The following is a 57,671-nucleotide window of genomic DNA, read 5'->3' on the forward strand; positions in this document are numbered from 1 at the left end:
CCAGCAGCAAGCGGGGTAGCACCGAGAAGCTGCCGCGGATCCGTACGACCATCGCGAAGCGGATGCACGAGTCGCTGCACGAGATGGCGCAGCTCACCACCGTGGTCGAGGTCGACGTCACCCGGATCGCCAAGCTGCGGGCGCGGGCGAAGGACGCCTTCCAGCAGCGGCACGGCGTGAAGCTCTCCTTCCTGCCGTTCTTCGCCCTGGCGGCCGTCGAGGCGTTGCAGGCGTTCCCGATCGTCAACGCCCAGATGGACCTGGGGGCCGGGACGATCACCTACCCGGAGGCGGAGCACCTCGGCGTCGCCGTGGACACCGAGCGGGGCCTGATGGTGCCGGTCATCCACAACGCCGGTGACCTCAACCTGGGCGGTATCGCCAAGCGGGTCGCCGACCTGGCCGAGCGCACCCGGACCAACAAGATCAGCCCGGATGAGCTCGCTGGCGCGACGTTCACGCTGACCAACACCGGCAGCCGGGGTGCCCTCTTCGACACCCCGATCGTGCCGTCGCCGCAGTCGGCGATGCTCGGCACGGGTGCCGTGGTCAAGCGTCCGGTCGTGGTCAACGACCCGGAGCTGGGCGAGGTCGTGGCCGTCCGGTCGATGATCTACCTGGCCCTGTCGTACGACCACCGGCTGATCGACGGCGCCGACGCGGCCCGTTTCCTTGGCGCGATCAAGGAGCGGCTGGAGGCCGGCAACTTCGAGGCCGAACTGGGCCGGTAGCACCCGACCCGACGACGGTGGGCTGCCCGGTGCTCCGGGCAGCCCACCGTCGTCTCAGGGCTCCGGCTGCTCGGCGACGAAGACACCGACGCCGTGTACTCCCTCGACAAGCCCTTGCGTCTGAAGCACCAGGATCGCCTGGCGCACGACCGTCTGCGACACGCCATGCTCCTGCTTGAGCTGCGCCGTTGACGGCAACTTCTCCCCCGGCGCCCACTCCCCGGACTCGATCCGCGCACGGATGTGGTCCGCGAGGAGCACCCACTTCGCTTTGGCGGGCATCCACACTCCCAGGTCTGCACCGCCATTCGACCATGAACAACTAGACACGACAGCACAGCTGCCTCGGCGGCACCCCACTAACATGGTGCCCGCGAAACGCAGGACGCACGGTCCGCTCCGTTACGCGACCGAGTGCGGGTGAAGCGATGGACAGGTCACGAGCGACACTAGCCGCTGCTGTCACCCTCCGGCGGTTCTGCAATGAACACGCCGACTCCCTGCACGCCTTCTACCAAGCCTTCGGTACGCAACGCGAAGATGGCCTGACGCACGACGATGGCGGAGACGCCGTGCTCCGCACAGAGTTGCCGTGTTGATGGGAGTTTGTCTTCCGGGGCGAGCTCACCGGACGCAACCTGCTCACGGATGTGGTCAACGAGCTTCGCCCACTTGGGTTTGGCGGGCATCTTATCTCCCTGGTCTGCACCGCCATTTGATCACGCATCTACTTGTGATTGCAACCAATACCCACCGATGCATTACTTTATATAGGCGCCTATGTGATGCCGAGTCTCGGCCGGCTCCCTGGTCTGCAACCGGGCTGGCTGTGCCGACGCTGCGGCGCACCGTGGCCGTGCGGCTCCGCACGACTGACGCTGCTGCGGGAGTACGCCCACGATCAGGTCGCGCTGCTCATCTACCTCGGCGGGCTGCTGTACGAGGCGACCGACCAACTGCACGCGCTCAACCCCCGGGAGATGCCGGACGCGGGTCCGCTCTTCGACCGGTTCCTCGGCTGGCACCGAAGCCGGATGTCCGGCCCCGACCCACCGGCAGACCTGACGAACGGCGGTGGGTGCCGCACCAAACACGTCGCCAACGAGGTCCGGAGCGAGTAGTAGTTTCGATACGCTACGTATGTGTGGTCGCGACGCGTCCGTGCCCTGGAGTGGCTTCGGCAACGGGATCCGGACTACTGCGTCATCCGCCATGCGACCCGGGTGGCCCTCGTCGCCTGCCTCCTCTTCTACGGCTTCCGGTACGGCCTGAACAGCACGATCATGGCCACGTACGCGCTCTTCGGCACCATCGCCACCGGCGTCTTCGCCCAGCTGCCGGGTGGGCCGGCGCACCGGGCCCGGACGCTGCTCGCCGCCCTGCCGGTCATCTGGGTCCTGATCGCCGTCGGGACCGTGCTGGCGGTGAGCACCTGGGCCGCCACGATCGGCATGCTCGTGGTCGGGTTCGCCGTGGCGTTCGCCGGTGTCGGCGGACCTCGCCTGATCGGCCTCGTCGGCGCGTTTCAGATCTCCTACATCCTGGCCAGCTTTCCCCCGTACCAGCCCGACACCCTGCCGGAACGGCTGGCCGGAGTGACGCTCGCCGTCGTTCTGGTCGCCGCAGCCGAGGTGTGGCTCTGGCCCGGGCCGGCGCCGGCAACCAGCGCACAGCGCCTGGGCGGGGCCGCGCGGAGTATCGCCTCGTTCGTGGCCGCGCTCGCGGACCTGCTGGCCGGGCAGCCAGCAGCGGGCGAAGCGGCCCGACAGCGCCGGGCCACGGCGGCCGAAGCGGTCACGCAGACCCAGATGTGGCGGCTGCCGCCATCCGAGCGGGCAACGTCGGCGAGCCGGCGAGACCACGCGCTGCGGGACGCGGCTACCGACCTACACCAGACGTTCCGGCACGCCGACTGGCTCCTGCAGGCCCACCCGACGACCACCGACGTGGACGCGGCGAGGTCCCTACGGGGCTGCGCGGCGTCCCTGCGCCACTCCGGCGACGCGCTGTTGGGAACGGAGCGGGCGTCCCCCGACCGGGCCGTTTCCAGCGAGCACCAGCAGCCGGACGGCGGGGGATCGGCCACTACCGAGCAGCTCCGCGTGGCCATGATCGTCCGGTCGCTGGCCCGGCACACGGATTTCGTCGCGACTGCCGTCCGGATCGCGGGAGGCCACCCTGGCAACACCCCCCGCCAACCGGGAGGAACGCACAGCTTCTGGTACCTCCGGCGGAGCACCCCGTCGCTGTACTGGCAACGGCTGCGGATACACCTCACCCCACGCTCCGTGTTCTTCCAGCGGGCCCTGCGACTCGCCGTCGCTCTGGCCGCCGCCCGGTTCGTCGCCGGCGCGCTGGATCTGGAGCACGGCTTCTGGGTGCTCCTGGCCACCCTCAGCCTCCTCCGGACCACCGCGGCGGAGACGTGGGCCACGTTCCGCCGGGCCCTGGCCGGCACCCTCGTCGGCGCCGCCGCCGGAGCCCTGTTGCTGCTGGCCTCTCCCGGGCAGGAGACATACGTGGTGATCCTGCCCCTGGCGCTGGGGCTGGCCCTGTGGGTGGGTCCGCTACTCGGGCTCGCCTGGGCGCAGGCGTTTCTCACGCTGGTGCTGATCGCCGCCTTCGCCCAGCTCACCCCGACCGACTGGCATCTGGCCGGTGTCCGCCTGCTGGACGTCCTGACCGGCGCGGCGATCGGCGTCGTCACCGGCGTACTCATGTGGCCGAAGGGTGGCGGTGGTGAGCTCCGCCGGTACACGTCGGCCTATCTCGACGCGGGTGCCGAGGCGATCGAGGAGACGGTCCTCAAGGTGGTGGGACGAGCCCGGGGCCAGCAGGCGCTTGCGGCGGCGCACCGGGCGCAGGTCCTCACCGACGCGTCGTTCTGCCAGTACCACCTGGAGCACACCGCTCCGCGCCCCACCGACGTGGACTGGGAGGCGGCCCTGGCCGCGGGGCATCGCATCGTCCGTGGTGCGGAGCGACTCGGCACCGGCGACCAGGACGGGATGCTGGCGCACCGGTGGCCCGGGCCCACCGGCCAGCTCGTACGCCGGGCTCAGCGGCTGCGGTCCGACTACGCCGACCTGGCCAGCCGCATGGCCCGGGGTCGGCTGCACGGTGCGGCTCCCGTCGCGCAACCAGCGAGGGGTGTCGTCGAACAGCTCCACCAGATCATTCAGGGTGACAACCGACAGGCTGACGTCCTGCACCTGATCGAGGTCGACCACTGGCTGGCCGACCTCGGTCGAAACCTCGACCGAATTCCCGCACCGGCCCAGCCGGGCCGGGGGAACGATCCACCAGAACCGTCGGGCAGCTAGCACGGACGCCCGTGGTGGTCAGGTGACCAACTCCACGCATCTATTGGTCACCCGTATCCGAGAATATGGGCATGCGGATTCTGATGGCCGGCGCGTCCGGCTTCCTCGGCACCCGGCTGGCCGACCGGCTCAGCGCGGCCGGGCACCACGTGACCCGGCTGGTCCGTCGGCCGCCGCACGGTGCCGACGAACGGCAGTGGAACCCGACCGCGGCCGAGCTCGACCCGGCGGTGGTGGCGGAGGCTGACGCCGTGGTCAACCTGGCCGGTGCCGGGGTCGGTGACCGCCGGTGGAACGACGAGTACCGGCGGGTCATCCGCTCCAGCCGGGTGGACACCACCACCACACTCGCAATCACGATCGCCGGGCTGTTGGCCGCCGACCGTCCGAAGGTAATGGTCAACTCGTCGGCGGTGGGGTGGTACGGCAACACCGGCGACCGGGCCGTTGACGAGGAGGCGGGCCCCGGCGCGGGCTTCCTGGCCGATGTCTGCCGGGGATGGGAGGCCGCGACCCGGCCGGCCGAGGAAGCCGGGGTACGCGTGGTCCGGCTGCGGACCGGGTTGCCGCTGCACCGCGAGGGCGGGCTACTCAAGCCGCAGCTGCTGCCGTTCCGGCTCGGCATCGCGGGCCGGTTGGGCAGCGGCCGGCAGTGGCTGCCGTGGATCGCGATGGTGGACTGGCTGGACGCTGCCGCCCTCGCCATTGACCGCGCCGACCTCACCGGCCCGGTCAACGCGGTCGGGCCGGCACCGGTGACCAACGCCGAATTCACCCGGGAACTGGCCCGGCAGCTGCACCGTCCGGCGATCATCCCGATCCCGGCGCTGGCGCTCAAGGTGGCACTCGGTGGCTTCGCACAGGAGGCGCTGACCAGCGCTCGGGTCCTGCCGGGGGCGCTGACCCGAGCGGGGTTCACCTACCGCCATCCGGATCTGGCCAGCGCCCTGCACGCCGCGCTCACGGCGGAGCCGGACCGATGAACGGCGAGCCGGTGCGGGGCCCGGCGACAGCGACGGCGGCGACGGCTACGGCGACCGGCTCTAACGAACTCTTCCGCGCACGTCTGACCGGCGCGTCCAGCTCCGGTTGGTAACGTCCGCTCCGTGCCGACCTCGCCGTCCGTGTCCACGCCGACCCCGCCCACCCGCGTTCGCCGTAGCCGCCGGGCAGATCTGCTCGTGGTGCTCCTCGCGCTCGCCCTCGCGGTCTGGGTGACCAGCGGGCTCTGGCGAGACCCGAACGGTCGCACGATCATGGTCAACTCCAGCGACCAGGCGCTGTTCGAATGGTTGCTGGCCTTCGGCGGGCACTCCCTCACCCACGGGCAGAACCCGCTCTTCACCTACATGATCAACGTGCCCGACGGGGTCAACCTCGCGGTCAACACGTCGATCACGGTGTACGCGGCGCTCTTCGCGCCCCTGACGTACCTGGTCGGACCGCCGGCCACCTTCCTGGTGATCCTCACGCTCAACCTCGCCGCCACCGCGGTCGCCTGGTACTGGCTACTCAACCGCCAGTTCGCCCGCGGCCCGCTCGCCGCCGGGCTGGGTGGCCTCTTCATCGGCTTCTCCCCCGGCATGATCTCGCACGCCAACGCCCACCTGAACTGGACCGCCGGTTGGTTGGTGCCGCTGCTGATCTGGCGCGCCTTCGCGCTACGTCGCAGCGGGCACCGGATCCGAGACGGCGTCATCCTCGGTGTGCTGGTCGCGGTGGCGTTCTCCATCGCCGCCGAGGGGCTCTTCTTCACCGCGATCGCCCTCGGCCTCTTCGTCGCCGTCTGGGCGCTACACCCGGCCAGCCGCGCCGAGGCGCGCGCGGTGCTGCCGGGCTTCCTCGGCGGGCTCGCGGTGACCGCACTGGTGGCGGGGGTGCTGCTGGCGTACCCGCTGTGGCTGCACTTCGCCGGCCCACAACGCTTCGACGGCACCGGCTTCGACCCGGTGATCCACTCCGAGAACATCGCCGCGTACGGCGCGTACCCCCGGCGCTCGATCGCCGGCGAGGCCGGACTCCGGACCGGTCTCGCCCCGAACCCCACCGAGGAGAACTCGTTCTTCGGGCTACCGCTGCTGCTGCTCACCATCGCCGCCTTCGTGCTGCTGTGGCGGCGTGTCCAGCAGGCACCCCAGCGGGCCACCCTCTGGGCACTCGGGGCGGTGGCGGTGGTCTTCACCTTACTGTCGTTCGGGCCGCAGGCCAGGTTCGGCGGCCGCCACTTCGACCTGCCGATGCCCTTCGACCTGTTGGCTCACCTACCGGTGGTGAACGCCGCACTACCCGCCCGGCTGGCGCTGGTCGTGGCGCCGGTGATCGGGGTGCTGCTCGCGTACACGGTGGATGCGCTCCGGGCCGAACCACCGCGCTCCCGACCGGCCCGGCTCGCCTGGCTGGCGGCGTTCGCCGTGGCGCTGGTTCCGCTGACGCCGACCCCGCTGATCACCATCGAGCGGGAGCCGATCCCACGCTTCTTCACCTCCGGCACCTGGCGGGACTACGTCTCACCGGGCGGGGTCCTCACGCCGATCCCACTGGCCGTGGACGTGTACCCGGACGGGCAGCGGTGGCAGGCGCACGTTCTCGCCGACCGGCAGGGCGAGTTCCGGATCCCGGCCGGGTTCTTCCTCGGCCCCGGCGGTCCGGACGGGCGCGGCCGGATCGGTCCGGTGCCCCGGCCGCTGAGCGCCATCCTCGACGAGGCCGCCCGCCTGGGTGTGGTGCCGATCGTCACCGAGGGCACCCGGGCGGATGTCGAAGCCGACCTACGGCATTGGCAGATCGAGGCGGTGGTACTCCCGGACGAGGTACACGGGGCGAAGTGGGCCGTCGATGAGGAGGCGCTCCTGCAGACCGCCACCGAGCTGTTCGGTGAGCCGGAGCGCGTCGAGGACGTCTGGCTCTGGCGGATCCCGCCCAGATGAGCCCCCCGGCACGGGCGCACCGGACCCTCGGGACCGGCGCACCGGTGAGCCGGATCACGAGCCGGGGCGACTGGCGGGTACGGGACTAGGCTGGTCATCGTGAGTACGACTACCCCGGACCTGACCATCGTCCCCGCCGGCACGCTCGGCTACGAGGCCGCGTGGGAGGAGCAGCGCCGGCTGCACGACTCGGTGGTCGCCGACGAACGTGGCGACGCCGTGCTGCTGCTGGAGCACCCCAGCGTCTACACCGCGGGCAAACGCACCGAGCCGTGGGACCGGCCGATGGACGGCACACCGGTCATCGACGTCGACCGGGGCGGAAAAATCACCTGGCACGGTCCGGGTCAGCTCGTCGGCTATCCGATCCTGCGCCTGCCCAACCCGGTCGACGTGGTCGCGTACGTGCGCCGGGTGGAGCAGATGCTGATCGACGTCTGCGCCGAGTTCGGGCTGACGGCCGGCCGGATCGAGGGGCGCAGCGGGGTCTGGGTGCCGGCGGACGACCGCGGGCCCGCGCGCAAGGTCGCCGCCATCGGTATCCGCGTCGCCCGCGGCGTCACCCTGCACGGCTTCTCGCTGAACTGTGACTGCGATCTGACGTACTACGACCGGATCGTGCCGTGCGGCATCAGCGACGCCGGGGTGACCTCGCTCGCCGCCGAGTTGGGCCGACCGGTGACCGTTGCAGACGCCCTTCCGGTGGTCGAGCGGCACCTACCCACCCTCATCGAGCCCTGAGCCACAAGGGCCCGGGCCCTGCCGAGGCCCGCCAGACCCGGGCCGGCGTCGATTGCCGACACCGGCCCGCTGGGTCGGCCGCACACCGGGTTGCTCAGGCTGGCCGACGCCGGATCCACCAGAGCGAGATGAGCGACAGGGCGGCGGCCAGTGTGATCAATATGCCGAGTTCCCGCCACTGCGCCAGCCAGAAATTCCCTGCCGGCACGTAACGCTCCTCCTGCAGCAGCCCCTGTGCGCCCAACCACTCCCGGCAATCCGGGGTGCACTTTTCCTGGTCGGTCGGCCCGTGATACTCCGGTCCACCGGGCGTGGTCACGACGGTGCTCGACAGCTGCCACGAATCAGCCTCGCTCGGCCAGGCTCCGACCTGGAACACTACGTCGTCGTGCGTCCCGTATGAGTAGAACTGCTCGGCGGTCAACGTGGTGATGCGATGTACGGGTTCGGCGATCAACGGGCGCAGTTCGACGGCACCAATCTGTGTCGCCACGACGAGCGCCAGGGTCACCGCCACAGCGGCCAGGGTCCTGCGCAGCATCAATCCGACGGTCACCCCGAGGGCGAAGGCGAAGATGGCGTAGCCGATCGGCGCCACGCCGCGGGTGGGGAAGACCAGCGGGGTCACCAGGCTGCCCTGGGCCAGGATGGCGCGGGCATCGTCGATGGGCTGCGCCCAACTGGTCAGGGCGAGGCTGAGCACACCCGCGACGAGTGCGGTTGCCAGGCCGCCGATCGACAGCTTGACGAGCAGCCAGCGGCGTCGTGAGACGGTTTGGGTCCAGGCGATCCGGTACGTTCCGGTTTCGAGTTCGCGTGCCACCGTCGGGGCGCCCCAGAACGCGCCGACCAGGGCCGGTAGCCCGAAGGTTGCGCCGGCGCTGGCGAGGTGGACCCGGCTGGCCAGGCTCTCCTCTATCTCTTCCAAGAAGGAGGACGCGGCTAAACGGCAGGCGTCCCCGGTGCAGCCGGTGAATCCGGTACTCACCGCCAGCTCGCGGACCTGCCACCAGGTGAACAACAGCGCACCGAGGATCACGGCCAGGCAGGCTGCGCCGACGATGGCCTGAGTCCGGAACTGCCGCCAGGCCAACCAGGTCATCGCTGTGCCTCCAGCACTCGTTCCGGCGCGGCCGCCGGGGCCGACTCACTCAGGTAGGCGAGCAGAATGTCCTCCAGATCGAGCTGGTCAGCCCGCCACGACGGGTCGTCGATCGGGGCGGTGCTGCGTACCACCAGGGTCGACTGCGCGGCGGTGTGCCGGTCCTCGATCAGGGTCCAGCCGTGCGTTGCGACGTCAACGGACTCACGCCGGGGGCCGGTCAGGCGATGGTGGCTGGCGAGCAGGTCGTCGACGTCGCCGGCCAGCCGCACCCGGGAGCCGACCAGCACGATCAGGTGGTCACAGATTCGTTGTAGGTCGGAGACCAGATGCGAGGACATGATGACGGTCATCTCCTGCTCCGCCACCAGCTCCATCAGGGCCTGCAGGAACACCCGGCGGGCGAGCGGATCGAGCGCCGCCACCGGCTCGTCGAGCAACAGCAGCTCGGGCCGCTTGGCGGCGGCGACGGTCAACGCCAGATTGGCCCGCTGGCCGCCGGAGAGCTTGCCGGCCTTCTGACTCGGATCGAGCCCGGCCTGGGCGATGCGCTGCTCGGCGAGCGCGCTGTCCCAAGACGGGTTCAGGCGAGCGCCCAGCCGCAGGTGCTCGGCGACAGTCAGTCCGGCGTAGACCGGGGCGTCCTGGGCAACGAAGCCGACCCGAGCCGAGCCACTGACCGGACGCTCCCCGAGCACCTCGATCACCCCAGCGGTCGGTTCGAGCAGTCCACAGGCCAGCTGCAGCAGGGTCGACTTACCCGCACCGTTCGGCCCGACCAGACCGACAACCTGGCCCACCGGAACGTCAAGCGTGCAACCGGAGAGCGCAGTACGGCGCCCGTACCGTTTGGTCAGATTCTCCACCCGAAGCACGCTGGTCATGCCCTCGCCTCCGCGAACGCGCGGAACGTACTCAGGAACAGCGCCTCAACGCCTTCGTCGTCGAGGCCCGCCGCGCGGGCCTCGACCAGCCACTGTTCCAGCTTCTGCCGCAGCGGCTCCTGCGCCGTGACCGCCGGACCGTCGATCGTCTTCGCGATGAAGGTACCCAGCCCCTGCCGGGCCGTGACCAGACCCTCGTACTCCAGCTCGCGGTACGCCTTCGACACCGTGTTCGGGTTGATCGCGAGCCGGGCCACCACCTCCCGCACAGTCGGCAGCCGATCGCCCTCGTTAAGCACCCCGAGCCGAAGCGCGTGCCGCACCTGCTGGATGAGCTGCATGTACGGCGCGACCCCCGACTTTGGGTTCAAATAAAAATCGATCATCCGTCCGCCTCTATCTGCTAGTTCATTAGTAGAATAGCCCATTCAGGCCACACGTCAAGATCGCCAGGCCGGCGCTACGTGCGGTGTCCGGGGTCACCGCTGCAACGGCGTGATGCCCGTCGCCCAACGTGCATCGACGGTGGGCGACGGGCGTAGGCTCGGCTGCGTGACGATCGAGCACTCCGCGCCGACGACCGGTCAGGCAGCGCGCACCGCGACGCCCGCTCCCGAGGGGCGGCGCCTCCTGCGAATCGAGGCGCGCAACGCTGAGACGCCGATCGAGCGGAAACCACCGTGGATCAAGGTCAAGGCCAAGATGGGCCCGGAGTACACCCAACTGCGCGGGCTCGTCACGCGGGAGGGGCTGCACACCGTCTGCCAGGAAGCCGGCTGCCCGAACATCTACGAATGCTGGGAGGACCGGGAGGCCACCTTCCTCATCGGCGGCGACCAGTGCACCCGCCGCTGCGACTTCTGCCAGATCGACACCGGCAGGCCGGCCGAGTTCGACGCCGACGAGCCCCGCCGCGTCGGCGAGTCGGTGGTCTCGATGGGGCTGCGCTACGCGACCATCACCGGGGTCGCCCGCGATGACCTGCCCGACGGCGGCGCCTGGCTCTACGCGGAGACCGTCCGGCAGATTCACGCCCTCCGGCCCGGCTGCGGTGTCGAGCTGTTGATCCCCGACTTCAACGCCGTCCCGGAGCAACTCGCCGAGGTCTTCGGAGCCCGGCCGGAGGTGCTCGGACACAACGTCGAGACGGTGCCGCGGATCTTCAAGCGGATCCGGCCGGCGTTCCGCTACGAGCGGTCCCTGGACGTGATCCGGCAGGCCCGCGCCGCCGGCCTGGTCACCAAGAGCAATCTGATCCTCGGCATGGGCGAAGAGCGCGCCGAGATCTCGCAAGCCCTCCGGGACCTGCACGAGGCGGGCTGCGAGCTGATCACCATCACGCAGTATCTGCGCCCCTCCCCCCGCCACCACCCCGTCGAACGCTGGGTCAAGCCGGAGGAGTTCGTCGAGCTACAGGAGGAGGCCGAGGAGATCGGCTACGCCGGCGTGATGAGCGGGCCGCTGGTCCGCTCGTCGTACCGCGCCGGCCGCCTCTACCGGCAGGCCCTCGCGGCCCGCGGCGACGGCCCGGCTGACCTGGACAGCTGACCTTTCCGGGTGAGGGCCGCCGCCGTCATCGCGTGGCTGCCACTCCGGGGGTACCGGAAGCCTACGCTCGCCCGGAACGGCAGCCGCCCGCTTACCGCCGCGGTCACGGCTGCCCTCTTCCCGACCCTGGTCGCGGCAGCGGTGGCGCGCTGGCTGGAGGAGCGGGTGCACTCCGACGTCTTTTCTCCGCGCCACTTCCTCGGATAGCGCACCTACCCTCCTCCCGGGGAAGTCCACATGCGCCTTGCTTGACCGCTACCCCTCGGATCCGAGCGCCCGCGCCGATCCCACGCAGACCCCGCATTATCGTGGCCGAAACCGGCCATGCTCGTGCTGACCCTAAAACGGCAACCGACTCGCTCTCGTCCGAGTCCATCGCGGACTCCGGCACGTGCGTCGCAACCTTAACCACCATTTGTACTGGTCAAGATGATGACGCCATCATCAAGACAGATCCCGACGGTCCCGCTGCGCCGCTCGTCCTCACACTTCCACCATGATCCAAACGGTGGCTCCGTACTGGTCGCCCGGTGACAACCAGCTCCTCAGAATCCGCATTAGGGACTAAAGCCGCAGGGTCAGCTGGAATCCGACCACTAGCCTCGGTCTGTCAGCGGAACGGGGGAGGCCTAGCCCTACTCCCACAAATTCACCTATTGACATCCTAGTAATTCCCAGGAACTCTAGGGCTGCAGCCGAGCGCTCCGCCACAATCACGGATCGTAAGGCCGTCCGCAGCGGATGTAGCAAATCCAGAGTTACCGCGTGTAACGTTATTCCCTGCCCATCCATGGAAATGAGACGATCAGTGACCATCGGCAGCGCCGCCAGCGGCGACAGCCGGGTGGAGAATCCTACAAGCCAAACCATCACCCCCTCGGACGATACCGCCGAAGACCCTTCCGAAGAGGCGGTTGAGTTCATTTCGGCCTACTACCAAGAGCAGAAGCTACCGCACGTCACAAAACGAATCACCGACGTCCTCAGCGAGATCGCCACCACCGGTACCTACTGGCAGACACCAGGCGAGCTGACCTACGGCGCGAAGGTGGCGTGGCGACAGTCGGTGCGATGCATTGGTCGAATCCGTTGGGCTGGTCTGAAGGTCCGTGACTGCCGCACGGTTGCCACCGCTAAAGGCATCTCCAACGAACTGGCCGAGCATCTGCGGCTGGCCGATAACGGGGGACGCATTCGATCCGTCCTCACCGTGTTCGCCGCCGACCACCCACAGGCTGGACCACGCGCCCGCATTTGGAACGACCAACTCATCCGGTACGGCGGCTGGCAGCGAGACGACGAGATAGTCGGCGATCCGTCGCAACTGGACATGACTGGTGCGGCGCTGAAGCTCGGCTGGCAGCCGCCCGCCACCCCCGGCAGGTTCGACATACTCCCCTGGGTAATCGAGACTGCGACCGAGGAGCCCACACTTGTGGACCCTCCGCGTGACCTGGTCCGAGAGATAAGGCTGACGCACCCCGATCATGCCTGGTTCGCAGACCTTCAGCTCCGGTGGCACGCACTCCCGGTGATCGCTAACATGCGCCTACGTATAGGCGGCGTGGACTACAGCTGCGCTCCGTTCAACGGGCACTATCTCAGCGATGAAATCGGTACCCGCAACATGTGCGATGCTGCCCGGTACAACCAGCTCCGGCCCGTTGCCGCACGGCTGGGTCTCGACACCGAGGATGAATCCTCCCTCTGGCGGGAGCATGCCGCACTAGTCATCAACCAATCCGTAATACACAGCTTCCGCGCCGCTGGCGTCCGAATCTCCGTTCCGAATAATGAGTCGGAAATGTTTATGCGATTTTGTAACGGCGAAACGCGGGAAGGACGGCCCGTCTACGGCGACTGGTCATGGATTAATGGCTCGGTCGGATGGGCCGCCCTCCACGCCGTACACCATCGCTACTATGACACTCGGATACCCAATCCGAACTTTTGGCCGGCACCCCGCGCGCCGTTCTTCTCGGAACCGACCCTACGCGAGCGCAGCGCTGCACCTCAGCAGGAGGGTTGAGGGGTGGATGTCACAGCACTGCGTTGGAGTTGGAGCCAAGTCACCGCAGCTGGCCCAAAAGCAGCAAAACACTTCTACGCAACCCTGTTCGTGATCGCCCCAGAAACCCGCACCATGTTCCCCACCAACATGCAGTATCAGGAAGACAAGCTCCTCGCCGCACTCGGACACATGATCACAAACATGGACAACAACGATACACTCGCCGCATTCGCACATCACCTAGGCGCTGATCACCGTCGATTCTACGGCGTAGATGTAGAGGGACGACCGGTGCCATTGGCGGAGCGCCACTACATCTGGGTCGGCCAGGCCCTCCTGGCAACGTTAGCGGACTTCGTCGGACCCCAGTGGACCCCGAGCCTCAGGGCTGACTGGGCCGCGGCATACGAAAAAGTTGCTAAGTTGATGCTCGCCGGTGCCGCTGCCTCGGAGCGGCTGACACCCCCGTTCTGGCAGGCCGAAGTCATCAGTGTGGAGCGACGCCGCTCCGATGTCTGCGTGCTCACCGTTCGACCGAACTACCTCTGTAACTACCTGCCCGGCCAGTCCCTACCAACGCACGTACCCGCCCTACGCACCTGGCGATACCTGTCGCCGGCCAACGCACCCCGCCCCAACGGAACACTTGAGTTCCACGTTCGCGCGGCAGGTCGCTTCTCGACCTATCTGGTCCGGCGGGTCACTGTCGGCGAAATTCTCCTGTTGGGGCATCCTGCCGGGAGAGCACTGTCGACGTACAACCGGGCACCGCACCGGCCACTTCTCTTGATCGCTGGTGGCACCGGGGTAGCGCCGCTGCGCGCGATCACCGAAGAACTCCAGCAGGGCAACGGCCGAACCACCACTCTGGTAGTAGGGGGCAAGACCCCCGACGACCTCTATGACCACCAGGCACTCTTGACGCTGGCTGCATCGACCCCAACCAAAAGCACGGCTGCCAGCGCCTTCGAGCCCTGGCTGCGCTACGTGCCAACCGTGGAGATCGGATGGGGCTGGGACGGCGAACTGGGCCGGGCGGCCGATACCGCCCTACGGATCGGCTCATGGAAGGACGCTGACATTCTCGTATGCGGGTCGCCCACGATGACCCGGGCAACGATTGCCGCCCTCAAAGCAGCCGGAATCGATCCCGAGCGATTACTGGTGGAAAGATTCGACCACTCCGTTTATCCGGCTCTGGCTCTAGCCGACACCGCGACACCTGACTGACCTGGGTTCCGATGACCAACGACAATACCATTCACCTCAGACAGCAAAACAATCAAGCACCAGCGGGCGAGGTGACCCAACGCCTCGAACTGCTAGCACCCCGCCGCTTCCGTGGCCAGTGGTGGCACTCTGCCGCAGAGGTGGCGACCGTGACCCAGTTCGCAGATGACCAGCTCGCACTGTTGCGCGGCGAAGCCGAACGCAGGGAGCGGGAGGTTCACGGTCTCCTTAACCAGATCGAGATGCTCCGCCACGGATCCCTACCGAGCATCGCGACACAGGGCGCGGATCCAGTCGCGGTCGCATTGACCATGCGTGCGCAGGAAGATGCCAACCGCACGATCAGCGATGCCAGCGCGGAGGGCGCGGAGATTCTTGCCGAGGCACGGCGCCAGGCAGCGGACATCCTCGCCCTCGCCCACCAGCAGGCCACTCGAGTCACTATTCACCAGGACCCCGAGGTCGCTGAACTTCGGCAACAGCTGAAGGACCTACAAGCAAGGCATAAGGCACTCATCGACGCCACCGGGAATGCACACCGGGATCTCTCCCGGTGGCAGTCATGGCTTTCTGATCAGTCGGAGCAGTTGCGGACCAGCGCACAGGCCCTGGGCGAGGTCGGCCACGATCTAGAGCAAGCAGTCAGGGAGCAGTGAAACGGGCTGTCAATTGCGTTGATGGAATCAGCAACAGGCTGGGTCACTGGTCACCGCGCCCCGGCCGCTGACGACCGGCCCACCAGACGCCGCCAACAAGCAGTCACGGCGGCGGGAGGCCGCAGGTGCGACCCAGCCCAGCCACCGATGCCGGCCGCCAGGCAGCGCGAGATTCGCCGCCCACTAGACTCGAGGGCATGGCAAAGCCCCAGGAGAAGGTCTCGTTCGGCCAGCGGCTGAAGCAGATCGGGATGGTGTTTCGGTTCACCGCCAAGCAGGACCGGTGGTTCGCGCCGCTGGCCTTCGCCGCGGTGGTCATTCCACTCGCCCTGACCGTGGTGGCGTTCTTCGTGTGGGGCTGGCTCTGGATCCCACTGGGCATCCTGTTGACACTGCTCTCCCTGCTGATCGTGCTCAACCTGCGCTCCAACCGGGCGATGATGAACGCCGCCGAGGGACAGCCGGGCGCGGCCGCACAGATCATCGAGAACATGCGCGGCGACTGGCGGGTCACCCCGGCGGTCAGCTCGACCACGCAGATGGACATGGTGCACCTGGTCATCGGCCGTTCGGGAGTGGTCCTGCTGGCTGAGGGGAACCCGCAGCGGGTGCGCGGCCTGCTCGGCCAGGAGAAGCGTCGACTGGCCAAGGTGATCGGCTCGGCGCCGCTCTACGACTACGTGATCGGCCAGGAGGAGGGCGAGCTGCCGGTCCGCAAGCTGCGGATGACGCTGATGCGGTTGCCGCGCAAGCTCAGTGGCCGGGATGTCAACGCGCTGGACAAGCGCCTCAAGGCGCTCAGTGCCCGCCCACAGCTACCCAAGGGCGCCATCCCGAAGAACATGCGTCCGCCGAAGGGCGCCTTCCGCCAGGCCCGCGGTCGCTGACCTGCCGCGACCACGGCAGACCCCCCGCTGAGCTGCCGCAACCGCCGCGGCTCGTCCCGCTGAGCTGGCGCAACCGCGGATCGTCCGCTGGCCCCCGGACGGGGTCAGCGGACGACGGGTGTGATGACCGAGCCCGCGACCCGGTCGTGCAGGCCACGGCGGTCGGCGTCCATGATCAGGGCGGGTAGCACGAGCGCGAGCAGGCCGCCGCGGAGTAGCGCGCGGAGCACCCCGATCCGACCACCGCTGGTCCAGGAGACACAGCGGACTCGGGTGAGGTACATCCCGGGGGTCTGGGCGAAGAGGCCGATGAAGAAGCCGTACTCGACGACGAGCACGAGCACGGGGGCCCACCCGTCGCGGAACGGATCGGCGAAGATACTGGCGACCAGTATGCAGAGCACCCAGTCGATCACTAATGCGCCGAAGCGCGGGCCCAGGCCCTGACTGGCGGAGATGCTGGAGCGGGGCGGTACGGGCTGGTCAGCCGAGGTCGTCACAGCGCTCAAGGGTAGCCAGTGCCACCGTCGGCTACACGCCGACCTGCGTCACAAAAACGGACCAAGCCTCGCAAGTTTCACTACACTGGCACACTGCGCCCTCCCGGGAGCATCAGGACTACCGCTCCACGCAGCGAAGGCTTCCCGGAGCCTCCGCGGGGGACGTAACACGGCAGAAACATTGAAGACATGGCCGGGCAACCGCTCGGCCATAGCGTCGCCAGAAGCCTAGCCACTTCAGTGGACGAGCCAGGAGGACGAGTGTTCGCCAATCCCGAGGAACTCCTGCGTTACCTCAAGAACGAGGACGTGAAGTTCGTCGACGTACGTTTCTGTGATCTGCCCGGCGTGATGCAGCACTTCAACCTGCCCGCCGAGTCGATTGACGACGAGCTCCTCACCGACGGCCTCGCATTCGACGGGTCGTCCATCCGCGGCTTCCAGGCGATCCACGAGTCGGACATGCTCCTGCTCCCGGACGTCGCCACCGCGTTCATCGACCCGTTCCGCGCGCAGAAGACCCTCGCGCTCAACTTCTTCATTCACGACCCGTTCACCCGCGAGGCCTACACCCGCGACCCCCGGAACGTGGCGAAGAAGGCCGAGGCGTACCTGGCGGCCAGCGGGATCGCCGACACCGCCTACTTCGGCGCGGAGGCCGAGTTCTACATCTTCGACTCGATCCGCCACGAGACCTCGGCCCACCAGTCGTACTACTACATCGACTCGGTCGAAGGCTGGTGGAACACCGGCCGTGACGAGGAGGGTGGCAACCGCGGCTACAAGACCGCGTACAAGGGCGGATACTTCCCGGTGCCGCCGGTTGACCACCACGCCGACCTACGCGACAAGATCGTCCGTCGGCTGATCGACGCCGGCTACACCGTGGAGCGCTCGCACCACGAGGTCGGCACCGCCGGTCAGGCTGAGATCAACTACAAGTTCTCGACCCTGCTGCACGCCGCGGACCAGCTCCAGCTCTTCAAGTACATCGTGAAGAACGAGACCTGGGGCAACGGCAAGACCGCCACCTTCATGCCGAAGCCGCTCTTCGGGGACAACGGCTCCGGCATGCACACCCACCAGAGCCTGTGGTTGAACGGCGATCCGCTCTTCTACGACGAGACCGGCTACGCCGGCCTCTCCGACACCGCGCGCTGGTACATCGGCGGTCTGCTGCAGCACGCACCGTCACTGCTGGCCTTCACCAACCCGACGGTGAACTCGTACCGCCGCTTGGTGCCGGGCTTCGAGGCGCCGGTCAACCTGGTCTACTCGCAGCGCAACCGCTCCGCGTGCACCCGCATCCCGGTGACCGGGAGCAACCCGAAGGCCAAGCGAGTCGAGTTCCGCGTGCCGGACCCGTCGGCCAACGTCTACCTGGCCTTCTCGGCGATGCTGATGGCCGGCCTCGACGGCATCAAGAACAAGACCGAGCCGCCGACTCCGATCGACAAGGATCTGTACGACCTGCCGCCGGAGGAGTGGGGCGACGTCAAGCAGGTGCCCGGCTCGCTGCCGGCGGTGCTCGACTCCCTCGAGGCCGACCACGACTACCTGCTCGACGGCGGCGTCTTCACGCCGGACCTGATCTCCACCTGGATCGACTGGAAGCGGACCAACGAGGTCGACCCGGTGCGGCTGCGCCCGACCCCGCACGAGTTCGCGATGTACTTCGACTGCTGAACCCCTGCAGCGACCGGCCGGGTTGGCGCCACAACGTGGTGGCGCCAACCCGGCCGGTTTCGGTTCAGCCCGACGGGAACGGGGCCCGGCCGGCCCGGGACCGCCACAGCCGCGGCACCCCCCACCCGGCAGCCGCCACCACCAACCCGGTCATCGCCAGCGCCCCCGGCGCCTTCACCAGCCGGGCCAGGTTGGTGCCGTCCGGCAAGGTGAGAAAGGCCGCCGCCGCGCAGGGCAGCACGAACCAGGTCGTCCGCGTCGCGGCCGCCGCGAGCAGGACCAACGGCCAGGTCGCATACCAGGGGTGGAAGACGGGGGCGAGCACCACCGTGGCGGCCAGCGCCAGGCCGGCACCGAGCAGGGCCACCCGAGGCCGGGCCGCCTCCAGCCGGACCACCCGTTGCCGGACGTCACCCAGCGCGCGCAGGGCCGACCAGGCCCGCCACCACAGCACCGCCAGGACCAGCACCAACACGGCCAACGCCAACGCCCGGACCACCGGCACCGCCACGGGGCGCCCCCCAAAGAGCTCACCGGCATAGTCCAGGACCATGCCGACCGCCGTGGGAGGTGACGTCCACTGCTCCAGGTCACCGCTGTGGCGTAACCCGTCCACCCAGCCCAGTCCCAGGCCGGAGAAGACCGAGACACCCCCCAGGGCGATCAGGGTGCCCACGGCCAGCCAGCCACCATCGCGCAGCAGCGACCGCACGGTGAACCGACCGAGCACCGCGGCGAGCGCCGCGAACGGCAGCACCACCACCGCAGTCGCCTTAACCCCCACCGCCAGCCCGAGCAGCGCCCCCGCCACCAGCAGCGGCCACGGTCGGCCCGGGAACCGCACCACCACCAGCAGGCCGAGCAGCAGCAGCCCGAGCATCACCGCGTCGTTGTGCGCGCCCGCCACCAGATGCACCCCCACCAACGGGCAGGCCAGCGCCAGCCAGACCGCCCGCCGGGTCGGCACCCCCGCTGCCCGCGCCAACCCGAGCAGACACACCGCGACGAGCAGCACCCCGGCCACCGCGATCAGCCGCAAGACCACCACCGCGCCGACCAACCCACCACCGAGCGCCACCGCCAGCGCGGCGAGCAGCACAAAGCCCGGCCCGTACGGCGCGGGCGTGTCCCGCCAGATCGGCGAGACCGCCTCCACCCAGGGGCAGCCCGCCACCGCCACCCCGACCGCGTACGGGTCAACGCCCTGCCCGTACGCCCAGCCCTGGCAGGCGTACGAGTAGACATCCCGGCTACCCAGCGGCGGCGCGACGAGCAGCGGCACCGACCACAGCCCGGCGGTGCGGTACGCCCACCCGGTTGACGGCGTACCGTGCCGTAGCGCCCACCACGCGCCGGTCAGCAGGCCGGTGCCGACCAGCCAGAGCAGTACGGTCAGCGGGCCGTCGGCAGCCTGCCACACCCGCTCGTCGGTCGCGTCGGGCAGCGCTCCCCCGACGTACCCGGCGACGGCCAGCAGCACCGCACCGACGAGACCGAGGTAGCGGAGCGCTCCCGCGCGGACCGGGGTCCGCCCGGACCCGCGCGGAGGTACGCCAGCCTCGGTCACCGGGGCACCCCGGCGGTGGGGAGGGTCGTCGCGCCGGTCCGGCCGACGAGGTGGATGGGCACGGTAGAACATGCTGCCAGTACCGTGGGCGCGGATACGGAGGTAGGCATGCGGGGCACACGGACGGTGGTGGCGACGGCCACCACGTTGGCCGTGCTGCTCGGCGGGACGTATCTGCTGCTGCCGCCGATGGGCTCGGACCTCGCCGCCCAGGTGGCCCGGGCCGACTTCTTCACCGCCCACGGCGCCACCCCGGTCGACCTGCGATGGTACGGCGGGGTCAACCAGTTCGGCTACAGCCTGCTCTCCCCGCCGGTGATGGCGCTGCTCGGCGTCCGGGTGACGGGGGTGCTCGCCCTGGTGGCGTCGACCGTCGCCTTCGCTGCCCTGCTGTGCCGCGTCGACGTACCCCGGCCGTTGACCGGCGCCCTGGTGGGGGTGGTCACCTTCGCCGGCAACCTGGTCGCCGGCCGGGTCACGTACGGGCTCGGGGTGGCCTTCGGCCTCGCCGCCCTCCTCGCTCTCACGCTGCCGGCCGGGCGACGACGACTCGTGCTGGCCACCGCCGGGGCGCTGCTGGCCGCCGCGACCAGCCCGGTGGCCGGGCTCTTCGTCGGGCTGGCCGGTGCCGCGCTGCTGCTCGTCCGCCGCTACGTTGACGGCCTCACCCTGGGGCTGGCGGCGGCGCTGCCGCTCGGGTTCACCGCCCTGCTCTTCGGCGACGGCGGCTGGATGAACATCAGCCGCACCGACACCGTACGGGCGGTGGGGAGCAGCCTGCTGGTGGCGGCGTTGGTGGCGTACCGGCCGGTGCGGGTCGGCGCGCTGCTCGCCGCGGCCGGAGTACTCGCGGCGGCGCTGCTGCACACCCCGGTCGGCCTGAACGCGACCCGCCTGTCGGCGATGTTCGCGCTCCCCCTGCTGGCCGCCGCCGCGACCGTCGGCACCGGTCGCTGGTTGCCGCGGCACACCGGCAAGCGAACTCACCCCCGTTGGCCGGCCCGGCCCGTGCCCGCCGGCGGCACCGGGCTGCGCCGGTGGCGGGCCGGCGGCGGACTCACCCTGGCCGTCCTGCTCGCCGCCGTGTTCTGGTGGCAGCCACCGGTCGTCCCGGCAGACCTGCGCAGCGCCACCGACCCAGCCGCCCGGCCCGCCTACTTCACGCCCCTACGCGACTTCCTCGCCACCCAACACCTCACCGGGCGGGTGGAGATCCCACCGACGCGTACCTATCGGGAGTCGGCGGCGCTGGGCGAGGTTCCGCTGGCGCGGGGCTGGCTACGCCAGGCGGACATCGACCGCAATCCGCTCTTCTTCACCACGGTGCCGGGCGCCACCGGGACCGGGGTTCCGCTGACCGCCCAGACCTACCACGGCTGGCTGCAGACGAACGCGGTGCAGTTCGTGGCCGTACCCGACACACCACTGTCCTGGGTCGGCCGGGCCGAGGCGGAGCTGGTCCGCGACGGCCTGCCCTACCTGCGCGAGGTGTGGTCCGACCCGCACTGGCGGGTCTGGGCCGTGGTCGAGCCGACCCCCCTGGTCGGTGCCCCCGGCACGATCCTGGCGGCCGACGGCGCGACCGTGACGTTCCAGACCGACGGGCCCGCCACGGTCCCGGTACGGGTCCGACACAGCCGCTGGTTGAGCGCCACCGGCGGCACCGTCACGGCAGCCGGCGAGTGGACCGCGGTCACCGTCCCGCGGGCCGGGATCTGGACCCTCGGCAGCTGACGACAGCCACCGCTCGCCGACCCGCTCGGCCCCGGCGCCGAGGCCGCCTGGTCTGCTGCGCCCCCGGGGCCGTCCTCAGAGCTCGAAGACGCGTTGCATGGCGGCGCGGGAACGGCGGCCGGTACGCAGATAGTCGTCGAGGAACTCACCCGGATCGTCGCGGCCCAGAAGCCGAACCACCCCCGCCAGGTCCGCCCCGTGCCGGGGCAGCTGATCAGCAGCCCGGCCGCGCACCAGCATCAGGGCGTTGCGGACCTGCGCGGTGAGGGTCCAGCCGGCCGCCATCGCCGCGGCGTCGTCCGGGTCCACCAGGCCCGCGTCCCGGGCCGCCGCGAGGGCGTTGAGGGTACGCGTGCCCCGCAGCTGTGGCAGCTGCCCGGCGTGCCGGAGCTGAAGCAGCTGCACCGCCCACTCGACATCGGCCAGCCCGCCCCGGCCCAGCTTGGTGTGGGTAGCCGGGTCGGCGCCCCGGGGCATCCGCTCGGTCTCCACCCGTGCCTTGATCCGCCGGATCTCGACCACCTGCTCCCAGGTCAGGCCCGCCGCCGGATAACGTAGCGGCTCGACCATCGCCAGGAACTCGGCGCCCAGTTCCTCGTCACCGCAGACGAACCGGGCCCGCAGCAGCGCCTGCGCCTCCCACACCCGCGACCAGCGGGCGTAGTACTGCTGGTACGCGGCGAGGCTGCGGACCAGCGGCCCCTGCCGCCCCTCGGGGCGTAGGTCGGCGTCAACGCCGAGCGCCGGGTCGGGCGCGGGCATCCCGAGCAGTCGACGTAGCTCCTCGGCGACCGCTCGCGCGGCAGCGCTCGCCGTGCTCTCCGCCATCCCGGCCGGCGGATCGTGGACGAAGAGCACGTCGGCATCGGAGAGATAGTTGGACTCGTATCCGCCGAGCCGACCCATGCCGATCACGGCGAAGCGCAGACCGGGCATCAGTGGCTGGGACGCCCGGGCCGCAGCCAGGGCGGCGGCCAGGGTGGCGTCGGTGACATCCGCCAGTGCGGTGCCGACCGCGCCCACGTCGGTCAGGGCCGGAGCCGCCCGACCCGGCGCACCGGGCGGCGACGGGGCCAGCGAACCGGCCCGGCTCAGCACGTCGGCACAGGCGAGGCGGAGTAACTCCCGACGGCGCAGCGCGCGGACCGCCCGGATCGCCTCCACCGGGTCGCCGGCGTGTCGCGCCGCCGCCGCCGCGAAGCCCTCGCAGAGCACCGCCCGGGGCCGTGCGGCCAGTTCACTCTCCTGCGCGAGCAGACGCAGCGCCTCCGGCTCGCGGGCGAGCAGGTCGGTCACGTACCGGGAGGAGGAGAGCACGCGCGCCAGCCGGCGGGCCACCGGCCCCTCATCGCGCAGCAGCCGCAGATACCAGGGGGTACTGCCGAGCTTCTCGGAGACCTTCCGGTAGCTGAGCAGCCCGCGGTCCGGCTCGGGAGCGTCGGCGAACTCGCTGAGCAGCACCGGCAGCAGGGTGCGCTGGATGGCCGCGGTGCGGCTTACCCCGCCGGTGAGGGTCTGCAGGTGGCGCAGCGCCCCGGCCGGATCCTCGAAGCCGAGGATCTCCAGCCGGTTGCGCGCCGCCGCCGGGGTGAGTCGCAGCCCGTCGGCGGGCACCCGGGCGACCGACTCCAGCAGCGGCCGGTAGAACAGCTTGGCGTGCAGCCGCCGTACCTCGGCGGCGTGGGTGACCCGCTCGATTCGAAACGCCTCGACGGCGCTGCGTCCCGGTGCCGCCGAGTAGCCGAGCGCCCCCGCCAACCAGCGCAACGCGTCCTGGTCGGTGGGTACGGTGTGGGTCCGGCGCAGCCCCTGCAACTGCAGCCGGTGCTCGACGGCGCGCAGGAAGTGGTAGCCGCGCAGCAACGCCTCCCCGTCCACCCGCCCGACGTAACCGCCGCTGACCAACGCCCGCAGGGCGGGAATGGTGCCCGGCACCCGCAGCGCCTCGTCGCCACGGCCATGCACCAGTTGCAGCAACTGCACCGCGAACTCGATGTCGCGCAGCCCACCCGGGCCGCGCTTGATCTCGCGCTCCTGCTCCGCCGGCGGGATGTGATCGATGATTCTGCGCCGCATGGCCCGGACATCCTCGACCGCCTCCGGGCGCTCCGCGGCCCGCCAGAGCAGCGGCGCGAGCTGCGCGATCCACTCCTGGCCCAGCGCCAGGTCACCGGCGGCCGGCCGCGCCTTGAGCAGCGCCTGGAACTCCCAGGTCCGCGCCCACCGCCGGTAGTAGGCGAGATGGCTGGCGAGGGTACGCACCAGCGGGCCCCGATTCCCCTCGGGGCGCAGCGCGGCGTCTACCGGCCAGGCGACCAGGCCACAGACGTGAATCAGGCGGGTGGCGATCGCGGTCGCCGCGGGAAGGTCGTCGTCCTCGGCCGCGACGAAGATCACGTCAACGTCGGAGACATAGTTCAACTCGCCGCCGCCGCACTTGCCCATCGCCACCACGGCCAGCCGGGGCGGCGGCGTACCCTCCGGCAGCTCACCCTGCGCGAGGTCATAGGCGGCGGCGAGAGTCGCGTCGGCCAGCGCGGAGAGCGCGGCCATCGTCTGCTCCATACCCCGGTTGCCGGTCAGGTCGGCCGCGACGATCCGGAGCAACGCCAGCCGGTACGCCGACCGCAGCTGGGCGATCGAACCGTCCGTGCCGGTCAGCTGGAGCCGGCCATCGGCGGTGGGCGCCAGCCCGTCCGCGGTGCTCCGGAGGTCAGCCCACTGGCCCGGGTTGGCGACCAGGTGGTCGCCGAGCGCCGAGGAGGCGCCGAGGACAGCGACCAGGCGCCGCCGCAGCCCCGGGTCGTCGTACAGGTCGGCGAGGAGCCTGGATGCTGCTCCGATCCCCACCGGGTCATCGCCATTGGCCGTTTCACCGGCTCCCGCGGCCCGGTATTCGGCCTCGACCAGCCGGTGCAGCTGGCGCAGCGCCAGATCCGGATCGGCGGCCCGGGACAGCGCGGCGAGTAGCTCCGCCGCCCGCTGGTCCACGGGTTCCTGCGTCTCCGGCTGCCAGAGCGCCAGGCCCGTCGGGCCGAGCAGGTCGCCCGCGCGGACACTGTTGTCGCTGGTGCCGAAGCCGTAGCGGGCGAGCCGTCCCGCGGCCCGGGCCGGCCGTTTCATTCGTGCCCGAGCAGCGGCAGGCTACGGCGGGCCCCCTCGTCCAGCTCGCCACGGGCCAGGGCGGCGAACCGCGCCGCGAAGGGCTGCCAGACCTCCTCGACATCAACCATCACCGCGGCGCAGGCGGCGACGACCAGCTCCGGGTCGTAGTCCAGCTCGGCGAGCAGGTCCGAACCCGCCGCCCAGTCGGCGATCATCGCGGTGTCGCACTCGATGTGGAACTGCAGGCCCCAGGCGCGGTCACCGAGGCGGAAGGCCTGATGTGGGTAGCGGGTGGAGGCGGCCAGCAGGGTCGCCCCGACCGGCAGCTCGACGATCTCGTCGGCGTGCCACTGGAACACGTCCGGGATCAGCGGAACGTACTTGAAGAGCGGATCCGTCTCGGCGGCGTCCCGGCGGCCCACCACCGCGGGACCGACCTCCGGCCCGGACCGGCTGCGCTCGACCGTTCCGGCGTGCGCGGTCGCGAGCAGCTGCGCGCCGAGGCCGATCGCCAGGGCCGGCACCCGGTGCCGGACCGCCTTGCGCGACAACGCCTCCACCTGCGGGAGCCAGGACGCCGACGGCTCACCATCGGGCCGTGGGTACGCCTGCTGCCCGCCGCCGAGGACGACCAGCGCCGCGTATCCGTCCAGGTCGGCCGGGAGTTCGTCGCCGACGTACGGCCGGGCGAGGTGCAGCCGCAGCCCAGCTTCGGTCAGCCACTCCCCGAGCCGACGCGCGTCTTCGGTCGGGTCATTTTCGATCACCAACGCGGTTGCCACGCCGTCGAGGCTATCCCGTACCAGCGCCAGAGGGCTGGTTAGGCTCGCTTGTTGTGATCACCGACGAGGTACTCCGTCCGCCCGCGCTACGTCCGGGCGACACCGTACTCCTGGTGTCGCCGTCCGGGCCCACCCGGCCGGAGCGGGTCGCCCGCGGCATCGAGTTGCTGACCAGTTGGGGTCTGCGGCCGGTGCCCGCCCCCCACGCGTACGCCCGCCGGGGCTACCTCGCCGGCGCGGACGAACTGCGGGCGGCGGACCTGAACGCCGCGTTCGCCGACCCCGCCGTGCGGGGGATCATCTGCACCCGGGGCGGGTACGGTGCGCAGCGCATGGTGGACGCGATCGACATGGCAGCCGTACGCCGGGATCCGAAGGTGGTGGCCGGCTTCTCCGACATCACCGCCCTCCAGTTCGCGCTCTGGCGGGGGGCCCGGTTGGCCGGGCTACACGGCCCCGGCGCGGCGTGGCGGGACGAACGGACGGCGTTGAGCTCTGCGCAGTCGCTGCACGCCGCGCTGACCACCACCGAACCGGTGACGGTGACCGCCCGGGAGGACGAGGAGACCTTCGGCGTCCGGGTACCGGGCCGGGCCAGCGGCCGGCTGCTCGGTGGCAACCTCTGCCTGATCGTGGCGTCGATCGGCACGGTGGACCTGCCGGACCTGACCGGGGCGGTGCTGCTGCTCGAGGAGGTACAGGAACCCCCCTACAAGATCGACCGGATGCTCACCCAGCTTCGCCGGGCCGGGGTGCTGGCCGGGCTGGCCGCGGTGGCGGTCGGGCAGTTCACCGACTGCGCCGACGGGTGGCCGGTGGACGTCGCCGATGTGCTCACCGACCGTCTGGGGGACCTCGGCGTCCCCGTACTCGGTGGGCTGCCGATCGGGCACGGGGCGGGCCAGCTCACCGTTCCGGTCGGCACCGAGGCGGTTCTGGACGCGGACGCCGGCACGCTCACCGTCGCCCCGGCTGTCCGCAACTGACCCGGCTGCCCGGCGCCCCCGACTGTCCGCGGCTGACCCGGCTGCCCGGCGCCCGGCTGTCCGCGGCTGGCCCTGTCGGAGCAGTGGGTGGTTCACCGGCCGCCCCGGGCAGTCGCCCAGATTGTCAGCTGGCACACAGCCTCGCCACGGTGTTCCTCCAGCCGACGCGGTCACTGTCGGTCGCGTACCGCATCACCGACGAGTTGGAGGATCCCCATGTCCCGCACGATTCGTAGGAAGCACCTGCTGGCCGGGCTCGCCGCAGCCGGCGTGCTCGGCGTCGGCGTGGCCGCACCGGCCATGGCCGCTGCCAACACCTCGCCCGCCGCGAGCGCCAGCGCCGACGCCGACGCCGAGAAGGGCACAGCCAGGGAACAGCAGCGCTCCGACCGGCAGGCCGCGTTCGCCGAGGCGCTCGCCGAGAAGCTCGGCGTGGAGGTGAACGAGGTAACCACGGCGCTGGAGGAGCTGCGCGAACAGCGGGCGGCCGACCGGCCCGAGCGGCCGGAACGGGGCGAGCGGCCGGAACGGGGCGAGCGGCCGGAACGGGGCGAGCGGCCGGAACGGGGCGAGCGGCCGGAACGGGGCGAGCGGCCGGAGCGGGGCGAGCTGGGCGAGCGCCCGGACGCCGCTGACCGGCAGGAGGCGCTCGCGCAGCGCCTGGCCCAGGCGGTCGAGGACGGCACCCTCACCCAGGAGCAGGCCGACGCGATCACTGCGGCGGCCGCGGCCGGCATCCTCCGGGGCCCGGGCGGGCATGGCGGACCGGGTGGGCACGACGGCTCCGTGGGTAAGTAGTTCGCCCCGCCCCGACGGCGCTTCAAAGGCGGCGCGCCGGTAACCCGGCGCGCCGCCTTTCGCCGGGATTGGACGACGGCACCTCGCCCGCACCGCGGTCCTCGTCGAGCCCCGGTCGGACCAGGGTCAACGGCCGGCACGCCGGCCGACGCCAGGAACAGGGCCGACCGGGACCGGAAGATCAGAGCGAGAGGTAGTGCTGCCGCTCGTACGGCGTGACCTCGCGGCGGTACTGCTCCCACTCGGACCGCTTGTTGCGCAGAAAGAAGTCGAAGACGTGCTCGCCGAGCACCTCGGCGACCAGTTCGGAGCCGGCCATCACGTCGATCGCCTCGGCGAGGTTCTCCGGCAGTGGCTCGTACCCCATCGCCCGGCGCTCGGCGCTGGTCAGCGACCACACGTCGTCCTCGGCGCCCGGCGGCAGCTCGTACCCCTCCTCGATGCCCTTGAGGCCGGCGCCGAGCATGACCGCGAAGGCCAGGTACGGGTTGGTCGCCGAGTCGGGCGATCGGACCTCGACCCGGGCCGAGTTCGGTTTGCCGTACGCCGGGACCCGAACCAGCGCGGAGCGGTTCAGGTGCCCCCAGCAGACGTACGCGGGGCTCTCGGTGACCCGGTTCGGCAGGGCCTGCGGGAAGAGCCGTTTGAACGAGTTGACCCACTGGTTGGTGACCGCCGTGTACTCCCGGGCGTGCACCAGCAGACCGGCGATGAACGCGCGGGCGACCTTGGAGAGCTTCATCGGGTCACCGGCGTCGTGGAACGCGTTGCGCTCCCCCTCGAACAGCGAGAGGTGGGTGTGCATGCCACTGCCCGGCTGGTCGGTGAAGGGCTTCGGCATGAAGGTGGCCTGCACGCCGGTGGAGAGCGCCACCTCCTTGACCACGTGCCGGAACGTCATGATGTTGTCGGCGGTGTTGAGCGCGTCGGCGTAGCGCAGGTCGATCTCCTGCTGGCCGGGGGCGACCTCGTGGTGGCTGAACTCGACGGAGATTCCGATCCGTTCGAGCGCGAGTACCGCCTGTCGGCGGAAGTCCCGGGCGACCGCGTGGGTGGTGTGCTCGAAGTAGCCACCGGTGTCGACCGGGGTCGGCACCGAGCCGTCGGGCGCCCCATCCTCCAGCAGGTAGAACTCGATCTCTGGATGGGTGTAGTAGGTGAAGCCCTTCTCCGCTGCCCGGGACAGCGCCCGACGCAGCACGTGACGCGGGTCGGCCCAGGACGGACTACCGTCGGGGAGCAGGATGTCGCAGAACATCCGGGCGCTCTCGCCGCTGACCCCGCCCTCGAAGGGGAAGACCTGGAAGGTGGTCGGGTCCGGCATCGCCACCATGTCAGATTCGACGACCCGGGCGAAGCCCTCGATCGCCGAACCGTCGAACCCGATGCCCTCCTCGAAGGCGGACTCCAGCTCGGCGGGGGCCACCGACACGCTCTTCAGCGTGCCCAGCACGTCGGTGAACCACAGCCGGACGAACCGGATGTCCCGCTCTTCCAGCGTACGGAGGACGAACTCCTGCTGACGGTCCACTTCCACCCCTTACTACCCTATTGTCCGCTTTCAGCCCGCGAACGACCCGGCCTGACCGATCAGTCTCCACCGGCCTCGTTACGCCGACGTTACGCGACCTTCCCACGCCCGCACCGGCCTGTCCCACCCCCGTCACCACCAGCTGGGAGCCCCTCTCCCCGCACGCGCCACACCCCGCTCGGACCGCTGCGGCAAGATAGGGACATGACCACCCTGCGTCTCGCACTCTGCCAGGTCAACCCGACTGTGGGTGACCTCGTCGGCAACGCCACGAACATCCGGGAATGGGCCCGACGCGCCGCCGACGCCGGCGCCCAACTGGTCGCCTTCCCGGAGCTGACCCTGACCGGCTACCCGGTCGAGGACCTGGTTTTCCGCCGCTCCTTCATGGAAGCGTCGAAGACGGCGCTGGGCCGGCTCGCCGCCGACCTCGCCGCCGATGGGTTGGGCGACCTGCCCGTGGTGGTGGGCTACCTGGACGCGGACGGCCCACCACAGTTCAGCGGCGACGCCGAGCCGGGGCACGGGGCACGAAACGCGGCGGCCCTGCTGCACAGTGGGAAGACCGTGGCCACCTACTTCAAACACCACCTGCCCAACTACGGCGTCTTCGACGAGGACCGCTACTTCGTACCAGGCGAGACGCTGTCCGTGGTACGGGTCGGCGGGGTGGATGTCACGCTGACCATCTGCGAGGACCTGTGGCAGGTCGGGGGGCCGTTCGCCGCCGCCCGGCAAGCCGGCGTCGGCCTCGTTATCAACATCAACGGCTCGCCGTACGAGCTGAAGAAGGACGACGTCCGGCTACCGCTGGTCCGCCGTCGGGCCGCCGAGGCCAGGGCCACCATCGCGTACGTCAACATGGTCGGCGGCCAGGACGAGCTGGTGTACGAGGGCGACTCCATGATCGTGACGGCGGAGGGGGAACTGCTCGCCCGCGCGCCGCAGTTCGTCGAGCACCTGCTGGTACACGACGTGGATCTCCCCGCGGCCACCGACGGCCCACCCGCCGACATCGAACTGGCCGACGGGATGCGGGTGCTCCACCACCACGTTGACACGCTGCCGGCCGCACCCACCGAAGAGTCGGCGGCCGGGGAGCTCCTCAAACCGGCGGCTGACGAGGCGGAGGTGTGGCAGGCGCTCGTGCTGGGCCTGCGTGACTACGTCGACAAGAACCGCTTCCCCTCCGTGGTACTCGGCCTCTCCGGCGGCATCGACTCGTCGGTCGTGGCGGCACTGGCCGTTGACGCGCTCGGCGCGGACCGGGTGGTCGGGGTGTCACTGCCGAGCCAGCACTCCTCCGAACACTCCCGGGAAGACGCAGCGGAACTGGCCCAACGCACCGGACTGGACTACCGGGTCGAGCCGATCCAGCCGATCGTCGACACGTTCCTGGCCAACCTGTCACTCTCCGGCCTCTCGGTGGAAAATCTCCAAGCCCGGGTCCGCGGGGTGATCCTGATGGCCCTGTCGAACCAGGAGGGCCACCTGGTACTGACCACCGGCAACAAGAGCGAGCTGGCGGTCGGCTACTCCACCCTGTACGGCGACTCGGTCGGCGGTTTCAACCCGGTCAAGGACGTCTGGAAGACCCTGATCTGGCAGCTCGCCCGGTGGCGAAACGCCGAGGCGGTCCGCCGCGGCGAGACCCCGCCGATCCCGGAGAGCTCGATCAACAAGCCCCCGTCGGCCGAGCTGAGCCCCGGCCAGCTGGACTCCGACACCCTGCCGGAGTACGACCTGCTCGACCCCATCCTCATCGGCTACATCGACGGCGACCTGGGCCGGGACGGGCTGATCGAGGCCGGCCACGACCCGGCGCTCGTGGAGCAGGTGCTGCGGATGGTGGATACCGCCGAATACAAGCGGCGCCAGTCCGCGCCCGGCACGAAAATATCGATGAAGGCGTTCGGGCGGGACCGCCGCCTACCGATCACCAACCGCTGGCGCGAGGACGGCGGAGCGGCCGCAGCCGCCGAGCGCCTCGGCGGCGAATGAGCGGCTCGGGGAGTGACATCCTGCACTGCCCCCTGCCGCGAACCGCCGTGCGGTGCGACGATCGCGGCAGAGCCCGGGGACCGCGTACGCGGCCTCGAGGAAGGAGAGAACCATGCGGGAATCCAACCCAGCCGAGGTGACCGCCCTCTACGGCGGACCGGCGACCCGACGGGTCCGCGCCCGTGACCTACTCGCCGCGAAGGAGCGTGGCGAGCGGTGGGCGATGCTCACCTCGTACGACCAGTACACGGCGGGGATCTTCGACGCCGCCGGCATCCCGGTGCTGCTGGTCGGTGACTCGGCCGCGAACAACGTCTACGGCTACGACACGACGCTACCGGTGACCCCCGACGAGTTGCTGCCCCTGGTCCGGGCCGTGGTCCGGGCCACCCGGCACACGCTGGTCGTCGGCGACCTGCCGTTCGGCTCCTATGAGGAGGGGCCGACCGCGGCCCTGCGCACCGCCGTACGGTTCATGAAGGAAGGCGGCTGCCACGCGGTCAAACTGGAGGGTGGCCGCCACTGCGCCGAACAGATCGCCGCGATCGTTCGCGCCGGCATTCCGGTGATGGCGCACATCGGCTTCACCCCGCAACGGGAGCACACCCTGGGTGGCTACCGGGTCCAGGGCCGGGGCGACACCGCCGAGGAGGTGATCGCCGACGCCCACGCGGTCGCCGAGGCGGGGGCCTTCGCGGTGGTACTGGAGATGGTCCCCGGCGACGTGGCGAAACGGGTGACCGCCGAGCTGACCATCCCGACCGTGGGCATCGGCGCTGGCCCGGACACCGACGCCCAGGTGCTGGTCTGGCAGGACATGGCGGGCCTCCGTACCGGTCGGACGCCCCGCTTCGTGAAGCGCTACGCCAACCTCGCCGACACCTTGGGCGAGGCGACCCGTCGGTTCGCCGACGAGGTCCGCGACGGCGGGTTCCCCACCGCCGAACACACCTTCTGACCGGGTTTGACGGTGGCCCGGCCAACACCGGGCCACCGCCGACCAGCCACTCCGGACGAAACACGTAAGATCATCGCGTGCTGAAAACACGTTTCTTCCGGGCCCTGCTGATCCCGACCGCCGTCCTCGCCCTCACCGCCTGCGGCGGTGAAGACGACTCGGAGCCGGCCACCTCCGAGTCGAACGCCCCCTCGGCGGCTTCCTCGTCGGCCCCAGCCGCAGCTGCGGCCAAGAGCGACGAGGAGCTCTGCGCGGCGTTCAAGGAAAGCCAGGAGCAGTTCCAAAAGACCTTCACGGAGACTATGGCGGATATCCTCACGGCGACCGAGGAGGAAATGGAAAACGCGATCGGTGAGCTCATGACCGAAATGGCGACGGAGGTCACCGAGATCGCCGCTACCGGCAACGCCGACAGCGAGGTCACCGCCACCCTGGAGGCACTGAGCATGGAGGCCGAGAAGGCGGCCGCCAACCTGGACAGCGCGGACGACGCCGCCTACGAGGCGGCCGGCGAAGCCGCCATCGCGGCTTGCCAGAAGGTTGGCGTAGAGATCAATTACTGATCGCGATCTCATCGGCAGGCCGGACAGCCCCGGCTGGCCAGGATGCCGCTCGTGCGCTCCGCCGGGGTTCCGGCGGAGCGCACACTCCGCCCACGTCCACCCACAACCCCGCGGCGGCAGAGGATCATGATCCGCTGCGAGCCGGGGTTGCCCGGGCAGCGGGCTCCCACCCGGGGCTCACCGTCCGACGGGTCTCCATTGGGGATCAATTCGAGTAGCATTCCCTTTCGTGCGTAAAACAACTCTCTTCCAGGCTCTGCTGATCCCCGCCGCTGTCCTTGCCCTCACCGCTTGCGGTGGGGACGACCCGGAGCCGACGGCATCCGGGACACCGACGACCGACCCCACGGCGGCCTCCTCCTCGGCGCCACCTGCGGCTGCCGCCGGCAAGGGCGACAAGGAACTCTGCGAAGCCGCCAACAAGGCCAGTATGGAGCTCCGGCAGACCCTGCTGGACGCCGTCTCCGGCGGCGAGGAGCCGGATCCGGGGCTGTTCGAGGAGATCTTCACCGGGTTGGCGACCGAGTTCGGCGCCATCGCCGCCACCGGAGACGCCGACAGCGAGGTTGCCGCCGCGCTGACCGCGTACAGCGAGGAGGCCGGCAAGGCAGCTGCCGCCGGGAGCCCGGAAGCCGCCGACAACCCCGACTTCCTCAAGGCCACCGAGGCGGCCGTCGAGGCATGCGAGACGGTCGGGGTTTCGCTCGACCTCTGACCCGCACGGCAGCTTGGGCTAACCCACGACGTCTGCCGGCTAGCGGTGGCCCGGCAGGACAATGGTGCGGCCCGCTGGAAGCCCAGCGGGCCGCACCGCGTTTCGCCCCACCTCCGAACGCCGCCCCGATGAAGGGGGCGCGTCCGGACCCCACCACCTTCAGAGGTCGGTGACCCGGATGCCGGCGTGGGCCTTGTAGCGCTTGTTGATGGCGATCAGGTTCGCCGTGAAAGCCTCGATCTGGTGGGCGTTCCGCAGGCGACCGGCGTAGATGCCGCGCATGCCGGGAATCCGGGCCGCGAGGGCACCAACGATGCCGGCCAGTTCCCGCTCCTCGGTGCAGATCAACACGTCCAGCTCGATCCGGTCGATCTGCGGATCCGCCAGCAACGGGGCGCTGACGTGGTTGAACGCCGCGCACACCCGGGACTGCGGCAGCAGCGCGGCGGCCTGCTGGACCGCGCTGCCCTCCGGCACGGTGAGGGCGTACGGGCCCTGCTTGTCGAAGCCGAGCGGGTTGACGCAGTCGATCACGATCTTGCCCGCGAGGGGCTCCGCGAGCGCGCCGACGATGCTGGCGTGGCCGTCCCACGGCACCGCGATCACCACCACCTCGCTGCGCCGGGCGACCTCCTCGTTGGCGGCCCCGGTGACACTCGCGTCGGCGGACACCCCGGGCAGGGCGGCGATCTCCGCGGCGGACTGGGCAGCGCGCTCGGCCGAACGGGAACCGATCAGCACGGTCTGGCCGGCACGGGCGAACCGGTAGGCGAGACCACGCCCCTGGTCGCCCGTGCCGCCGACGATACCGACAGTTAGCCCGGACACATCGGGTAGGTTGCTCGCGTCGTAAGCCATGCGAACATCCTCGCAAACCGCCGATGCACGAGCAGCAGTCGATGCTGTGACAATCCCCGCTGGGGTCAGGCCCGCTCCACCGGAATCCACAGTTCGGACTCGGCGGTCGCGCCGTCCGCCGCGACACTGGTGCGGGAGATCTCCGGACCCGGACGACTGCGGTACGGGTTAGCCGGGAACCACAGGGTGAAGACGTCCCGCCACAGGTGCTGGACGGTCTGCGGGAACGGACCGGAGGTGGTGAAGACCGCCCTCCGCCCGACCGTCAGCAATCTTGGTGCTGACGTTGACGATGCCCTTTGGCTCCTGGTCGGACAGCGCCGCCATCCGGTCGGCTGTCTCCTGGTCGATACTCCGGACGAACTCGACGATCGCCGGGTTCATCCCCTCATGCACCAGGGGCACCCGGGCTCGCCGGCCCACCAGGCGGAAACCGTCCTTGTCAACGATTCGGTAATCCATACTGCTACTCCCGTCGATGGTAAGACGGAAGGAGATCCGGGGCTGGGCGCGCAGGGTCGCCCCCGTACGGCGGGCCTCGCCCGGGCTGACGCCGTGCACGGCCTGGAACGCCCGGCCAAACGCCTCGGTGGAGCCGTAGCCGTACCGCACCGCGACGTCGAGCAGCGACTGCTCCCCCGACAGCACCTCCGCCGCGGCAACGGTCAGTCGCCGACGGCGGACGTACTCGGACAGTCCGATCCCCGCCAGCGCGGAGAACAGCCGCCGCAGGTGGTACTCCGACGTCGCGGCGATCCGCGCCAGTTCGGCCACGTCGACCGGCTGGTCGAGTTGCTGCTCGAGGTGGGCCATGACATCGTTGAGCCGCTTCAGCACCCGGACCTCCTTCCCTTGCGCCCACGACGCTAGGGCCACGCGGGCAGCACCAACCCGACAAGCTATGCCAGATTCGATCAGGTCATCCCAGGCCGGGATGGCTACCCGGCGGCGGCGCCACGCGTTGCGGGACCAGGCTCCGATGCGCCGTTCCAGTCGACGAGCTGGACGATGACACCGTTCGGATCGCGGACCTGGAAGGCGCGCTCGCCCCACTCCTCGGTGGTCAACGGCATAGTGATCTTGACACCCTCGGCCTGCAGCCGCGCCAGCTCGCCCTCAAGGTCATCAACCACGAACGCCAGAATCACACCGCGGGCATGGTCGTCACGCTGGTCATCGGGGAGAGTGGCGAGTCCACGCTGCAGGAAGACAACGTGGACGCCGGCGTCGTCGCGGGTCAGCGAGGCGAACCCGTCCGCGGCCATCTCCTGACGAAACCCGAAGTGGGTGGTCAGGAAGGCGGCAGCGGCGGGGACATCCTCGACATTGAGTGATACGGCAGTGGAGGTGATCTTCATGGCAGAGTCCTTCTCGCGATGATCTGGGTTACCTCGTACGTCGTACGCTGTACATTGTACAGCGTACGGAGAAATTGGGGAGATGACTGTGCGTACACCTGACGTAACCAGCGGCGGAGACCCCGGGCGTACGCTCGCCCTGCTCTGGCGAGAGCCATCGACGGCGGCACGCCGGGGCCCGCAGCGCGGGCTCAACCTGGACGCGGTGATCGAAGCGGCGACCGCCGTCACCGACACCGAGGGGCTGACCGGGCTGACCATGCGCCGAGTCGCCCAGGAGCTGCGAGTCTCCCCCATGACCCTCTACACGTACGTGCCCGGCAAGGCGGAGCTACTCGACGTGATGCTCGACGCCGCGTACGGCCGGATGTCGCGCGCCGACACCACCGGACAACCCTGGCGACTACGGCTGACCGCGGTGGCCGAGGAGAACCGGACGCTCTTCGAGACCCATCCGTGGACCGCGACGGTCTCCACGCTGCGGCCCCCGCTCGGTCCGGGCGCGATCGCCAAGTACGAGCACGAGCTGACCGCCCTGGACGGCTTGGGCCTCGACGACGTCGAGATGGACGACTGCCTGACCCTCCTGCTGAGCTTCGTCCAGGCCAATGCCAGAGTCGCCGCCGATGCCCGGGCTACTGCCCAGCTCACCACCATGACCGACGAGCAGTGGTGGGCGGCCGCCGGGCCGCTGCTGGCCCGGGTCCTCGACCCCGCGGCCTACCCGCTGGCCACCCGGGTGGGCAGTGCCGCCGGCACGGCGCACGGCAGCGCCCACGACCCCGCCCACGCCTACGAATTCGGCCTCCGCCGCCTCCTGGACGGGCTCGCCACCCTCATCGAACGCACGACACCCGCGGCATCAGAGAACTCCTGACGCCGCTCCAGGCCGATCAGCGACTGGTGAGGTTAAGGGTCACTCGGCGGGGCGACGGAGCAGAGTGACGGCGAAGTCGCTCTCCTCTCGCCACGGGCGCAGATCCCAGGTGGCGAAACGGTGCTCCCGGCGTAGCCCGGCCGCAGCCGAATCCTCGTCGAAGGCCGACAGCGGGTAGCCCCGGTCAGTGCCGAAACCAACCGCCACGATCCCGTCGGGACGCAGGTGGGCCGCGATCCGGCGGAGCACGTCGGCCTCCGTGCCCGCGGCGACGAAGGTCATCACATTGCCGGCGACCACGGCGGCGTCGAAGGGTTCCGGCTCACCGGCGGCGGCCAGATCGAGTTCAGCCAGGTCGGCCACGAGCCAGCGCGGACCGGGATAGGCGGCCCCGGCCGCCTCGACCAGGACGGGATCGGCGTCAACACCCACCACGGTGTGCCCCCGCAAGGCCAGCGCGGCCCCGAGCCGACCAGTGCCGCAGCCGGCGTCGAGGACCCGAGAACCCGGCGCTACCAGGGCGTCGATCAGCCGGGCCTCGCCGGCGAGGTCTGCCCCCTCCGCCGCCAACCGACGGAATCGGTCGATGTACCACTGGGAGTGCTCTGGGCCGGTGTCGGTCACCCATCGGGTCGGCTTTGCCATGACGACAACCGTATCCCCTCGGGCTTTCGGTCAGTCCGGCGCCGGGCACCGCTGACCCCAGCCCCAACCAGCGGATTTCCCATCCGTGGCGGGCCTGGTGTTCGCCCGGACATGGCTGTTGGCCGGCACCCCGGTTCGGGTGCCGGCCAACAGTTTCTTTCCCCCTTGGCTGGGTCAGATCTGTGGGTGGGGGTGTGGTAGAACCCGACCGGGCTACGCTGGGCCGCGTAGATCAGGAAATCGGGCCAAACTCGGTTGGGTCATCCCACCCCGGACCGCCTGGCGTCCTCGCGGGGTAGCGCCACACCTGCCCACTCGCCGACGCACCTGCAATCAGGGCGTCGCGCCCGTCCTGATCGGAGCGAATTGAGATGAGTTCGTCGCGTTCGGCCCAACCGCCGCTCGCGACCTGAACTCGGTCGTCGAAGCCGCCACCGGCCTTGCCCGGATACAACCATAGTTTGCCAGTGTCTTCCTCCACAGCCACCAAGTCGTCGTACGAGTCGTCGTTGAACTGGCCTCGCGCCAGAGCGCCAAGCGTGTTCCAGTTCGCGGTGTCGAGGTCGACGCTCGTCGCCCAGGTGGCATTGCCGCGCCCTGCCCACATGCGCAGTTTGCCAGTATTCCTATCTACAGCTACGAGGTCGTCGTAGACGTCGTCGTCGAAACGGCCAGCGGTGAGCCGCTCGTTTCCGTGCCAGCCCCATCCGACAGGATCCGTGCCCTTGTAGCCCCAGTCAGTTCCGCTCTCCGTGCCCGGCCATAGCCAAAGGTCGCCGGTGCTAGAGTTGATGGCTAGCAGGTCGTCGTAGCTGTCCGCGTTAAACCGGCCCACCGTCAAGTCCCGGAACCCGGTCCAGCCTGTACCCACCTGGATTCGGGGAGCCCACACGCCGGCGCCCGTGCCCGGGTAAAGCCAAAGTCGGCCAGTATCCTTTTCGACGCCGATCAGGTCCGCGTACTCGTCGCGGGTGAACTCGCCGGTGACCGCCTCCAACAACCTGTGCGGCTGCAGTGCTGGAACACGCCCGATCGGTGCTACCCGCTCGCCAAGCAGGCCGCCAGCCACAGTGCCGGGGTAAAGCCAGAGCTGGTCGTGTTCGGTGGCGATCAGGTCGTCGTAACCGTCGGGATTTAGCTTGCCGGCTGCGAGCGAACTAAGCGCGCTACCGCCCCCGGCAATCGTGATCGCCTGACCCCAGACTCCACCGCCAGCGGCGCTACCGGGATACATCAGGAGATCACCGGTGTCCCTCGCCAATGCCACGATGTCGTCATAGCCGTCCCGGTTGAAGCGGCCGACGACCAGTTCGGTGAGATTTCCCCAGCGCTTGCCAATCACCGTTGACGCACTGAAACCACCAGCGCCGTTGCCCGGCCACATCCGCAGTTCGTTCGTGGAACGCGCGACCGCTGCGATGTCGTCGTAGCCATCCCGGTTGAACTGGCCAGCGACCAGGTCGGTTTTGCCTTGCCAACCGCTGCCGACCTGCACCCTTTCTCCGAGCCCTCCGGCACCGTCGCCGGGGAACAGCCAGAGTTCCGCGGTAGCGGTTTCGATGACGAGCAGGTCTTCGTTGGCGTCCCCGCCGAACTGGCCGACAGTAAAGTCGCGGTAGTCGGTCCAGCTGACATCCGATCGGACCTGGATCCGGTCGCCCCAAAACCGGTCGATGGCGGTCCCAGGGTAGAGCCAGAGTTTACCGGTACCCGGCTCGACCGCCATCAAATCATCACGGCCGTCTCCCGTAAACTCTCCCGTGACCGTGTTGGTCAATGCATACGGCTGCAGGCGGGTGCTCTCCCGGAACCAGTCGGCTAGATCATCGAGGCGAGTCTGGGTAGCATCGGTCCGGGTTTCGGTCTCACCGAGACAGCCGCCTTGCCAACTGGTGTTGTTGATCGCAACGAGTTCGACACCTGACTCGGTCTCACGAAACGCCGGCCCACCACCGTCGCCCTTACAGATCGTTGCTGCGGCTGAGGTGCCGATGACCCCGATTGTCGTGGCCGCCACCTCGGAAACCGTAAAAGTAGCTGAATGTAAACGGTCGGGCACCCACTCGGTCGCAGTGCGACCATATCCGGTAACCCTCAGCGTTTCCTGTGCCAACGGTGCGGCAGTTGACCATTCCACTGGCGTCACATCAGTGACCGGCGCCGACAGCTCAACCAGCAGAACATTGCGGGTTGGATGCGGAACTAGAGTCGTCACTCCGAGACGGTGGCCCGCGTTGCCGGCGAGATTGGTTCGCCCAACCAGTACGCTGGTCGGACGGCTGGGAACGGCCCCAGCAGGCGCTGACCCCCCTTCGGCAAAACAGGATTTCGCTGTAACGACCCATCGACTGGCAACGAGAGCGCCGGTACAACTATGCAGTTCACCAAAGTTCACCTTGGCCGAAAAGGGATACCCCCCGTCAGGGACCTCTTCTCCGCCGGAGACTGCAGATACGGCACTCCCCGTCAGCACACCAGCGGCCAGCCCGGCCACCAGCATGACGCCAACCCTGACCCGTAAGGATCTACTAAACAATTTTGCTCCAAACTATCCAGCCATCGGCTGGACCATCAATCAACACAACACCCAAGGATAGCCTCCCGCCGAAAAGCACCCCACCCAAGGGGTAAGCTAGGCAAATCACCCAGAGCTGAAATTTTTATACAATATTAAGATCAGTGGAAATTTGCCTAGATACACGCCCCAGCGCGTTTGCCTCAATCAGTACATGGAGCTGGCGGTAACGAATGAGTCGACCGGCACGCCGGATATCAAGTGAAACTAAGCAGGCGCCAGGCCTTCGCTCGCTCTACCCCGGGGCGACGGCATGACGCACTGTCAATAACAACCATTTTCGCCCGAATTACCCGCTCCTACAGCACGCTTCGATCAGTGCCATGTACACAAACACGCAAGCCCAATTGGGGCGGACCTGCCTTCGAGCGCACTCCCACCATGAGCAAGTCGCGCAGATACTCGCTCCCGAAGGGGTCGGAGCTGCGATCCCTTTAGGGCGATGAGCGACCCAAACCTTAAGGCTGTCGAATGCTGGCCGAAGTGGATCATGAGCGACTATCGACGCCCGGATATAGAGCCAGCTCAGAGCCTTGATCAGGTCTCTGAGCTGGTGGGCGACGGACGAGTCGACCTGTACGCCGGATTCTGTGCGCGACGCGGACCCGAGGGCACGCGCCGGCGGCGGTCATCCATCTCGGCCTGCCGTCACCGGCAGGCTCCAGCGGCCTACCCGCAGACATCGGGCGGGCCGCCCTCGATCGTCTGCGCGGGTCGTCGTCTCAGCTGATGACGCCCCTTCTTGGCCTTGCTCCGGGTGGGGTTTACCGAGCCACCCCGGTCACCCGGGGTGCTGGTGGGCTCTTACCCCACCGTTTCACCCTTACCGTCCCCGTCCGGAGACGGCGGTCTGTTTTCTGTGGCACTGTCCCGCGGGTCACCCCGGGTTGCCGTTAGCAACCACCCTGCCCTGTGGAGTCCGGACGTTCCTCGACGGCGGGCCGGAGCCCGCCGACGCGACCGCCCGGTCGACTCGTCCGTCGCGCACTCATCCTAACGACGCGGTCGCCGCACCCATTTCCGCCCCAACCACCACACCTGCGCCCGCCGACGCGCCGCAGCGGGCGCCGCGGGGTGGAGGGGGCACCGCGACGTACTAGCCTGCCTGAGCATGCACATCGCCGACGCCGCGCTGCTCGTCACCGCCGGCCTCGCCGCCGGCACACTCAACGCGGTGGCCGGTGGGGGGTCGCTGATCACCTTCCCGGCGATGATCGCCGCCGGGTTGCCGCCGGTGTCGGCGAACGTGAGCAACTCGGTGTCGGTCTTCCCGGGATACGCGGCGAGCGTCGCAGGCAGTCGCGCGGAGCTGCCGCGTGGTCGGGAGCTGGTGGCTCTGCTGCCCACCACCGTCCTCGGTACGGTCGCCGGCACCGTGCTCCTGTTGGCCACGCCGGCCCGGGCGTTCGAGCTGGTCGTACCGTTTCTGGTGCTCGGGGCGACGGCGGTGCTGGCCTTCCAGGGGCCGCTGCGCCGGTTCGTCGGGCACCCCCGCGACCGGTCGACGCGCCACCGTACCGTCTGGGTGCAGGCCATGGTCGCGCTCGCCGCGGTGTACGGCGGCTACTTCGGGGCGGCGCTGGGGGTGATGGTGGTGGCGGGCCTGGCGCTGGTGCTGGACGCGTCGCTGGTCCGGGTCAGCGCCATCAAGAATCTAATCTCGGCGGTGGTCGGGCTCACCACGCTGGTGGTGTTCGCGCTGTTCGGGCCGGTGAACTGGGTGGCGGTCGCCGTGGTCGCACCGGCGACGCTGGTCGGTGGGTACGCGGGCGCGCGGCTGCTCCCCCGGTTGCCACCGATGGTGCTCAGAACGGTGATTGTGGCCTTCGGGACAGTCATCGGCCTGTACCTGCTCTGGCGGACCAGAAGCTGAGCGAACCGGGGGTGGTCAGCTGGACGGGAGGTGGGCGGTGTCGTTGACGGAGCAGACGGCCACTCCGCCGTCGGGCCAAAGGTCCACCACGGAGATGCCGGCCGCGGCGAGCAACAGCCGGTACAGCAGCGTGTCTCCGCCCCCGAGGGCGTCCCGCAGGATCAGTTTGATCGGCGAGACGTGCGAGACCACCACGACGGTCTCCCCCGGGTACGCCTTCCGCAGCTCATCCACCACCCGTCGGCTGCGCGTGGCGACGTCGGCGAATGACTCTCCGCCGGGCGGGGCGACCGTCGTGTCGGCGAGCCAGGCGTCCATCTCGCCGGCCCAGCGCTCCCGCACCTCCGCGAAGGTGCGGCCCTCCCAGGCCCCGAAGTCGCACTCGACCAGGTCGTTGTTGTCGCGGACCGGCTTTCCCCCGAGCGCCGCGGCGATGGCCTCGGCGGTGTGCCGACACCGGCTCAGTGGGGAGCTGACCACGGCCGCGGCCGACGGGGCCAGCGCGGCCACCCGGTTCGCGGTGGCTTCGGCCTGGGCCCGACCGAGGTCGGAGAGGGGTACGTCCACCCGGCCGGAGTAGCGGCGTTGTTCGGTGTACTCGGTCGCCCCGTGCCGGACGAGAACCAGCCGGGTCGCGGTGAAGCTGGGCCGCGGCTCCCAGGAGGCGGGGGTGGTGGCCGGGCCGCTGCCGCTGGTACGGGCGGTGGCGGCGCGGGCCGCGGCCTCGCGGGCCGCCGCGCGGGCGGGCGAATCGGCGGCGGCCACCGGTCGGGGTTCCTCGACTGCTCGCTTCGCTGGCTGGGTTGGTGCTCCGGCGGCGGCGTCCATGGCGGCGTTCGCCAGGGCGTCGGCGTGCCGGTTGCGGTTTCGGGGAATCCAGGTGAACCGGACGGCGGCGAACTGGCCGACCAGCCCGGCTGCCTGCGCGGCGAGCGGACGCAGGCCGGGGTTTTTGATCTGCCACCGGCCGCACATCTGCTCGACCACGAGCTTGGAGTCCAACCGGGCTTCCACCTCGGCGGCCCCCAGCTCGGCGGCGGCCTCCAGGCCGGCGATCAGGCCCCGGTACTCGGCGACGTTGTTGGTGGCGGTGCCGATCGCCGCTGAGCGTTCGGCGAGCACCTCGCCGGTGCCGGGGTCGCGGAGCACCGCGCCGTATCCGGCCGGACCGGGGTTCCCCCGAGATCCACCGTCGGCCTCGACGACAACCACGCGCGGCGCCACGACTACAGCCCGGACTCGTTGGTACGGATCATGATCCGGCGGCACTCCTCACAGCGCACCACGTCGTCCGGATCCGCGGCGCGGATCCGGGCCCGGTCCGCGCCGGAGAGCTCAAGCCGGCACCCGCCGCACCGACCGCCGGTGAGCAGGGCCGCGCCGAGCCCGCTCTCCGCCCGGATCCGGTCGTAGAGCGCGACCAGCTCACCGGGAAGGTCGGCGGCGAGGGGCTGGCGGGCGCCGCGCTTGAACTCCTCCTCCTTGGTGATCTCGCTCAGGCTGTCATCGCGGCGCCGCTCGACGGCGTCCCGCTTCTCCCGGGCCTCGGTGATCCGCTTCTCGATCCCGGTCAGGACGCCCTGCGCGGTCTCCCGCTGCTCCATCAGCTCCAGTTCGGCGTCCTCAAGGTCACCCTGGCGGCGGTTGAGGGAGGCCAACTCGTGCTGGAGCGCCTCCAATTCCCGGGCCGGTCCGACGCCGGCGGCGAGGCGGTCCTCGTCCTTGCGCTTACGGGCTCGCACCTGGTCAACGTCCTGCTCCAGCCGGTCGATGTCCCGGTCCAGGTCATCGATGGCCACCTGGGCGCGGGCGCGCTCGTCCTCCAGCGCGGACAGCTCCCGGGCGAGGGCGTCCAGCTCGGCCCGCTCGGGCAGCGTCCGGCGACGGTGCGCGAGTTGGGCGAGGGTGGTATCGATCCCGGCCAGGTCGAGCAGGCGGCGCTGGACTAACGGTTCAGCCTTCACAGTGGGGCTCCTTGTTGTCCGCCGCGGGCGGGGCGGCGTGTACGGTCCACGGGTCAGTCTCCAGGTCGGACACGAGCGTATCGACGCCCGTCGCCTCCCGTAGGACGGCGGCCAGGTCGTCCAGCCACGGGCGTTCGGTCGCCCAGTGCGCGGCGTCGAGCAGCGCCGGACCGCCGGTGGCCAGATGCTCGCTGGTGGGGTGGTGCCGCAGGTCAGCGGTGAGGTACGCGTCCACCCCGGCGTTTGTCGCGGCGGTGAGGAAGCTGTCGCCCGATCCGCCGCTGACGGCGAGCGTACGCACCGTGCGGTGCGGGTCACCGGCGGCGCGTACGCCCCAGGCGGTGGCCGGGAGCACGGCGGCGGCGTGCCGGGTCAGCTCGGCGAGGGTCATCGGCTCGGGTAGCTCGCCGATGCGGCCGATCCCCCGGCCGGCACCGTGTGCGGGTGCGCCGACGGCGGGGGGTGCCAGCGGCCGGAGCCCGGTCAGCCCGAATCGGGCGGCCAGCGCGTCGGAAACTCCCGGTTCGGCGACGTCCGCGTTGGTGTGCGCCACGTACAGCGCGACATCGGCCTTGATCAGCTGGTGGACGATCCGCCCCTTGTAGGTGGTCGGGGCGACCGAGGACACCCCCCGCAGGAGCAGCGGATGATGCGCCACGATCAGGTCGGCCCGGGCGTCGATCGCCTCGGTGACCGTCTCCGGCACCACGTCCACCACACAGAGCACCCGGCGGACCGGCGCGTTCGGGTCGCCGAGGACCAGACCGACGCGGTCCCACTCCTGCGCCCACGCTGGTGGGTAGCGCCGCTCCAACTCGGTCACCACGTCGGCGACGGTCGGCGGAAATTCGGGTGTCCTCACGGCGGGCCAGCTTACCTACGAGCGCGGGGACGGGATGCGTCGCCACCCGGGGCGGGCGGTCAGGCGACCCGGATCGCCACGGTTGGCTCCGGCAGTGCGGCCACCACCGCCTCCCAGGGGAAGGCGGGTAGGTGGCGCTCACCGGACCCGGGCGGATGCAGGGGGATGACGTGATCGCCGAAGAGCACGGTGATGCCCCATTCGGCGAGCCGGCCCAGGGCTGCCTGGAACGCCGGGTGGGCGGCCATCGCCGCGTTGGTGAACGGGACCGCGACCAACGGCACCCCGCGGCCCTGCGCCTCCACGAGCAGGCCGAGGGGGAGGGTGTCGGCTATCCCCGCCGCCCATTTGGTGATCGTGTTCACCGTGGCCGGGCAGACGATCATCGCGTCCGCCGGCGGTAGGACATCTGGATCGCCCGGGTTCTTGTAGTGGCTACGGACCGGGTAGCCGGTCTGTCGGACCAGCGCCGGCCGGTCAACGAACTTGGCCCCGTCGGGGGTGGTGACGACACAGACCTCCCACCCGGCCTGCTGGGCCAGTTCGACGAGCCGGCCGACCCGGCGGGCGAGCGGCGAACCGCAGGCGAGCACGTAGAGCACCCGGCGTTCGGCGCCGGTCGACTGCGACGTGGCCGGCGATGCATCCAGACTCATATTCCGACTCCCATGTGTTCGGCCAGCTCCGCGATCGAGGCGGACGGGGTGCCCCGGGTACGCCGCAGGATGTCGGACATCACCTCGTGGGCGATCGGGCGACAACGGATCTCGGACGGAGCGAGCCGGTCGCCCTGCAGCAGCATCTCGCCGGCGTTGACCACATCACCAACCTGTGCGTAGCCCCGGGCGATGTCGAGCAGGTGGTGGGCGCGGCGCTCGGGTAGCAGGGCGTTGAACTCCGGCCCGATCCGCTGGTGGACCTCGACTGCTCGGCCGCCGTCGCCAAGTTCTACGGCGGCCGCGGCGCGGTGCAGCTTCACGTTGGTGGGCCCGAACGAGGTCCAGTAGTGGTTCTGGTCGCCGCCGAGCAGGGTGGCCGCCTCGTCGGCGCCACCCAGCAGGTCATCCACTGTGGCGGTGTCACCGATCCGGGAGGCGGCCATCGCGCCCTGGAGCAGCAGCATGCCGTAGACCGACAGCCGGTCCGGGGTAGCGTCGTTGGTACCGCCCGGGGCCAACCGGTTCGCGATCGCGACGTTCACCTCCAGCGCCGGGAAGGGGCGCCCCATCGCCACCAGGGCGTTACCGACCCGGGCTGTGGCGATGCCGGCCAGCAGCGGATCGTCGGCCCGCTGGGCGACCGCCATCGCCCGATCGGCCGCGAGCCATGCCAGATCGCACTCCCCCAGCTTGCGCAGGACCGACGAGGCGATCTGGTAGACCTGCCCGAGCAGGTGTGCCGCCTCGCGGTTGTCGTCGCCGGCGAAGCCGGCGTCGGCTGCCTGGGCGTCCCGCAGCAGCTTGGGGAGCGAGCGGGTCAGCATCCCGTATCGACCGTACTGATAGGTCAGCCAGGCGTGGCTGACGGCCTTGCGCATGTCGGGCAGGGGCGGCGGGTACGGCGCCGCGTCAAAGTAGGCGCTCATCGCGTCGTACCGCTCCAGCGCTGCCCGAATCTCCTGGACCTCGGTCTGGTCGATGCAGTTCAGCGCGTCAGAACGCCGTTCCGGGTCCTTGCCGAGCAGTAGCTGCACGTCAACCCGGAGAGTGTCGGCGATCTCGTAGATGACGGAGAACTTGTCCAGCCGACGTACCCCGCGCTCGACCTTGTCCACCCAGCTCTTCGACTTACCCAGCCGGTCCGCGAAGACCTGCTGGGACATCTTGCGTCGCCCCCGCCAGTAGGCCACCCGACGCCCGATGGGTAGCTCGTCCATGTCCCATCCCTTTCCTACGCGTCCATTCCAGCCGATAAGCCGGGTTTGTCGCGGGCACGGCGCTTTGTTCAGATATTTCCTGATCGCACAGCATGTACGTCAGCTGATCAGCCGACGCTCCTAGCGTTCATGCAAGTTGCACCAGCCGTTCGTCAACTCAACGATCGCGGGTCAAGGCAGTGACGGTGCTCGACAGACGCCACCGGCACGACCAGATCCGGCAAGGGGAGATGGCACATATGTGGGGGAATATCGGACCGCGGGTCGCTCAGCTGTCACCCCTGGAGCGGGTACGGCTACGCCGCGTCGCCGTACGCTACGCGCTGCACGGCTGGGAGGTGACCCCCGGCGCGTGTCTGGCCCGCAGCCGCTTCGTCTGCGGGCGGGCGGGCTGTCCCACCGTCGGCTGCCATCCCGCACTGGTGGATTGGGAGCACTCCGCCAGCGCCGACCCGGCCCGGATCGCGACGTGGTGGCGCACCCGGCCGCACGGCGTGCTGCTACCCACCGGGCGAGCCTTCGACGTCCTGGAGGTGCCGGGCCACGTCGGACGAGACGTACTCCTCGCGGTCCAGAACCATCCGGCCGGCCCGGGAGTACGCGGGCCGGTGCTGTCCACCCCCACCGGCCGGTGGATGTTCCTGGTCCGACCCGGCGACCCACTTCGCCCCGAACTCGAACACTGCTTCCACGTGGTACGGCACGGCCCGGGTTCGTGGATCCCCGCCCCGCCGACGCGGCTACCCGAGGGGGCGGTGCGCTGGGTGGTCGCCCCGGAGCAGGCCCGCTGGCAACTCCCCGACTCGTACCTGGTGCAGAGCAGCCTGATCGCGGAGTTGCGGGCGAGCGGGGTACCACTGGCAGTGGAGCAGCTGGTCCCCGGCCACCTGCCGCTTCCTCGGCAGGGATACTGACCGGCAGGGGCTATACCAACCCTATGTTCGGAGCTGCCGCTAAGGGCGCTGACCTGCACAAGGACACCAAGCCAGGACAAAAGCCCCAGCTACCTGGCCGGCGACACCGAGCCGCCCCCGAGCCGCCAGCCCAGCGCATGCCGCCCGTACGTCGGAAAGTGTCAGCAGCAGGAGCGTGAGCCGCTACCGCAGCGGGTATGCCCGGCGAGCCGCTGAACACGTGAGGGGATGGCACATGCTCAGCAAAGAGGATCAGCGCAGGTTCGAGCAGATCACCCGCAACCTCCGGGAGAGCGACCCGGCATTCTTCGCCCGGCTGGACCATCGCGCGAAAGGCCACCGCGGCCGGTGGTTGATGCTGTTGACCATCGTGCTCTGGGCGGCGCTCCCCGCGACAACTGTGCTTGCCGGCCCGACGGCTGGTGCGGTCTGCGCGGTGGTCCTGGTAGCCAACGCCGTGGTCATGTGGCGCTTCCGGCGCCGCTGGCTATGAATCACCCGGTCTTCCGCCACGCACGGTCAGCCGCTGCCCTGCTCGCCGAGCCGCCGATAAGCCCGGCGTAGTCGCTCCACCAGCCCGGGGCCACCGATGGCCGGGGCGGGCGCACCAAGCTGCCGCAGCAGCAGCTCGGTCCCCGCCGCCAAGGTCGGCGGTCGGTCGGGCAGCGGAACCGGCGCGGACCAGAACCGATCGACCGCGTCGGCCAGTGACGCCGCCGGCAGACCCGCCACCGACCGCGCCGCACCGGTCACCGGCACCGAAGACGCCTCGTCGGGCACCGGCACCGAAGACGCCGCACCGGTCACCGACGCCGAAGAAGCCTCGTCCGAATCAGACCGTTCGGCTACGGCGGCGGCACCGCCCCGGCGCACCCGCAGCCGGTCCAGCAACTCGGCTCGACCACGGCCGCGCCAGTGCAGCAGCGCGAACGGGTCGGCGTCGAACGCCTCGGCGAGAAGGTAGAAGGTCGCGGCGAGATGTTTGCACGGCACCGCTGCGTCGGGGCAGCTGCACCACTGGCCCAGCTCGGCCAGACCGGCGGGGAACAGCGGCGCACCCGCCGCAACAAACAGCTCCTCCAGCTCAGCGGGGAGATCACCGGCGAGTAGCCGCGCGCTGAAGAACGCCTGTGCGGCCAACTCCTCCTCCACCCGAGACCAGAGCGTCGCCGGGAAGGGCGCCAGCGTGATCCGCACCTCGTACGGCCGGGATCGCGAGCCCTGCACCGCGGCCGTCACCTCGCCCGGCGTCACCTCCAGCCGCAGCACCTGCCCCGCCCGGGCGTACGACCGACCACGGGTGAGGCGGGTGCCCAGCGCGAAGGACTCCAGCACCTCCAGGAACCGGCGGGACCACCAGGAGGTGCCGATCGCGCCACGGGTACTGCGCGCTCGCAACCCGCCGGCGACCCGGCGCGGCGGACCGTAGTCGGCGAACCGGTCAGCCCGGCGGCCCGGCTTGTCGCCGCCGGCGGCCCGCGGGCTCATTCGGCCACCGCCCCGGCCTCCAGCTGGAACAGCTCCCGCAGCTGCGCCGTGGACAGCTCGGTCACCCACTGCTCACCGGCGCCCACCACGGTCGAGGCGAGCCGGCGCTTGTCGGCGATGAGTGCGGCGACCTTCTCCTCCACCGTGCCGGCGCAGACGAACTTACGGACCTGAACGCGCCGCCGCTGCCCGATGCGGAACGCCCGGTCCGTGGCCTGGTCCTCCACCGCCGGATTCCACCAACGGTCAACATGCACGACGTGGTTGGCCGCGGTCAGGGTGAGACCGGTACCACCGGCCTTGAGCGAGAGTACGAAGAGCGCGGGGCCATCCGGGGACTGGAACCGGGTCACCATCGCGTCCCGGTCGGCCTTACCGACGCCGCCGTGCAGGAACAACGTCTCCTGTCCGAACCGCGCCGACAGGTGGCCGCGCAGCATCCCGCCGAACTCGGCGTACTGGGTGAAGAGCAGGGCCTTCTCCCCCGCGGCGAGCACCTCGTCGAGGATCTCCTCCAGCCGGGCCAGCTTCCCGGAGCGGCCGGTCAGCGCCGAGTTGTCCCGCAGCAGGTGCGCCGGATGGTTACAGACCTGCTTGAGCCGGGTCATGGCGGCCAGCACCAGCCCTCGCCGCGCGATCCCCTCACTGGACTCGATCTGGGCCAGCATGTCGTCCACCACCGCGCGGTAGAGGGCCGCCTGCTCCGCGGTCAGACTGCACACCACCTCCATCTCCAGCTTCTCCGGCAGGTCAGAGATGATCGAGGAGTCGGTCTTGAGTCGACGCAGCACGAACGGGCCGGTGATCCGGCGCAGCCGCTCGGCCGCCTCCGCGTCGCCGTGCCGCTCGATCGGTTCGGCGTACCGCTTCTTGAACTCGGCGGCCGGGCCGAGCAGTCCGGGATTGGCGAACTGCATGATCGACCAGAGATCGGCGAGCCGATTCTCCACCGGGGTGCCGGTGACCGCGATCCGATGCCGGGCGGGCAACGCGCGAACCGCCTCGGCTTGCCGGGTGGAGGCGTTCTTGATGGCCTGTGCCTCGTCCACCACCACCCGATGCCAGTCGACCCCCGCCAACTCCCCCGCGTCGCGGGCAGCCACCGTGTACGTGGTGAGGACCAGGTCCGCGCCCGCCACCGCCGCGGTGAACGCCGCCCCCCGGGCCCGCTCGGCGCCGTGGTGCACCTGGACCCGTAGGCCCGGGGTGAAGGTCGCCGCCTCCCGCTGCCAGTTACCGACCAGCGACATCGGAGCGACCAACAGGGTCGGGCCGACGCCCGGGGGATCGCCGGCGAGCAACGCGAGTAGCTGCACCGTCTTACCGAGACCCATGTCGTCGGCGAGCACCCCGCCCAGGCCGAGGGACTGGAGGAAGACCAGCCAGGCCAGCCCCCGCCGCTGGTAGGGGCGGAGCACGCCGCGGAACGACGGGGCCGGGTCCACCGGGGTGAGCTGCCGCTCCACGGCTCCGGCGAGCAGGTCACCCAACGCGCCGTCGGCCGCCACCTCGAGCACCGGCAGCGCGTCGGCGCCGGGGTCGGCGAGGCCCTGCCGCAGCAGGTCGCCGACGGTCAGCTCGCCGGTGGAACGGAGCAGCCGCAGGCCGGCGGCGAGACGCTTCGGATCCAGCTCCACCCAGCGCCCATGTAGCTGAACCAACGGGGATTTCAGCGCGGCCAACGACTCCAGCTCCGCGGCGGTCAGCGGCTGGTCACCGAGGGACACCTCCCAGCGGTAGTCAACCAGGGCATCCAGCCCCACCCCACCGCCCGCCCCGGCCACGGTGCCCGGAGCGGTGCGACTCTGGGCCTGTAGTCGGGCGCCGAGCCGGGATGAGGGACGCCGCCACCAGGAGGGCAACAGCACCGCGAACCCGGCCGCGTGCAGCACCGGCGCGCCGTCGCGGAGAAAGTGGTGCGCGCCCGCTGTGTCCAGCTCCAGCGCCTCGGGGGTGGCGGTGCGCAGGGCCGAGTTCAGCTCCGGCCAGAGCCGGCTGGCCCGCCCCAACTCGGCCAGCAGGGCTTCCTGCGGAGCGGCTGGACCGGGCAGGGTCACCGGCTCGTGCCAGATCCGTGCGGCGTCAACGTGCAGGCCGGGCTGGTCAGCGGGCTGCAGGCCGAACTCGACCCGCCACGGCCCCTCGGCCGCGACCGGCCCGCCGGCCGCCGCCTCGACGAACCCGTCCGTCGGCGGCTCCACCAGCCGGAAGCTGGCCCGGACCGATCCTCCCACCGCATCGCGCTGCCAGGCGTCCAGCTCACCGCGCAGGGTGTCGAGCTCCGCCGCGTCGGCGAGAAAGTCACGACGCGGGCCGGTGAGCGCCGCCAGCCACGCCGTGACCGCACCCCGCGGCCGAGCTCCCCGGGTGAGGGAGGTCTCCGCGAGGGCGGCCCGCACGGCCGCGTCGGTGAGAGCGTCGAGCGCCTCGGCCACCAGTTCCCCGGGTTCCCCGACGGCCGCCGTTGGTCGCCTCGCACCCCGCGCCCGCGGCGGCGCACCACCACCCTTGGCGGGCGCTTCGGCTCCGCCGGTTACCGGCATCTCCGGTGCGCCGGTCACGGCAAGCGGATCCAGATCGACCTCGACGGCGGCGCGGGCCGCGGGCGGCAGGGCGAGGGCGAGGGCACGAGCCCAGCCGGCATCCGCGCCGGTGAGCAGCGGCCGCCACACCGCCCACGCGACGGCGCTGGCGCCCTCCCCCGACGTCGACGTCACCCGGTCCGGGGCGGCTCGACCGGCGCGGGTGACGCCCGTACGTCGCCGGGTCCGCGCAACCGGTCGCGGGTCATCGCCGGGCTCCGGCCGGACGGCGGGCAGGACCCGACCGCGGGCGGCGAGGTCCACCGCGAAGGCCGCCAGCTCCGCGAGGTGACGCAGGGTGGCGCCGGGTACGGCGTCCGGTAGCGCACCGGCCGCGGTGATCCGCGCGAGTAGCGACAGGGCGGTGTCCGGGGCGTACACCAGGGCCGGCACCCGCCACCCGGCCAGCGTGACCGGTCCACGGAGCGGATCGACCGGCGCGGAGCGGACCAGCTCCGGCGAGTCCAGCGGCGAACCAGCTCGGGTGGGCAGGGTGAGCAGCGCCGTGCCGGGCACGGTCGGCTCGGCGACCTCGGCCAGGGCTGCGGCGAGCACGGGGTGCCCAGCGGCGAACGGGTGTGGTCGCTCGCGGGGCGCCCGCCCGGCCCGCGGAGCTGCCCGGGGTGGCGATGTGCTGTCCTCGGCCCAGACGGCGAGGCCGCTGTCGAGCCGCCACGACCCGTGGACAACCAGCACGCGATCTCCCCTCGTTGGCCACCCCGGCCCAGGATAGGCGGGGCGGCAGCGCGGCTCGGCACCGCTGTAGCAGACCCGCTCCTGGCCCGGACCTGTTTTCCGGGGCCGACGCTTCCGCTCCGCCGGCGCGCCGGTCGGGGCAGGATGGGCGCATGGCGCCAACCGTGGAGATTCCGCTGGCCGGTGGTTCGTCCGACGGGCAGACCGTCACCGTCGAACTGGACCCCAACGGTCGCCCACCGCTGACCCACCACCACCTCGGCGACGGCGGACTCGCCGACGCCGAGATCTACGAGCTGGAGACGGTGGGGGGAGACGCCCGGAGGTGGCGCTACTGCTGGCGGGGTTCGGCGGTCTGACCGGCTCACCCGTCCACGGAGACCATCGACTGGGTCCGGAGACTCTCCAACACCACGCGGGTCACCTTCGAGGTGCCCCGGGCCTCCTCACACACCTCGGCGACCCGGCGGGCGGTGGCCTCGGCGCGCTGTTCCCGCTCGTCCCACAGCCGGTCAACCTCGGCCAGCAGCGGGCCCTCGACCTCCCGCTCCAACCCACGCAGAGCGGGAACGCCGAGGCGCTGGGCCAGGTCGAAGACCTTGCCGGCGTACGGCAGGGGAAGAAACGGGGTGTTCACCATCGCGGCGAAGATCAGAAAGTGCAGCCGCATGCCGACCACCAGGTCGAAGTGGCGCATCAGGCCGAGCACCTGCTGGGGTGAGTAGCTGCCGTGCAGGATGCGCCCCCGTTCGGCGGCGACCATGTGTGACAGCACGCCGTGGGAGTGCCGGATGTCATCCCGCTCCATCGGGACAAAGAGAACATCAGCATCAATTCGGTGGACCAAGAAGTCACCGATCTGGGCCAGGAGCCGGTGGTAGCCGTCCACATCGAGCCGTTCGGCGGCCCGCCCCGGTTCCCGCACACTCATCCCGACCAGATGCCGACCTGCCGGCACTCCCTCCTCCCGAAGCAGGTGTACGGGGAAGTCCTCAGGCTCCAGGAGAAACGCCGGATCCGCGGTGACCGTGATCGGATTGAGCAGCCCAGCCTCCTCCAGGAGCATCCGGGACTCCTGGTCCCGCACCGTGACCTGGGTTGCCCCGGCCAGCGTCTCCCGGACCATCCCGGTATCCACCATCTCGCTGAGCGGTCCGACCCCCACCGCGTACGTGAGCAGCGGCAGGCCACGCTCCTGGGCGACCCGGACAACCCGCAGGTAGCGGCGGGCCTCCTGGTCGTAGAGGATGCCGCCGCCCCCCAGGATGAGCAGATCGAGCTGAGCCAGCAGCGGGGACGAGTCGGTGCGGCTCACCCCCTCCCACGGCACCGCCTCCACCTCCGGGTGCGCCGCCCGGGTGTGATCGGGGTTGCGGGAGAAGACGATGATCCGGGCGTTCGGCTCCTGCTCCCGCAGGTCGGCCAGGAGGCCGGTGAGGATCGCCTCGTCACCGAGGTTACGACCGCCGTACGAGCCGAGCACACCGATGGTCAGGCCGGTGCCAGCTGTCATCCGTCGCTCCTCCCCGGGTGCGTCCACGCGAATTCCCGGTACACCGGAGAACAGTCCTGCCCCGGGCGACGGGTGGGACCCGCCGGCGGACAGACAGCGGGTGAGGCCGGACGGACGGCGGGTGACCGTCACCGGGCCGGGGCTGGCGTCAGCCGGGAGGACCGGCGGGGTGGGTGAGGAAGGGCAACACCGCCGCCGGCAGGGCCGGGGACGAGAGGATGTCGTAGTGGGTGAGGCCGGGCAGCACCGCCAACCGGGCGGCCGACCGACCGGTGCCGTCCCAGCCGGCGTCCCGGTGCCCACCGCCTAGCAGCCCGAAGAACTCCACCATGTGCGCGGTGGTCACCGAGTCCGCGTCGGCGAAGACCAGCAGCGTGGGCAGGACGAGGGCGGCCACCTCCGCCGACCAGTCGTACTCGCGCCGCAGCAGCTCCCCCGACTTCGCCCACAGCCGGGGCCACTGGGCCGGCTCGGGCGCGACCCGGAGGTAGCGCTGGTGCGCTGGAGTGCCCCGCATCCGCTCCCCCACCGCCTCGTCCTGCTGGGCCATCTCGGCGCGGGTCTCTCGATACCAGCCCTGCTGGCGGCAGGGCGCGGAGACCACCACCAGCCGGCCGACCAGGTCCGGATGCTGGATCGCGGTACGCAGCCCCACCCCGCCGCCCAGCGAGTATCCGAGCACGTCCACCTCAGCCAGACCAAGCTTCGTCATCAACGCGGCGACATCGTCGGCCAGTGACTCGTACCGGAGCGGACGGTCCACGTCAGCAGTGCGGCCATGCCCCTGAAGATCCACCGCGAGGACGCTGCGCCGCTCCGTCAGGGCCGGCAGGAGCGGGGCGAACAGCTCAGTCGACCCGAAGCCGCCGTGCAGCAACACCAGCGGATGCCCGGTTCCGTGCCACTCGTACCACATTCTAAGCCCGTTGACATCGGCGTAGCTCACGGTTTCCCACCCGACTCCGGTGGCCCCGCACCACCGTGCATACCGGTGATCCTATTGCCCGGATGTCGCCGTCGGTGCTGGCTGTTCCAGGTCTGTTGCGGAACCGTTCCGACTGCTTGCCGGTGACCTGGCGGCTCTGGTGACGGAAACCCGGGTGGGCGTCGGCTCGCCCGGGGCTGCCCGGCGCACCGCGCACGAACGGGGGCGATAGGAGGCGATGGCTGCGGCGGCGAGACAGACCCCCGCCGCAGCTGAAAGTGGGACCGTGCTGCCGAGCTGAACAGCACCGGCGCCGAGTGGAATCGCGAGCGCAACAGGCCCGAACATCGCCATGTTGACCAGGCCGGACGCTCGCCCGAGCACTCCCGCCGGAGTGTACCGCTGGGTCGCGGTCACCGCTGCTACCAGCGTCCAGGGCAAGCCGACTCCCACTGCCACGGAGGCCCCGAACATAGCCGGCGACCACGGCAGGCAACGACCGAGGCAGCCAACGGCGAACAAGGCCGTACCGGCTATGCCGACCGCCGCCGTCCCCCGTCGGGTGATCAATCGGCCCACGATCAGTCCACCAAGGATGGAACCCAGTCCCTGAACACCGGCGAGAACCCCCAAAAACGTCGCCGGCAGGTTCAGCTCGGTAGTGACCATCGCGTAGTAGCCGGCCGTCGTAAAGCCCGACATCGCGATCGAGACGGAGGCGAGGGAAACCGGGACCAGAATCCCGGTACGCCCAAGTAGAACGGCAAGCCTGGCGCGAGGGATCCGCTGCCGATCGCGTGTTCTTTCGAGTGGCTCCGGAGCCAACCACAGGCCGGCATAGAGGGCGGCGACCAAAACTGGTACGACCCCCAGCACGCCCACTGCGCGACCGCCCTGCCCGGCGTAGAGACCGATGCCCGTTAACGGAGCCACGAGCTTCATGCCTTCCCTGGCGCTGGACCGCCAACCGTTGACGCTCCCGAGCTGCCCTGCGGAAAGAGCAGCTGGCAGGAGCGCCGTCTCGCCCGCATCAACCAATGTGCGACTGACTCCGAAAGCGAAAAGAACAGCGAATATGAGCCAGATCTGGTGCGGCCCCTGCACGGCAAACAGGCAGGAAAGGGCCAACGCCAAGGAGAGATTCACTCCGATGAGTAGTGGCCGCCTGGGCGTTCGGTCGAGCAGGCCGCCCAGCCAGGGAGCACCCCACACCGGGGCGTACAGGCAGAGTTGCGCGAGCGCGGCGAGGCTACTGGAATCGGTGAGATCGAGGATCCAGATTCCGGGCACCAGAGACAGGACCCCACCAACAAGTCCCGACAGCCCGGAAATCGCCACAAAAAGCCCAACATTGCGCTGCATTGACCCCCCAAGGTTGAGTTTCGGTGACTCACATCCTCAATCCTTGAGCCGAGTCCAGGCAAGACTGTCGGGGGACGTCAAGCTTCTGTTGACATCGCTACCTCGATCCTGCTGGCGGCCGCTTGAACCGGTAACGGCAGCCGGCCCGCCCCCACCTCCGCCAGGTCCGCAACGAGGTGCCGGGCCAGGGCGTACAACGCGCCCGGCGCTGAATCCAGCGCATGCGCTGCCGTCCCGCGCACCAGCGCCGCCGCCGGGAACCGGGCATCCCAGCCCCGGTCCGCGTCAATCCACCGCTGAAGATCAGCCACGGCCACCCGCAACGCGGCGATCCGGGCAGAGTAGCGACGATCGAGTGCTTGCCGCCGGGACCGTCGGGCCACTGCGAGACGCTGGCGGCGCTGCTCCGCGGCCTGCCGGCTACCCAAACCCAACGCTGCGGCTATCTCCGCCCAGGTGACGCCCGCATGGCGGGCCCGGTCGATCAGTTCCAACTCCCGCTCATCGAGGCGGACTCGAGCATTCCTGACGTCGGCCAGGTGTGCGATCACGGAGGTCACGCGTCAACATTAGATTGACATCGGAGGGTAGCCATCACCCTTCCCGTGAACATGCCTCATGTTGCTGGGTATGATCCGCCGATGACAGGCAGGCCGGAGGCGACTGACGGTCGGAAACGACCAACACAATTATTCAGCCGCAGAGGAATGCTGACGCTGGCCGGCGTCGGAACACTAGGCGGGCTAGCCGCCATCGCCGGGGCGCGCACTGCCCCCTGGCGGACCGACCGCAGTGCCCACGGAGACGTTCCTGCCTGGATAGAGCCCGTCGACACCAGCGCCACCCCAGCGCCACCACCACCAACGGCTACCGCCCCCGGCACGCTACCGTCCCGAGAAGAGATCATCAGCCACTACGGCGCCCGGACACCCCGCTACTGGGGATTACATCCGGACAGTTCCTGGTCAACTTTTCCGACCGACACCGCACTGACCCGCGACTCCGTCTGCCTGACGTTCGACGCTTGCAGCGACAGCAGCGGCTACGACGAACGACTGATCAACACGCTGCGGGAGCAGCGCGTACCGGCGACGCTGTTTGTCAACCAACGCTGGGCGACCGCCCATCGACAGGAATTCGAAAGCCTCGTGGCTGACCCCCTGTTCGAGATCGGCAACCACGGTACGAACCACCGCCCGCTATCAACTTCTGGTCGCTCCGCATACGGAATCGCCGGCACGAAAAACGTTGCCGAGGTGTACGACGAAATCGCCGGAATGCACACGTGGATGGCCACCAACTACAGCCTCCAGCCAAAGTTCTTCCGCCCGGGAACAGCCCACGCCGACAACGTGGCCACCCAGGTGTCCCGGGCGATGGGCGAGTGGACCGTGATGTTCAGCGTCAACGGCGACTTCGGTGCCACCGCAAGCGCCAACCAGGTCTACCAGCAGTTCCTGCAACTCCGCCCCGGCGGAATCCTGCTGGCACACTTCAACCGTCCAGACTCGGAGACAGCCGCCGGCGTCGAACGCGCACTTCCGGTTCTCAAGGCACGCGGCCTACGTTTCCGAAGACTCGACGAAGTGATCCCTGCTACCACTTCCCCGGAGCAACCTCCCCGTTGGTGAACCGTCCGCAGCAGCCACGTCGGCGCTGCCACGACGGCACTCGCCATTGCATGCGCGTGGCACCCATCGCCTGGCACCCCGCACCGCCCATTCCGCAAAGGTCGTCCACTCCGGTCGACTGAGGGCAGTTTCGCCACACACTCCGCCCCGGCCGGGTGACGATCAGTGTGCGGATCCAGCAGGGGGCGGGGTGACGTGACGCAGGCGGGCGGAGGGCCGAGGCACCGGTATCGGCGAGACAGCGAGATGTCCCGGGACACCACCCGGGTGGAGGCGTTCAGCGACGCCGTAATCGCCGTCGCACTGACTCTGATGGCGGTGGAACTGCTCCAGTTCAACCCAGCGGGAGCGGCCGACACCGACCTGGTGTCGCGGCTCCAACAGGAGTGGCGGGCCTTCCTCGCCTACGTCATCACCTTCGCCATCGTCGGCCAGATCTGGCTGGCCCACCACAACAGTTGGCGCTACGTGGTCCGGGTTGACCAGATGCTGTTGGTGCTGAACCTGCTGATGCTGATGTTCGTGGCCGCAATCCCGTTCACGGCCAACCAGCTCTCGGATCATCTTCGCGGCAGCGATGTGGACCAGCGGTTGTCGGCCGCGATCTACGTCGGCGCCGTGCTCGGCGAGGCGCTGTTTTTCAACCTGGGCTGGTGGTGGGCACGCTGGCGGGGACTGCTCCACCCGGATCTCGATCCCCAGCTGG

The 57,671-nt window shown here is 70.1% G+C and carries 52 protein-coding genes, 1 other RNA gene and 1 pseudogene (2 of these 54 running past the window's edge); 27 read left to right on the forward strand and 27 right to left on the reverse strand.

From position 1 onward, the window contains the following. On the forward strand, positions 1-731 hold the 3' portion of the coding sequence (sucB, locus tag H0524_RS11895) for a 2-oxoglutarate dehydrogenase, E2 component, dihydrolipoamide succinyltransferase (protein WP_180198701.1). Its footprint begins 1,063 nt before the window's first position; 731 of the gene's 1,794 nt are visible here — the last part of the coding sequence; the start codon falls outside the window, past its left edge; its stop codon occupies positions 729-731. A gap of 54 nt (positions 732-785) precedes the next feature. On the opposite strand, the gene H0524_RS11900 is transcribed toward sucB, so the two are convergent. Together H0524_RS11900 and H0524_RS11905 are read right to left on the reverse strand one after the other, a co-directional pair. Next, positions 786-1,013 carry a GntR family transcriptional regulator gene (locus H0524_RS11900; protein WP_180198702.1) on the reverse strand — a complete coding sequence of 76 codons (228 nt, stop codon included), beginning with the start codon at positions 1,011-1,013 and terminating at the stop codon, positions 786-788. A 167-nt stretch (positions 1,014-1,180) separates the two neighbouring features. Continuing rightward, the gene (locus H0524_RS11905; protein WP_180198703.1) at positions 1,181-1,420 is read right to left on the reverse strand and encodes a winged helix-turn-helix domain-containing protein; all 240 of its coding nucleotides are present in this window, start codon (positions 1,418-1,420) and stop codon (positions 1,181-1,183) included. Positions 1,421-1,516: 96 nt separating this feature from the next. On the opposite strand from H0524_RS11905, the gene H0524_RS11910 reads away from it, so the two are divergent. The 5 genes from H0524_RS11910 to lipB all read left to right on the forward strand — a co-directional run bounded on the left by H0524_RS11910 (position 1,517) and on the right by lipB (position 7,722). After that, positions 1,517-1,852 (forward strand): hypothetical protein, encoded by a 336-nt coding sequence (locus H0524_RS11910; protein ID WP_255435900.1) that lies wholly within the window; start codon positions 1,517-1,519, stop codon positions 1,850-1,852. 21 nt (positions 1,853-1,873) lie between these two features. Then, positions 1,874-4,054, forward strand: coding sequence for an FUSC family protein (locus H0524_RS11915; RefSeq protein ID WP_180198704.1), 2,181 nt, complete (start codon positions 1,874-1,876; stop codon positions 4,052-4,054). Positions 4,055-4,125: 71 nt separating this feature from the next. Then, positions 4,126-5,037, forward strand: coding sequence for a TIGR01777 family oxidoreductase (locus H0524_RS11920; RefSeq protein ID WP_180198705.1), 912 nt, complete (start codon positions 4,126-4,128; stop codon positions 5,035-5,037). Positions 5,038-5,160: 123 nt separating this feature from the next. After that, the gene (locus H0524_RS11925; RefSeq protein WP_180198706.1) at positions 5,161-6,981 is read left to right on the forward strand and encodes a DUF2079 domain-containing protein; all 1,821 of its coding nucleotides are present in this window, start codon (positions 5,161-5,163) and stop codon (positions 6,979-6,981) included. A 99-nt stretch (positions 6,982-7,080) separates the two neighbouring features. Continuing rightward, positions 7,081-7,722 carry a lipoyl(octanoyl) transferase LipB gene (lipB, locus tag H0524_RS11930; RefSeq protein ID WP_180198707.1) on the forward strand — a complete coding sequence of 214 codons (642 nt, stop codon included), beginning with the start codon at positions 7,081-7,083 and terminating at the stop codon, positions 7,720-7,722. A 94-nt stretch (positions 7,723-7,816) separates the two neighbouring features. Here the strand turns inward: lipB and H0524_RS11935 are convergent, their stop codons facing one another. Genes H0524_RS11935 through H0524_RS11945 form a run of 3 tightly spaced genes read right to left on the reverse strand, consistent with a single transcriptional unit; the run spans position 7,817 to position 10,094 of the window. Beyond that, positions 7,817-8,824: an ABC transporter permease subunit gene (locus H0524_RS11935; protein WP_180198708.1), complete on the reverse strand. Its 1,008-nt coding sequence runs from the start codon at positions 8,822-8,824 to the stop codon at positions 7,817-7,819. Next, on the reverse strand, positions 8,821-9,708 hold the full coding sequence (locus H0524_RS11940) for an ABC transporter ATP-binding protein (RefSeq protein WP_180198709.1): 888 nt from the start codon (positions 9,706-9,708) through the stop codon (positions 8,821-8,823). Before H0524_RS11940 ends, H0524_RS11935 begins: the two co-directional genes overlap by 4 nt. After that, positions 9,705-10,094, reverse strand: a complete 390-nt coding sequence (locus H0524_RS11945) for a GntR family transcriptional regulator (RefSeq protein WP_180198710.1) — start codon at positions 10,092-10,094, stop codon at positions 9,705-9,707. The genes H0524_RS11940 and H0524_RS11945 overlap by 4 nt, the downstream gene beginning before the upstream one ends. Before the next feature lie 112 nt (positions 10,095-10,206). Here H0524_RS11945 and lipA point away from each other — a divergent pair, with 112 nt between their 5' ends. From lipA to H0524_RS11975, 6 genes are all read left to right on the forward strand, one after another. Continuing rightward, positions 10,207-11,256, forward strand: a complete 1,050-nt coding sequence (gene lipA / locus H0524_RS11950; RefSeq protein ID WP_180198711.1) for a lipoyl synthase — start codon at positions 10,207-10,209, stop codon at positions 11,254-11,256. A gap of 9 nt (positions 11,257-11,265) precedes the next feature. Further along, positions 11,266-11,463, forward strand: a complete 198-nt coding sequence (locus H0524_RS11955; RefSeq protein ID WP_180198712.1) for a hypothetical protein — start codon at positions 11,266-11,268, stop codon at positions 11,461-11,463. 601 nt (positions 11,464-12,064) lie between these two features. Continuing rightward, a complete protein-coding gene (locus tag H0524_RS11960) occupies positions 12,065-13,285 on the forward strand; it encodes a nitric oxide synthase oxygenase (protein ID WP_309225079.1) in 1,221 nt (406 codons plus the stop codon). A 3-nt stretch (positions 13,286-13,288) separates the two neighbouring features. After that, positions 13,289-14,497: a globin domain-containing protein gene (locus H0524_RS11965; RefSeq protein ID WP_180198713.1), complete on the forward strand. Its 1,209-nt coding sequence runs from the start codon at positions 13,289-13,291 to the stop codon at positions 14,495-14,497. Between the two features lie 11 nt (positions 14,498-14,508). Continuing rightward, the gene (locus H0524_RS11970; protein WP_180198714.1) at positions 14,509-15,153 is read left to right on the forward strand and encodes a hypothetical protein; all 645 of its coding nucleotides are present in this window, start codon (positions 14,509-14,511) and stop codon (positions 15,151-15,153) included. 197 nt (positions 15,154-15,350) lie between these two features. Then, positions 15,351-16,040: a DUF4191 domain-containing protein gene (locus tag H0524_RS11975; RefSeq protein WP_180198715.1), complete on the forward strand. Its 690-nt coding sequence runs from the start codon at positions 15,351-15,353 to the stop codon at positions 16,038-16,040. Between the two features lie 104 nt (positions 16,041-16,144). Here H0524_RS11975 and H0524_RS11980 read toward each other — a convergent pair whose 3' ends face one another. Then, on the reverse strand, positions 16,145-16,540 hold the full coding sequence (locus H0524_RS11980) for an RDD family protein (protein ID WP_180198716.1): 396 nt from the start codon (positions 16,538-16,540) through the stop codon (positions 16,145-16,147). Between the two features lie 261 nt (positions 16,541-16,801). On the opposite strand from H0524_RS11980, the gene glnA (H0524_RS11985) reads away from it, so the two are divergent. Beyond that, positions 16,802-18,226 (forward strand): type I glutamate--ammonia ligase, encoded by a 1,425-nt coding sequence (gene glnA, locus H0524_RS11985; RefSeq protein ID WP_018726873.1) that lies wholly within the window; start codon positions 16,802-16,804, stop codon positions 18,224-18,226. 64 nt (positions 18,227-18,290) lie between these two features. Here glnA (H0524_RS11985) and mptB read toward each other — a convergent pair whose 3' ends face one another. Next, positions 18,291-19,793: a polyprenol phosphomannose-dependent alpha 1,6 mannosyltransferase MptB gene (gene mptB, locus H0524_RS11990; protein WP_180198717.1), complete on the reverse strand. Its 1,503-nt coding sequence runs from the start codon at positions 19,791-19,793 to the stop codon at positions 18,291-18,293. A 108-nt stretch (positions 19,794-19,901) separates the two neighbouring features. Here mptB and H0524_RS11995 point away from each other — a divergent pair, with 108 nt between their 5' ends. Next, on the forward strand, positions 19,902-21,527 hold the full coding sequence (locus H0524_RS11995; RefSeq protein ID WP_180198718.1) for a hypothetical protein: 1,626 nt from the start codon (positions 19,902-19,904) through the stop codon (positions 21,525-21,527). Positions 21,528-21,602: 75 nt separating this feature from the next. Here the strand turns inward: H0524_RS11995 and H0524_RS12000 are convergent, their stop codons facing one another. Both H0524_RS12000 and H0524_RS12005 read right to left on the reverse strand, forming a co-directional pair. Further along, a complete protein-coding gene (locus H0524_RS12000; RefSeq protein WP_180198719.1) occupies positions 21,603-24,650 on the reverse strand; it encodes a bifunctional [glutamine synthetase] adenylyltransferase/[glutamine synthetase]-adenylyl-L-tyrosine phosphorylase in 3,048 nt (1,015 codons plus the stop codon). Beyond that, positions 24,647-25,438 (reverse strand): type 1 glutamine amidotransferase, encoded by a 792-nt coding sequence (locus H0524_RS12005; RefSeq protein ID WP_180198774.1) that lies wholly within the window; start codon positions 25,436-25,438, stop codon positions 24,647-24,649. Before H0524_RS12005 ends, H0524_RS12000 begins: the two co-directional genes overlap by 4 nt. Positions 25,439-25,467: 29 nt before the next feature. Between H0524_RS12005 and H0524_RS12010 the strand changes: the two genes are divergently transcribed. Both H0524_RS12010 and H0524_RS24300 read left to right on the forward strand, forming a co-directional pair. Further along, a complete protein-coding gene (locus H0524_RS12010) occupies positions 25,468-26,400 on the forward strand; it encodes an LD-carboxypeptidase (protein ID WP_180198720.1) in 933 nt (310 codons plus the stop codon). Positions 26,401-26,616: 216 nt separating this feature from the next. Next, positions 26,617-27,198 carry a hypothetical protein gene (locus tag H0524_RS24300; protein ID WP_218941841.1) on the forward strand — a complete coding sequence of 194 codons (582 nt, stop codon included), beginning with the start codon at positions 26,617-26,619 and terminating at the stop codon, positions 27,196-27,198. Between the two features lie 181 nt (positions 27,199-27,379). On the opposite strand, the gene glnA (H0524_RS12020) is transcribed toward H0524_RS24300, so the two are convergent. Then, the gene (gene glnA, locus H0524_RS12020; RefSeq protein WP_018726880.1) at positions 27,380-28,729 is read right to left on the reverse strand and encodes a type I glutamate--ammonia ligase; all 1,350 of its coding nucleotides are present in this window, start codon (positions 28,727-28,729) and stop codon (positions 27,380-27,382) included. A gap of 204 nt (positions 28,730-28,933) precedes the next feature. Here glnA (H0524_RS12020) and H0524_RS12025 point away from each other — a divergent pair, with 204 nt between their 5' ends. From H0524_RS12025 to H0524_RS12040, 4 genes are all read left to right on the forward strand, one after another. Then, the gene (locus H0524_RS12025; RefSeq protein ID WP_180198721.1) at positions 28,934-30,730 is read left to right on the forward strand and encodes an NAD+ synthase; all 1,797 of its coding nucleotides are present in this window, start codon (positions 28,934-28,936) and stop codon (positions 30,728-30,730) included. A gap of 112 nt (positions 30,731-30,842) precedes the next feature. Further along, on the forward strand, positions 30,843-31,688 hold the full coding sequence (panB, locus tag H0524_RS12030) for a 3-methyl-2-oxobutanoate hydroxymethyltransferase (RefSeq protein ID WP_018726882.1): 846 nt from the start codon (positions 30,843-30,845) through the stop codon (positions 31,686-31,688). A gap of 77 nt (positions 31,689-31,765) precedes the next feature. Then, positions 31,766-32,251 carry a hypothetical protein gene (locus H0524_RS12035; protein WP_180198722.1) on the forward strand — a complete coding sequence of 162 codons (486 nt, stop codon included), beginning with the start codon at positions 31,766-31,768 and terminating at the stop codon, positions 32,249-32,251. A 229-nt stretch (positions 32,252-32,480) separates the two neighbouring features. Beyond that, the gene (locus tag H0524_RS12040) at positions 32,481-32,966 is read left to right on the forward strand and encodes a hypothetical protein (RefSeq protein WP_180198723.1); all 486 of its coding nucleotides are present in this window, start codon (positions 32,481-32,483) and stop codon (positions 32,964-32,966) included. A 159-nt stretch (positions 32,967-33,125) separates the two neighbouring features. Here the strand turns inward: H0524_RS12040 and npdG are convergent, their stop codons facing one another. The 3 genes and pseudogenes from npdG to H0524_RS12055 all read right to left on the reverse strand — a co-directional run bounded on the left by npdG (position 33,126) and on the right by H0524_RS12055 (position 35,182). Continuing rightward, entirely contained in the window at positions 33,126-33,824 is a 699-nt protein-coding gene (gene npdG, locus H0524_RS12045; protein WP_180198724.1) for an NADPH-dependent F420 reductase, read from the reverse strand. Positions 33,825-33,889: 65 nt separating this feature from the next. Further along, positions 33,890-34,661 (reverse strand): annotated as a pseudogene (locus tag H0524_RS12050) (helix-turn-helix domain-containing protein). 101 nt (positions 34,662-34,762) lie between these two features. Further along, positions 34,763-35,182 carry a VOC family protein gene (locus tag H0524_RS12055; RefSeq protein WP_180198725.1) on the reverse strand — a complete coding sequence of 140 codons (420 nt, stop codon included), beginning with the start codon at positions 35,180-35,182 and terminating at the stop codon, positions 34,763-34,765. Positions 35,183-35,270: 88 nt separating this feature from the next. Here H0524_RS12055 and H0524_RS12060 point away from each other — a divergent pair, with 88 nt between their 5' ends. Then, positions 35,271-36,059, forward strand: coding sequence for a TetR/AcrR family transcriptional regulator (locus tag H0524_RS12060; protein WP_180198726.1), 789 nt, complete (start codon positions 35,271-35,273; stop codon positions 36,057-36,059). Between the two features lie 39 nt (positions 36,060-36,098). Here the strand turns inward: H0524_RS12060 and H0524_RS12065 are convergent, their stop codons facing one another. The 3 genes from H0524_RS12065 to rnpB form a co-directional block, all read right to left on the reverse strand. Next, positions 36,099-36,704, reverse strand: a complete 606-nt coding sequence (locus H0524_RS12065) for a bifunctional 2-polyprenyl-6-hydroxyphenol methylase/3-demethylubiquinol 3-O-methyltransferase UbiG (protein ID WP_180198727.1) — start codon at positions 36,702-36,704, stop codon at positions 36,099-36,101. Between the two features lie 232 nt (positions 36,705-36,936). Continuing rightward, entirely contained in the window at positions 36,937-39,204 is a 2,268-nt protein-coding gene (locus H0524_RS12070; RefSeq protein WP_180198728.1) for an FG-GAP-like repeat-containing protein, read from the reverse strand. Positions 39,205-39,840: 636 nt separating this feature from the next. Beyond that, positions 39,841-40,255: RNase P RNA component class A (gene rnpB / locus H0524_RS12075), an RNA gene on the reverse strand. A gap of 135 nt (positions 40,256-40,390) precedes the next feature. On the opposite strand from rnpB, the gene H0524_RS12080 reads away from it, so the two are divergent. Further along, positions 40,391-41,152 (forward strand): sulfite exporter TauE/SafE family protein, encoded by a 762-nt coding sequence (locus H0524_RS12080; RefSeq protein WP_180198729.1) that lies wholly within the window; start codon positions 40,391-40,393, stop codon positions 41,150-41,152. 15 nt (positions 41,153-41,167) lie between these two features. On the opposite strand, the gene H0524_RS12085 is transcribed toward H0524_RS12080, so the two are convergent. Genes H0524_RS12085 through H0524_RS12105 form a run of 5 tightly spaced genes read right to left on the reverse strand, consistent with a single transcriptional unit; the run spans position 41,168 to position 45,854 of the window. Next, positions 41,168-42,376 (reverse strand): bifunctional RNase H/acid phosphatase, encoded by a 1,209-nt coding sequence (locus tag H0524_RS12085; protein ID WP_180198730.1) that lies wholly within the window; start codon positions 42,374-42,376, stop codon positions 41,168-41,170. 2 nt (positions 42,377-42,378) lie between these two features. Then, a complete protein-coding gene (locus H0524_RS12090; RefSeq protein WP_180198731.1) occupies positions 42,379-43,116 on the reverse strand; it encodes a zinc ribbon domain-containing protein in 738 nt (245 codons plus the stop codon). After that, positions 43,106-43,978: a Nif3-like dinuclear metal center hexameric protein gene (locus H0524_RS12095; protein WP_180198732.1), complete on the reverse strand. Its 873-nt coding sequence runs from the start codon at positions 43,976-43,978 to the stop codon at positions 43,106-43,108. The genes H0524_RS12090 and H0524_RS12095 overlap by 11 nt, the downstream gene beginning before the upstream one ends. Before the next feature lie 59 nt (positions 43,979-44,037). Then, positions 44,038-44,634 carry a flavoprotein gene (locus H0524_RS12100; protein ID WP_180198733.1) on the reverse strand — a complete coding sequence of 199 codons (597 nt, stop codon included), beginning with the start codon at positions 44,632-44,634 and terminating at the stop codon, positions 44,038-44,040. Then, on the reverse strand, positions 44,631-45,854 hold the full coding sequence (locus tag H0524_RS12105; RefSeq protein ID WP_180198734.1) for a helix-turn-helix domain-containing protein: 1,224 nt from the start codon (positions 45,852-45,854) through the stop codon (positions 44,631-44,633). The genes H0524_RS12100 and H0524_RS12105 overlap by 4 nt, the downstream gene beginning before the upstream one ends. A 230-nt stretch (positions 45,855-46,084) precedes the next feature. Between H0524_RS12105 and H0524_RS12110 the strand changes: the two genes are divergently transcribed. Together H0524_RS12110 and H0524_RS12115 are read left to right on the forward strand one after the other, a co-directional pair. Continuing rightward, positions 46,085-46,768, forward strand: coding sequence for a bifunctional DNA primase/polymerase (locus H0524_RS12110; protein WP_180198775.1), 684 nt, complete (start codon positions 46,085-46,087; stop codon positions 46,766-46,768). A 235-nt stretch (positions 46,769-47,003) separates the two neighbouring features. Then, positions 47,004-47,261 carry a DUF3040 domain-containing protein gene (locus H0524_RS12115; protein WP_018216509.1) on the forward strand — a complete coding sequence of 86 codons (258 nt, stop codon included), beginning with the start codon at positions 47,004-47,006 and terminating at the stop codon, positions 47,259-47,261. Positions 47,262-47,287: 26 nt separating this feature from the next. Here the strand turns inward: H0524_RS12115 and H0524_RS12120 are convergent, their stop codons facing one another. Next, positions 47,288-48,256: an SWIM zinc finger family protein gene (locus H0524_RS12120; protein WP_180198735.1), complete on the reverse strand. Its 969-nt coding sequence runs from the start codon at positions 48,254-48,256 to the stop codon at positions 47,288-47,290. Next, a complete protein-coding gene (locus tag H0524_RS12125) occupies positions 48,253-51,534 on the reverse strand; it encodes a DEAD/DEAH box helicase (protein ID WP_180198736.1) in 3,282 nt (1,093 codons plus the stop codon). The genes H0524_RS12120 and H0524_RS12125 overlap by 4 nt, the downstream gene beginning before the upstream one ends. Positions 51,535-51,686: 152 nt before the next feature. Between H0524_RS12125 and H0524_RS12130 the strand changes: the two genes are divergently transcribed. After that, positions 51,687-51,893, forward strand: coding sequence for a hypothetical protein (locus H0524_RS12130; protein WP_180198737.1), 207 nt, complete (start codon positions 51,687-51,689; stop codon positions 51,891-51,893). Positions 51,894-51,898: 5 nt separating this feature from the next. Here the strand turns inward: H0524_RS12130 and H0524_RS12135 are convergent, their stop codons facing one another. From H0524_RS12135 to H0524_RS12150, 4 genes are all read right to left on the reverse strand, one after another. Then, on the reverse strand, positions 51,899-53,047 hold the full coding sequence (locus tag H0524_RS12135) for a polysaccharide pyruvyl transferase family protein (protein WP_026323016.1): 1,149 nt from the start codon (positions 53,045-53,047) through the stop codon (positions 51,899-51,901). 148 nt (positions 53,048-53,195) lie between these two features. Then, complete coding sequence (locus H0524_RS12140) at positions 53,196-53,993, reverse strand: alpha/beta fold hydrolase (RefSeq protein ID WP_180198738.1); 798 nt, start codon at positions 53,991-53,993, stop codon at positions 53,196-53,198. 51 nt (positions 53,994-54,044) lie between these two features. Further along, entirely contained in the window at positions 54,045-55,334 is a 1,290-nt protein-coding gene (locus H0524_RS12145) for an MFS transporter (RefSeq protein ID WP_180198739.1), read from the reverse strand. A 77-nt stretch (positions 55,335-55,411) separates the two neighbouring features. Further along, complete coding sequence (locus tag H0524_RS12150) at positions 55,412-55,894, reverse strand: hypothetical protein (RefSeq protein WP_180198740.1); 483 nt, start codon at positions 55,892-55,894, stop codon at positions 55,412-55,414. 150 nt (positions 55,895-56,044) lie between these two features. On the opposite strand from H0524_RS12150, the gene H0524_RS12155 reads away from it, so the two are divergent. Then, on the forward strand, positions 56,045-56,965 hold the full coding sequence (locus tag H0524_RS12155; protein ID WP_180198776.1) for a polysaccharide deacetylase family protein: 921 nt from the start codon (positions 56,045-56,047) through the stop codon (positions 56,963-56,965). A gap of 246 nt (positions 56,966-57,211) precedes the next feature. Beyond that, positions 57,212-57,671, forward strand: the 5' portion of a protein-coding gene (locus H0524_RS12160) for a TMEM175 family protein (protein ID WP_180198741.1). 179 nt of this gene lie beyond the right edge of the window; the window shows 460 of its 639 coding nt (coding positions 1-460); it begins with the start codon at positions 57,212-57,214; its stop codon lies beyond the right edge, outside the window.

The organism is Salinispora sp. H7-4 (genome assembly GCF_013416675.1).
GTDB classification, from domain to species: Bacteria; Actinomycetota; Actinomycetes; order Mycobacteriales; family Micromonosporaceae; genus Micromonospora; species Micromonospora vitiensis.

Coding starts and splice junctions, on each gene's coding strand:
- H0524_RS11900 (WP_180198702.1), bottom strand. CDS start 1,013: ATGCCCGCCAAAGCGAAGTGGGTGCTCCTCGCGGACCACATCCGTGCG.
- H0524_RS11905 (WP_180198703.1), bottom strand. CDS start 1,420: ATGCCCGCCAAACCCAAGTGGGCGAAGCTCGTTGACCACATCCGTGAG.
- H0524_RS11910 (WP_255435900.1), top strand. CDS start 1,517: ATGCCGAGTCTCGGCCGGCTCCCTGGTCTGCAACCGGGCTGGCTGTGC.
- H0524_RS11920 (WP_180198705.1), top strand. CDS start 4,126: ATGCGGATTCTGATGGCCGGCGCGTCCGGCTTCCTCGGCACCCGGCTG.
- H0524_RS11935 (WP_180198708.1), bottom strand. CDS start 8,824: ATGACCTGGTTGGCCTGGCGGCAGTTCCGGACTCAGGCCATCGTCGGC.
- H0524_RS11940 (WP_180198709.1), bottom strand. CDS start 9,708: ATGACCAGCGTGCTTCGGGTGGAGAATCTGACCAAACGGTACGGGCGC.
- H0524_RS11945 (WP_180198710.1), bottom strand. CDS start 10,094: ATGATCGATTTTTATTTGAACCCAAAGTCGGGGGTCGCGCCGTACATG.
- lipA (WP_180198711.1), top strand. CDS start 10,207: ATGCCCGTCGCCCAACGTGCATCGACGGTGGGCGACGGGCGTAGGCTC.
- H0524_RS11970 (WP_180198714.1), top strand. CDS start 14,509: ATGACCAACGACAATACCATTCACCTCAGACAGCAAAACAATCAAGCA.
- H0524_RS11975 (WP_180198715.1), top strand. CDS start 15,351: ATGGCAAAGCCCCAGGAGAAGGTCTCGTTCGGCCAGCGGCTGAAGCAG.
- H0524_RS11995 (WP_180198718.1), top strand. CDS start 19,902: ATGCGGGGCACACGGACGGTGGTGGCGACGGCCACCACGTTGGCCGTG.
- H0524_RS12000 (WP_180198719.1), bottom strand. CDS start 24,650: ATGAAACGGCCGGCCCGGGCCGCGGGACGGCTCGCCCGCTACGGCTTC.
- H0524_RS24300 (WP_218941841.1), top strand. CDS start 26,617: ATGTCCCGCACGATTCGTAGGAAGCACCTGCTGGCCGGGCTCGCCGCA.
- H0524_RS12025 (WP_180198721.1), top strand. CDS start 28,934: ATGACCACCCTGCGTCTCGCACTCTGCCAGGTCAACCCGACTGTGGGT.
- panB (WP_018726882.1), top strand. CDS start 30,843: ATGCGGGAATCCAACCCAGCCGAGGTGACCGCCCTCTACGGCGGACCG.
- npdG (WP_180198724.1), bottom strand. CDS start 33,824: ATGGCTTACGACGCGAGCAACCTACCCGATGTGTCCGGGCTAACTGTC.
- H0524_RS12055 (WP_180198725.1), bottom strand. CDS start 35,182: ATGAAGATCACCTCCACTGCCGTATCACTCAATGTCGAGGATGTCCCC.
- H0524_RS12065 (WP_180198727.1), bottom strand. CDS start 36,704: ATGGCAAAGCCGACCCGATGGGTGACCGACACCGGCCCAGAGCACTCC.
- H0524_RS12070 (WP_180198728.1), bottom strand. CDS start 39,204: ATGCTGGTGGCCGGGCTGGCCGCTGGTGTGCTGACGGGGAGTGCCGTA.
- H0524_RS12080 (WP_180198729.1), top strand. CDS start 40,391: ATGCACATCGCCGACGCCGCGCTGCTCGTCACCGCCGGCCTCGCCGCC.
- H0524_RS12100 (WP_180198733.1), bottom strand. CDS start 44,634: ATGAGTCTGGATGCATCGCCGGCCACGTCGCAGTCGACCGGCGCCGAA.
- H0524_RS12105 (WP_180198734.1), bottom strand. CDS start 45,854: ATGGACGAGCTACCCATCGGGCGTCGGGTGGCCTACTGGCGGGGGCGA.
- H0524_RS12110 (WP_180198775.1), top strand. CDS start 46,085: ATGGCACATATGTGGGGGAATATCGGACCGCGGGTCGCTCAGCTGTCA.
- H0524_RS12115 (WP_018216509.1), top strand. CDS start 47,004: ATGCTCAGCAAAGAGGATCAGCGCAGGTTCGAGCAGATCACCCGCAAC.
- H0524_RS12120 (WP_180198735.1), bottom strand. CDS start 48,256: ATGAGCCCGCGGGCCGCCGGCGGCGACAAGCCGGGCCGCCGGGCTGAC.
- H0524_RS12130 (WP_180198737.1), top strand. CDS start 51,687: ATGGCGCCAACCGTGGAGATTCCGCTGGCCGGTGGTTCGTCCGACGGG.
- H0524_RS12135 (WP_026323016.1), bottom strand. CDS start 53,047: ATGACAGCTGGCACCGGCCTGACCATCGGTGTGCTCGGCTCGTACGGC.
- H0524_RS12145 (WP_180198739.1), bottom strand. CDS start 55,334: ATGCAGCGCAATGTTGGGCTTTTTGTGGCGATTTCCGGGCTGTCGGGA.